This is a genomic window from Hymenobacter arizonensis (genome assembly GCF_900115775.1).
Taxonomy (GTDB): Bacteria; Bacteroidota; Bacteroidia; order Cytophagales; family Hymenobacteraceae; genus Hymenobacter; species Hymenobacter arizonensis.
The window spans coordinates 57,672-114,954 of sequence record NZ_FOXS01000001.1 but is presented as its reverse complement, the minus strand read 5'-3'; the positions used below and the strand labels follow the sequence as shown (position 1 = coordinate 114,954).

53 protein-coding genes (2 of these 53 only partly in view) are annotated in these 57,283 nt (G+C 59.7%); 34 read left to right on the top strand and 19 right to left on the bottom strand.

Annotated elements, in window-relative coordinates; all coding sequences use genetic code 11:
• From BMZ66_RS00505 to BMZ66_RS00440, 15 genes are all read left to right on the top strand, one after another.
• Positions 1-117: the 3' end of a hotdog fold thioesterase gene (locus tag BMZ66_RS00505; protein ID WP_092668052.1), read on the top strand. 315 nt of this gene lie to the left of the window's left edge; only the last 117 of its 432 coding nucleotides appear in the window; its start codon lies beyond the left edge, outside the window; the stop codon is at positions 115-117.
• Positions 117-1,349 (top strand): chorismate-binding protein, encoded by a 1,233-nt coding sequence (locus tag BMZ66_RS00500; protein WP_092668051.1) that lies wholly within the window; start codon positions 117-119, stop codon positions 1,347-1,349. The genes BMZ66_RS00505 and BMZ66_RS00500 overlap by 1 nt, the downstream gene beginning before the upstream one ends.
• A 154-nt stretch (positions 1,350-1,503) precedes the next feature.
• A complete protein-coding gene (gene menD / locus BMZ66_RS00495; RefSeq protein ID WP_092668050.1) occupies positions 1,504-3,213 on the top strand; it encodes a 2-succinyl-5-enolpyruvyl-6-hydroxy-3-cyclohexene-1-carboxylic-acid synthase in 1,710 nt (569 codons plus the stop codon).
• Between the two features lie 112 nt (positions 3,214-3,325).
• Positions 3,326-4,150: a 1,4-dihydroxy-2-naphthoyl-CoA synthase gene (menB, locus tag BMZ66_RS00490; protein ID WP_092668049.1), complete on the top strand. Its 825-nt coding sequence runs from the start codon at positions 3,326-3,328 to the stop codon at positions 4,148-4,150.
• A gap of 180 nt (positions 4,151-4,330) precedes the next feature.
• Positions 4,331-4,705, top strand: a complete 375-nt coding sequence (locus tag BMZ66_RS00485) for a ribosomal maturation YjgA family protein (RefSeq protein WP_234794990.1) — start codon at positions 4,331-4,333, stop codon at positions 4,703-4,705.
• 19 nt (positions 4,706-4,724) lie between these two features.
• Positions 4,725-5,513 (top strand): class I SAM-dependent methyltransferase, encoded by a 789-nt coding sequence (locus tag BMZ66_RS00480; protein WP_092668047.1) that lies wholly within the window; start codon positions 4,725-4,727, stop codon positions 5,511-5,513.
• 156 nt (positions 5,514-5,669) lie between these two features.
• On the top strand, positions 5,670-6,548 hold the full coding sequence (locus tag BMZ66_RS00475) for an HAEPLYID family protein (RefSeq protein WP_214606934.1): 879 nt from the start codon (positions 5,670-5,672) through the stop codon (positions 6,546-6,548).
• A gap of 163 nt (positions 6,549-6,711) precedes the next feature.
• Positions 6,712-7,161 (top strand): hypothetical protein, encoded by a 450-nt coding sequence (locus BMZ66_RS00470; protein WP_092668046.1) that lies wholly within the window; start codon positions 6,712-6,714, stop codon positions 7,159-7,161.
• A gap of 236 nt (positions 7,162-7,397) precedes the next feature.
• Positions 7,398-9,152 (top strand): DUF885 domain-containing protein, encoded by a 1,755-nt coding sequence (locus BMZ66_RS00465; protein WP_092668045.1) that lies wholly within the window; start codon positions 7,398-7,400, stop codon positions 9,150-9,152.
• 167 nt (positions 9,153-9,319) lie between these two features.
• Complete coding sequence (locus tag BMZ66_RS00460; RefSeq protein ID WP_092668044.1) at positions 9,320-10,147, top strand: FkbM family methyltransferase; 828 nt, start codon at positions 9,320-9,322, stop codon at positions 10,145-10,147.
• Between the two features lie 591 nt (positions 10,148-10,738).
• Complete coding sequence (locus BMZ66_RS25920) at positions 10,739-11,203, top strand: glycosyl-4,4'-diaponeurosporenoate acyltransferase CrtO family protein (RefSeq protein WP_092668043.1); 465 nt, start codon at positions 10,739-10,741, stop codon at positions 11,201-11,203.
• Positions 11,204-11,379: 176 nt separating this feature from the next.
• Positions 11,380-12,486 (top strand): AMP-binding protein, encoded by a 1,107-nt coding sequence (locus BMZ66_RS00450; protein WP_092668042.1) that lies wholly within the window; start codon positions 11,380-11,382, stop codon positions 12,484-12,486.
• A 206-nt stretch (positions 12,487-12,692) separates the two neighbouring features.
• On the top strand, positions 12,693-14,789 hold the full coding sequence (locus BMZ66_RS00445) for a dipeptidyl-peptidase 3 family protein (RefSeq protein WP_092668041.1): 2,097 nt from the start codon (positions 12,693-12,695) through the stop codon (positions 14,787-14,789).
• 4 nt (positions 14,790-14,793) lie between these two features.
• On the top strand, positions 14,794-14,964 hold the full coding sequence (locus BMZ66_RS25430; protein WP_177204532.1) for a hypothetical protein: 171 nt from the start codon (positions 14,794-14,796) through the stop codon (positions 14,962-14,964).
• Between the two features lie 160 nt (positions 14,965-15,124).
• A complete protein-coding gene (locus BMZ66_RS00440; RefSeq protein WP_143079993.1) occupies positions 15,125-15,994 on the top strand; it encodes a DUF481 domain-containing protein in 870 nt (289 codons plus the stop codon).
• A 50-nt stretch (positions 15,995-16,044) separates the two neighbouring features.
• Here BMZ66_RS00440 and BMZ66_RS00435 read toward each other — a convergent pair whose 3' ends face one another.
• Positions 16,045-16,734 (bottom strand): hypothetical protein, encoded by a 690-nt coding sequence (locus BMZ66_RS00435; RefSeq protein WP_143079992.1) that lies wholly within the window; start codon positions 16,732-16,734, stop codon positions 16,045-16,047.
• Between the two features lie 156 nt (positions 16,735-16,890).
• Between BMZ66_RS00435 and BMZ66_RS00430 the strand changes: the two genes are divergently transcribed.
• The 8 genes from BMZ66_RS00430 (at position 16,891) to BMZ66_RS00395 (ending at position 25,186) form a co-directional block, all read left to right on the top strand.
• Positions 16,891-17,340, top strand: coding sequence for an ABA4-like family protein (locus BMZ66_RS00430; protein ID WP_092668038.1), 450 nt, complete (start codon positions 16,891-16,893; stop codon positions 17,338-17,340).
• A 25-nt stretch (positions 17,341-17,365) separates the two neighbouring features.
• Complete coding sequence (locus tag BMZ66_RS00425; RefSeq protein WP_092668037.1) at positions 17,366-18,250, top strand: hypothetical protein; 885 nt, start codon at positions 17,366-17,368, stop codon at positions 18,248-18,250.
• A 69-nt stretch (positions 18,251-18,319) separates the two neighbouring features.
• Entirely contained in the window at positions 18,320-18,838 is a 519-nt protein-coding gene (locus tag BMZ66_RS00420; RefSeq protein ID WP_092668036.1) for a DUF2867 domain-containing protein, read from the top strand.
• Positions 18,839-18,863: 25 nt separating this feature from the next.
• The gene (locus tag BMZ66_RS00415) at positions 18,864-19,895 is read left to right on the top strand and encodes a sensor histidine kinase (RefSeq protein ID WP_092668035.1); all 1,032 of its coding nucleotides are present in this window, start codon (positions 18,864-18,866) and stop codon (positions 19,893-19,895) included.
• Between the two features lie 36 nt (positions 19,896-19,931).
• A complete protein-coding gene (locus BMZ66_RS00410) occupies positions 19,932-20,387 on the top strand; it encodes a DoxX family protein (protein ID WP_092668034.1) in 456 nt (151 codons plus the stop codon).
• A 105-nt stretch (positions 20,388-20,492) separates the two neighbouring features.
• Entirely contained in the window at positions 20,493-21,299 is an 807-nt protein-coding gene (locus tag BMZ66_RS00405; protein WP_092668033.1) for a LytR/AlgR family response regulator transcription factor, read from the top strand.
• A gap of 350 nt (positions 21,300-21,649) precedes the next feature.
• Complete coding sequence (locus BMZ66_RS00400; RefSeq protein ID WP_092668032.1) at positions 21,650-24,133, top strand: TonB-dependent receptor domain-containing protein; 2,484 nt, start codon at positions 21,650-21,652, stop codon at positions 24,131-24,133.
• A gap of 336 nt (positions 24,134-24,469) precedes the next feature.
• On the top strand, positions 24,470-25,186 hold the full coding sequence (locus BMZ66_RS00395; protein WP_143079991.1) for an outer membrane beta-barrel protein: 717 nt from the start codon (positions 24,470-24,472) through the stop codon (positions 25,184-25,186).
• 38 nt (positions 25,187-25,224) lie between these two features.
• On the opposite strand, the gene BMZ66_RS00390 is transcribed toward BMZ66_RS00395, so the two are convergent.
• From BMZ66_RS00390 to BMZ66_RS00380, 3 genes are all read right to left on the bottom strand, one after another.
• Positions 25,225-26,040 carry a LytR/AlgR family response regulator transcription factor gene (locus BMZ66_RS00390; RefSeq protein WP_092668030.1) on the bottom strand — a complete coding sequence of 272 codons (816 nt, stop codon included), beginning with the start codon at positions 26,038-26,040 and terminating at the stop codon, positions 25,225-25,227.
• Positions 26,041-26,356: 316 nt separating this feature from the next.
• Positions 26,357-27,502 carry a sensor histidine kinase gene (locus BMZ66_RS00385; protein WP_092668029.1) on the bottom strand — a complete coding sequence of 382 codons (1,146 nt, stop codon included), beginning with the start codon at positions 27,500-27,502 and terminating at the stop codon, positions 26,357-26,359.
• Positions 27,503-27,634: 132 nt separating this feature from the next.
• Complete coding sequence (locus tag BMZ66_RS00380; RefSeq protein ID WP_092668028.1) at positions 27,635-28,345, bottom strand: hypothetical protein; 711 nt, start codon at positions 28,343-28,345, stop codon at positions 27,635-27,637.
• Positions 28,346-28,677: 332 nt separating this feature from the next.
• Here BMZ66_RS00380 and BMZ66_RS00375 point away from each other — a divergent pair, with 332 nt between their 5' ends.
• A complete protein-coding gene (locus BMZ66_RS00375; protein ID WP_092668027.1) occupies positions 28,678-29,361 on the top strand; it encodes an outer membrane protein in 684 nt (227 codons plus the stop codon).
• A gap of 78 nt (positions 29,362-29,439) precedes the next feature.
• Here BMZ66_RS00375 and BMZ66_RS00370 read toward each other — a convergent pair whose 3' ends face one another.
• Entirely contained in the window at positions 29,440-31,689 is a 2,250-nt protein-coding gene (locus BMZ66_RS00370) for a TonB-dependent receptor (RefSeq protein ID WP_092668026.1), read from the bottom strand.
• Positions 31,690-32,017: 328 nt separating this feature from the next.
• Here BMZ66_RS00370 and BMZ66_RS00365 point away from each other — a divergent pair, with 328 nt between their 5' ends.
• A complete protein-coding gene (locus BMZ66_RS00365; RefSeq protein ID WP_092668025.1) occupies positions 32,018-33,325 on the top strand; it encodes a PAS domain-containing protein in 1,308 nt (435 codons plus the stop codon).
• Between the two features lie 52 nt (positions 33,326-33,377).
• Positions 33,378-33,740 (top strand): hypothetical protein, encoded by a 363-nt coding sequence (locus BMZ66_RS00360; RefSeq protein ID WP_092668024.1) that lies wholly within the window; start codon positions 33,378-33,380, stop codon positions 33,738-33,740.
• A gap of 133 nt (positions 33,741-33,873) precedes the next feature.
• On the opposite strand, the gene BMZ66_RS00355 is transcribed toward BMZ66_RS00360, so the two are convergent.
• The gene (locus BMZ66_RS00355) at positions 33,874-34,641 is read right to left on the bottom strand and encodes a TatD family hydrolase (RefSeq protein WP_092668023.1); all 768 of its coding nucleotides are present in this window, start codon (positions 34,639-34,641) and stop codon (positions 33,874-33,876) included.
• A gap of 352 nt (positions 34,642-34,993) precedes the next feature.
• Here BMZ66_RS00355 and BMZ66_RS00350 point away from each other — a divergent pair, with 352 nt between their 5' ends.
• Complete coding sequence (locus BMZ66_RS00350) at positions 34,994-35,371, top strand: BlaI/MecI/CopY family transcriptional regulator (RefSeq protein WP_092668022.1); 378 nt, start codon at positions 34,994-34,996, stop codon at positions 35,369-35,371.
• Between the two features lie 87 nt (positions 35,372-35,458).
• Here the strand turns inward: BMZ66_RS00350 and BMZ66_RS00345 are convergent, their stop codons facing one another.
• From BMZ66_RS00345 to BMZ66_RS00325, 5 genes are all read right to left on the bottom strand, one after another.
• Positions 35,459-36,577, bottom strand: a complete 1,119-nt coding sequence (locus tag BMZ66_RS00345; RefSeq protein WP_092668021.1) for a glycosyltransferase — start codon at positions 36,575-36,577, stop codon at positions 35,459-35,461.
• A complete protein-coding gene (locus BMZ66_RS00340; protein WP_092670143.1) occupies positions 36,574-37,254 on the bottom strand; it encodes a polysaccharide deacetylase family protein in 681 nt (226 codons plus the stop codon). The genes BMZ66_RS00345 and BMZ66_RS00340 overlap by 4 nt, the downstream gene beginning before the upstream one ends.
• Positions 37,255-37,259: 5 nt before the next feature.
• Positions 37,260-37,796, bottom strand: a complete 537-nt coding sequence (locus BMZ66_RS00335) for a hypothetical protein (protein ID WP_092668020.1) — start codon at positions 37,794-37,796, stop codon at positions 37,260-37,262.
• A gap of 93 nt (positions 37,797-37,889) precedes the next feature.
• The gene (locus tag BMZ66_RS00330; RefSeq protein WP_177204531.1) at positions 37,890-39,029 is read right to left on the bottom strand and encodes a glycosyltransferase family 4 protein; all 1,140 of its coding nucleotides are present in this window, start codon (positions 39,027-39,029) and stop codon (positions 37,890-37,892) included.
• A 245-nt stretch (positions 39,030-39,274) separates the two neighbouring features.
• Positions 39,275-40,771 (bottom strand): oligosaccharide flippase family protein, encoded by a 1,497-nt coding sequence (locus BMZ66_RS00325; protein ID WP_262507563.1) that lies wholly within the window; start codon positions 40,769-40,771, stop codon positions 39,275-39,277.
• A 120-nt stretch (positions 40,772-40,891) separates the two neighbouring features.
• Here BMZ66_RS00325 and BMZ66_RS00320 point away from each other — a divergent pair, with 120 nt between their 5' ends.
• Both BMZ66_RS00320 and BMZ66_RS00315 read left to right on the top strand, forming a co-directional pair.
• Positions 40,892-41,419: a hypothetical protein gene (locus tag BMZ66_RS00320; protein ID WP_092668017.1), complete on the top strand. Its 528-nt coding sequence runs from the start codon at positions 40,892-40,894 to the stop codon at positions 41,417-41,419.
• Complete coding sequence (locus BMZ66_RS00315; RefSeq protein ID WP_092668016.1) at positions 41,416-42,897, top strand: O-antigen ligase family protein; 1,482 nt, start codon at positions 41,416-41,418, stop codon at positions 42,895-42,897. The genes BMZ66_RS00320 and BMZ66_RS00315 overlap by 4 nt, the downstream gene beginning before the upstream one ends.
• On the opposite strand, the gene BMZ66_RS00310 is transcribed toward BMZ66_RS00315, so the two are convergent.
• The 3 genes from BMZ66_RS00310 to BMZ66_RS00300 form a co-directional block, all read right to left on the bottom strand.
• The gene (locus BMZ66_RS00310) at positions 42,890-44,158 is read right to left on the bottom strand and encodes a PP2C family protein-serine/threonine phosphatase (protein WP_234794926.1); all 1,269 of its coding nucleotides are present in this window, start codon (positions 44,156-44,158) and stop codon (positions 42,890-42,892) included. The two genes, BMZ66_RS00315 and BMZ66_RS00310, sit on opposite strands and share 8 nt — an antisense overlap.
• An 84-nt stretch (positions 44,159-44,242) precedes the next feature.
• Complete coding sequence (locus tag BMZ66_RS00305) at positions 44,243-45,445, bottom strand: ABC transporter permease (RefSeq protein ID WP_234794925.1); 1,203 nt, start codon at positions 45,443-45,445, stop codon at positions 44,243-44,245.
• 2 nt (positions 45,446-45,447) lie between these two features.
• Positions 45,448-45,705: a hypothetical protein gene (locus BMZ66_RS00300; protein WP_092668014.1), complete on the bottom strand. Its 258-nt coding sequence runs from the start codon at positions 45,703-45,705 to the stop codon at positions 45,448-45,450.
• Positions 45,706-45,996: 291 nt separating this feature from the next.
• On the opposite strand from BMZ66_RS00300, the gene BMZ66_RS00295 reads away from it, so the two are divergent.
• Complete coding sequence (locus BMZ66_RS00295) at positions 45,997-46,665, top strand: phosphodiester glycosidase family protein (protein WP_234794924.1); 669 nt, start codon at positions 45,997-45,999, stop codon at positions 46,663-46,665.
• Here BMZ66_RS00295 and BMZ66_RS00290 read toward each other — a convergent pair.
• The 3 genes from BMZ66_RS00290 to BMZ66_RS00280 all read right to left on the bottom strand — a co-directional run bounded on the left by BMZ66_RS00290 (position 46,646) and on the right by BMZ66_RS00280 (position 49,401).
• Positions 46,646-47,113, bottom strand: a complete 468-nt coding sequence (locus BMZ66_RS00290) for a c-type cytochrome (protein WP_092670139.1) — start codon at positions 47,111-47,113, stop codon at positions 46,646-46,648. The two genes, BMZ66_RS00295 and BMZ66_RS00290, sit on opposite strands and share 20 nt — an antisense overlap.
• A 162-nt stretch (positions 47,114-47,275) precedes the next feature.
• The gene (locus BMZ66_RS00285) at positions 47,276-48,310 is read right to left on the bottom strand and encodes a glycosyltransferase (protein WP_177204530.1); all 1,035 of its coding nucleotides are present in this window, start codon (positions 48,308-48,310) and stop codon (positions 47,276-47,278) included.
• Positions 48,311-48,441: 131 nt separating this feature from the next.
• The gene (locus BMZ66_RS00280) at positions 48,442-49,401 is read right to left on the bottom strand and encodes a lysylphosphatidylglycerol synthase transmembrane domain-containing protein (protein ID WP_177204529.1); all 960 of its coding nucleotides are present in this window, start codon (positions 49,399-49,401) and stop codon (positions 48,442-48,444) included.
• 246 nt (positions 49,402-49,647) lie between these two features.
• Between BMZ66_RS00280 and ruvC the strand changes: the two genes are divergently transcribed.
• A complete protein-coding gene (gene ruvC, locus BMZ66_RS00275; RefSeq protein ID WP_092668010.1) occupies positions 49,648-50,229 on the top strand; it encodes a crossover junction endodeoxyribonuclease RuvC in 582 nt (193 codons plus the stop codon).
• Positions 50,230-50,292: 63 nt separating this feature from the next.
• On the opposite strand, the gene BMZ66_RS00270 is transcribed toward ruvC, so the two are convergent.
• Entirely contained in the window at positions 50,293-52,719 is a 2,427-nt protein-coding gene (locus BMZ66_RS00270) for a glycosyltransferase (RefSeq protein ID WP_092668009.1), read from the bottom strand.
• A gap of 364 nt (positions 52,720-53,083) precedes the next feature.
• Here BMZ66_RS00270 and BMZ66_RS00265 point away from each other — a divergent pair, with 364 nt between their 5' ends.
• Positions 53,084-54,472, top strand: a complete 1,389-nt coding sequence (locus BMZ66_RS00265) for a glycoside hydrolase family 2 TIM barrel-domain containing protein (protein ID WP_143079989.1) — start codon at positions 53,084-53,086, stop codon at positions 54,470-54,472.
• A 151-nt stretch (positions 54,473-54,623) separates the two neighbouring features.
• Here the strand turns inward: BMZ66_RS00265 and BMZ66_RS00260 are convergent, their stop codons facing one another.
• On the bottom strand, positions 54,624-55,427 hold the full coding sequence (locus tag BMZ66_RS00260; protein WP_369407577.1) for a PhzF family phenazine biosynthesis protein: 804 nt from the start codon (positions 55,425-55,427) through the stop codon (positions 54,624-54,626).
• A 199-nt stretch (positions 55,428-55,626) separates the two neighbouring features.
• On the opposite strand from BMZ66_RS00260, the gene BMZ66_RS00255 reads away from it, so the two are divergent.
• Both BMZ66_RS00255 and BMZ66_RS24985 read left to right on the top strand, forming a co-directional pair.
• The gene (locus BMZ66_RS00255) at positions 55,627-56,196 is read left to right on the top strand and encodes an RNA polymerase sigma factor (RefSeq protein ID WP_092668007.1); all 570 of its coding nucleotides are present in this window, start codon (positions 55,627-55,629) and stop codon (positions 56,194-56,196) included.
• On the top strand, positions 56,193-57,283 hold the 5' portion of the coding sequence (locus BMZ66_RS24985; protein ID WP_143079988.1) for a PorT family protein. It continues 664 nt past the right edge of the window; 1,091 of the gene's 1,755 nt are visible here — the first part of the coding sequence; it begins with the start codon at positions 56,193-56,195; its stop codon lies off the right edge, out of view. The genes BMZ66_RS00255 and BMZ66_RS24985 overlap by 4 nt, the downstream gene beginning before the upstream one ends.

Below are 57,283 nucleotides of genomic sequence, written 5' to 3'. Positions count from 1 at the left end.
CGCAGCACCCAGGTTTGGGAGATTCGCATTACGCACGAAGAATCGGGCGCCCTGGTCTGCATCAGCCGCATCACCATGGCCGTGATTGACCTGCCGGCCGCCCCAAAAACTGCCTGATGCGCATCGGTGACTATCGGCAGCTGAAGTGGCCGGCTGCGGCGGCGGGCCTCACCGCGCAGGCTCGGCTGAGCCACTTGGCGGCGGGTGCCCTGCGCACGGGCCGGCCCCTGGCCATCTGGCGCGAGCCCGGTGCTGCGCAGGCGCGCCTGCTGGTGGCCCGCTCGCTGGAAGCCACTTACACTGGCCTGCCGCCTGCACTCGACGCCCAGGCCCCCGCAGGCTTTGCGTTCTTTCCCTTCCGCGAGTCGGACCTGAACCCGGCCTTGTTTCTGCCCGCCGATGTGCTGTTCGATATGGCTCAGCCCGACGTCGTGACCGTGGCGCCCGCTGCCCGCGAGCTGGTGCCGGCCCTCACGGCCTGGCTGGCCGCCGAGCCCCTGGAGCACCTGGCCTGGCACTACGGCACGCAAGCCGTGCCCCACACCGCCACCGAGGCCGAGTACAAGGAATTGGTGCGCATCGGCGTGGAGGCCATCGAAAAGAAGGAGGTGGTGAAGGTGGTAAGCTCCCGGGCCGCCCGCCGCTCCCTGCCCGCGGACTTCGACCCGCTGGCTGCTTTTTTTGAGCTGGAGCAGAAATACGCGCAGGGTTTTGTGTCGCTGGTGAGCGTGCCGGGCGTGGGCACCTGGCTGGGCGCCACCCCCGAGGTGCTGGCCGAAGTCACGGCCGATGGCACGTTTCACACCATGGCGCTGGCCGCTACCCAGCCGCTCACGGCCGAGTTCACGCCCCGCACGGCCATCTGGCGCCAGAAGGAAATTGAAGAGCAGGCCCTGGTGGCGCGCTACATCGTGAACTGCTTCAAGCAGCTGCGGCTGCGGGAGTACCACGAAACGGGCCCCCGCACAGTTGTTGCGGGCCAGCTGCTGCACTTGCGCACCGACTTTGAGGTCAACCTGAACCATGTCCCATTTCCTTCGCTGGGCACCGACATGCTGCGGCTACTGCACCCCACTTCCGCCGTGGGCGGCATGCCGAAAGCCGCCGCCATGCACTTTTTACAAAAGCACGAGGGCTACGACCGCGCTTACTACAGCGGCTTTCTGGGCCCGGTGAACGTGGCGGCGCCCGGCGTTGCGCGCCTCTACGTGAACCTGCGCTGCCTGCAGGTGCGCGCCAATGAAGCCATTCTATACGCCGGTACGGGCCTGACGGTGGACTCGGACCCAGAGCGGGAATGGCAGGAAACCGAAATGAAAATGCATACCGTAGGCGCAGTACTTCAATAAATAATGCAGTATTAGTAACAAAAGAACGTCATACGGAGCTTGCCGAAGAATCTCGCTCGATACGTTTTTACAATTGGATTACTTGCGCGACAGAGATGCTTCGGCGAGCCCATTATGACGTTCTTTTAGGGCGCTTTTATTCTCAACTTTAAATATGCAAGCCGTTTATAACATTGCCGAAATTTGCGCCCAGCACGGCATTACTGATGTAGTGTTGTCGCCCGGCTCCCGTTCGGCGCCGCTCACGCTGGCTTTTGCGCGCCACCCGGCCCTCACGGTGCGCGTGGTGCCCGATGAGCGCGCGGCGGCCTTTATCGGCCTGGGCATAGCGCAAGCGCAGCGGCGCGCAGTGGCGCTGGTCTGCACTTCCGGCACGGCCGGGCTAAACTACGCCCCGGCTGTGGCGGAGGCGTTTTTTCAACACATTCCGCTGGTGATTTTCACTGCCGACCGGCCGCCGGAATGGATAGACCAGCTCGATGGGCAAACCATCCGGCAGCGCAATTTATACGGCGCGCACGCCAAAGGCGAATTTGAGTTTCCGGTCGACACGTCGCACGCCGATGCCAAGTGGCATTCGGCGCGCATTGTGAACGAGGCTATTAACCTGGCGCAAGCTGCGCCGGCTGGTCCGGCGCAAGTGAATGTGCCACTGCGGGAGCCGTTTTACCCAAAGGCGGGGGAGGAAATTCGGTATGAGAAGGACGTGAAGGTTACTCGCGAGCCGTCGCTTACAACTGAAGTTTCTAAGGCTGCAATTTCTGAATTTACCCAGCAGTTACTCTCTACCAACCGTGTATTAGTAGTAGCTGGCCAGCATGCTTCCGATGAGAAGTTAAACCAAGCCCTGCTGGCGTTTGCGGCCATTTATGGGGTGACGGTAGTGGCCGATACCATCGGCAATGTAAACGGCATCGGGAGTTTCCTCGTCGGGAAGCACGATGTCTTCCTAGCCGGCCTTGGCAAAGAGCAAAAAGAGGCGCTACGGCCTGATTTGCTTATCACCTTTGGCCAGTCGTTGATTTCAAAAAGCTTGAAGCTGTACCTGCGGGAAGCAGCTCCGCAGCAGCACTGGCACATTCAGGCCAGCGGGGCAGTAGCCGATACTTTCCGCAGCCTAACTTCGATTATAAGGAGTGAGCCGGCCGCTTTTTTTGCCGGCTTGGCCGTTGAGTCGGTTTCTGTTGAGATGAATGGGGCTTCGAATTGGCAACAAGCCGAAACTGCTGCGCAGTCCTTTTTGAAGGACTTTTTCTCCGTTCCAAATCCGCCATTCAACGAGTTTTCGGCCTTTCACCGCACGCTCGCTCAACTCCCAGAAAATACAGCCCTGCACCTTGCCAACAGTATGGCCGTGCGGTATGCCAACATTCTGGGAATTCCAGAGGATAAGGAAATAGAAGTTTTCGCCAACCGCGGCACCAGCGGCATCGATGGCTGCAACTCCACGGCCGTGGGCGCGGCGCTGGCCCAACCCAATCGGCCGGTAGTGCTACTAACTGGCGACGTAGCCTTTTTCTACGACCGCAACGCATTCTGGCATAATTACCCCACGCCCAACCTGCGAGTGGTGCTGTTCAATAACCACGGTGGCGGCATCTTCCGGCTCATCGATGGGCCGCGGCAGCAGCCAGAACTGGAGGAGTTTTTTGAGACGCGCCAGCTGCTGACGGCCGAGAACACGGCGCGGGATTTCAACCTGCGCTACTTCCCCGTTTCCACCTTCGACGAACTTGAAGCCGCGCTACCGGTTTTCTTTGCGGCCGAAACCGGCGCGGCCATCCTTGAAATTTTCACCGATAGCAAAACCAACGCAGCCTTTTTTGAGGAATATCGGGCGGCGGTAAAACAAGCATTTTCCTAATCTGTCATGCTGACGAAGGAAGCATCTTATCACGGCTTCCCTTTCGGCTTTTCAAACACCAGCGGCGCGGACGTGATAAGATTCTTCGCTGCGCTCAGAATGACAACTTTCTATGCCAGAAACCATTCAGTGGAGTCCCATAAAGGAGTTTCGCGAAATCCTTTTCACGCAGCACGGCGGCATCGCCAAAATCAGCATCAACCGGCCGCAGGTGCACAACGCCTTCACGCCGCTCACGGTGCAGGAGATGATTGAGGCAATGAACATCTGCCGCGACCGCACCGACATCGGCGTCATCATCCTCACCGGCGAGGGCGGCCGGGCCTTCTGCTCGGGCGGCGACCAGAGCGTGCGCGGCCACGGCGGCTACGTAGGCGAAGACACCGTACCACGCCTGAACGTGCTTGATTTGCAGCGCATTATTCGCACCATTCCCAAGCCTGTGGTGGCCATGGTGGCCGGCTGGGCCATTGGCGGCGGCCACGTGCTGCACGTGGTGTGCGACCTAACCGTAGCGGCCGACAACGCCCGTTTCGGCCAGACCGGCCCCAACGTAGGCTCGTTCGACGGCGGCTTTGGCGCCTCCTACCTGGCGCGCATCGTGGGTCAGAAAAAAGCCCGCGAAATCTGGTACCTCTGCGACCAGTACGATGCCCAGGAAGCCCTCGACATGGGCCTCGTAAACAAAGTGGTGCCGCTGGATAAGCTGGAGGAAACCACCGTAGGCTGGTGCCACAAGATTCTGCAGAAAAGCCCACTGGCCCTGCGTATGCTCAAGTCGTCGTTCAATGCCGAGCTCGACGGGCAAGCCGGTATCCAAGAATTGGCCGGCAACGCCACGCTGCTCTACTACCTCAGCGACGAGGCCAAAGAAGGCCGCAACGCCTACATGGAGAAGCGCCAGCCGGACTTCTCGAAGTTTCCCAAATTTCCGTAACGGAGCTCTGTTTTAAACACAAAGGCCTGCAGCTCATGCAGGCCTTTTTTGTACTTACTTTCCGTCTACGCACCATTTATTTGCGGGGTGCAAATGCACCGAGCAAGGGCACAAGCTCCCCTAAACAAAACGACCAGCAAGTTGAGATTTAATAGCAAGTACTTCTGTCTCGCCATTGTAGTGTTTTTGATTGAGGTAATTATTGCGCTTTATGTGCACGACCAGATAATCCGGCCTTATGTCGGTGACTTTCTGGTGGTCTTGCTGCTTTACTGCTTAGTCAGGGGCATTTTCAGCATTCGGGTTTTACCGGCGGCGCTCCTTGTTTTGCTATTCTCTTATTTGGTTGAAGGCTTGCAGTACTTCAATTTGTTGCAGCATTTAGGGCTACAACACTCGCGGCTGGCTCGGACAGTGCTAGGAATCTCGTTTTCGTGGGCCGACATGGCAATCTATACTGCTGGATTTTTTTCGATTTTAGCAGTGGAAAGCCTATTGCTCAAGACCAGCAAACACCAACGGCCCAGCATAGCTGCGCCGAAAGCAAATAATTAATTCATCTTCTCAAAGAGCCATGAACTACATCGAAATAAACAGGGATTCTTGGAACCAGCGAACTGATTTTCACGTGAAATCTGAATTTTACGATGTCGAAGGTTTCTTGAAAGGCAACAGCTCCTTAAATGAAATTGAACTTGAGCTGTTGGGAGATATTCGAGGCAAAAGCCTTTTGCATTTACAGTGTCACTTTGGGCAAGACACCCTCTCTTTGGCAAGATTGGGCGCAATCCCGACCGGTGTAGACCTTTCCGATAATGCCATTGCCCAAGCCAATGCACTGGCGAAGGCCGCCGGTATAGCCGCTGATTTTATCTGTTGCGACCTCTATGAACTGCCTCAGCATCTGGAAAAGCAATTTGATATTGTTTTTACCAGCTACGGCACAATAGGGTGGCTCCCTGACCTTGACAAGTGGGCTAAAGTTGTTGCAGCAGCATTGAAGCCAGGGGGTAAATTTGTGTTCGTAGAATTTCATCCGGTTGTGTGGATGTTCAACGACGACTTCGATAGCATTGCCTATAATTATTTTAACACGGGGCCAATTGTAGAAGAAGAAGCAGGAACCTATGCAGACCGGGACGCGCCTATCAACCAGAAAAACGTGACGTGGAACCACGGACTCGGCGAGGTAATGACGAGCCTGCTTAGCAATAACTTAGCTATTAAATTATTTCAGGAATTTAATTACTCACCCTATGCCTGCTTTAAACATACGGTAGAGTTTGAACCTAATAAATTTCGCATTAAGAATTTGGATGACAAAATACCAATGGTTTACGCACTTGTAGCGACAAAAGTTTAGCAGAGCAGGTATGTAAATAGCAGATTAAAAAGCCATTCTAGGCGCTGCGATGGGCATTTACCTCTATTATTTTAATTTGATTATAATCACTCAACTCCACTTTGAACGGCCGCTTTTATTTGATATGAATACCCGTGCAAACCATCCCAACAACAAATGAGATTTATTTTATTACTGCTTCTATTCTTTCTGGCTATTTGCAGCACGAATGCACAGAATACTGATAGCACCCAGATAAAAAACGACAAACTGGATGATATTTATATCCGAGAAACCGAGGATAAGCCAGGACGCGACAAAGTGTTGCATGCTGAACCCCTGTACATAGACTTAATACGTGACCTTGGGGCGCGAAAAGGGGAGAAAGAGTGGAACGTTGGTCTGGGCATAACAGACAATAAGAACTTTGACCAATACACAGCCCTGGTAGAATACGAATTTGCTCCAATAGACCGATTGGGTCTGGAAGTTGAGTTGCCTTTTTCAATCAGTTACCCCACCGAAAGCGCAGTAGTTGCGCCAAAAAGCAAGCTAAATAGCTTTAAACTGGCGGCGCAGTATTCCTTTTTCGTTTCTGAAAAATTAAATACTTCAATGGCCGTGGGGTACATCCACGAATTTGAGTTGACTAATTTCAGCAGCTATGGCAAAGAGCGGCTATTTACGGGAAACGTCTACAATCCCTTTTTTGTGGCAGCCAAGCGCTGGGGCCAAAATTTTCATACCCTCCTTTATACGGGCCCGCAATTGTTTCAGCACTTCGCCGAGAATCGCATCGAGTCCAGCCATACTATTTGGCAAATAAATTCCAACTTTCATTACATGATTGATGGCACTCGAAATTTTATTGGGATTGAATTTAACAAAGAGTTAAGCCGTCAGGATTTCGACATGACCATTCGGCCGCAAATGCGGGTTGGGCTCGCCGAAAACCTTTTGATTGGCATTGTCACTGGCATTCCAATCAAAAGAGAAAACGAGCGGTTTAGTACCTTTCTGCGGCTCATCTACGAGCCCGGCCACAAAACCAAGTAGGCACGCCCTGCCAACCAAAGAAGGATTGCCAGCAGGCGGTTGTACTCGCTAGTATTGCTACCTAAATCCAACGCTCCTTCCTAAACCCTAACCTCAGGGCGGCGCCCCCCCGTACCTACTGCGACAAGGAGATAAAAGTCTCTATAACCCCGAGATACCGGACATGACGGACGCTGACTTTCGCAAAGCCATCCGCCGCCTTCAGTGGCAGCACTGGTTGCATTACCCAGTGCAGGGCCTGCTGATGGGATGCGTGGTGCTGGTGGCCGGGAGCCACACCGCCACGGGCCAAACTCTGGAACCCCGCCTGGCCACTTGGCCCGCCCTGCTGGTGCTGGTGGCGTTGCTGCCGGTGGCGGGGCTGTTGCTGTATTCGCTGTATCGGCGCATGCGGCCCAACCTGCGGCGACTTCCCGAGGGGAATTTGCGCATTTATCAGGGCCGGTTGTTTCTGCGCAACAGCTTGCTGGCGCTGGTGCCGCTGCCCTTGCTGGCCTCTTACGTGGTCACGCACAAGCCCTTCGATTTGCTAGCGGCTGGCGGCATGCTGGTGGCGCTGTGTTGGCGGCTTACGCCTACGGCCACCACCTACCAGCGCTGGCTGCTTAGCTAACGCTTGCTGGTTAGAGCTTCACCGCTTTGTTGCGCGCTGCCAATTTGCTTGGACTAGGCAAGGCAGTGGCATGAGCATACCGACTTCATAGTAAGAGCAAGGCAGGCCAGTGGCTACCTTGAGCCGTCAGCCTGGGGCCGATAAGCAAGTGAGAGTCTCACAGAACAGAGATTAAACTTAGTGGCTTCGCTTGCAGTGCTGAAGGACAGGTCTGTAAATCAATTTAAAAACCAACCATGAGCCGCTCTTTGCTACTTGCCTTGGCGTTGTTTCTGCTTTCTTCTCAGCTGCGTGCGCAGCAAAAGCTTCACAAAGACATTGCGCAGGCGCTGAGCAGCATCAAGGAGTTTGAGAAGCAAACGAGGCGGCGCGACAGCAGCAGCACCCACCTGCTGGGCTCCCATACTGAGAGTGCCTTCCTGGCCAGGAATGGGTTTTATAAGAAGATTGACGCCGGTTTGCAGCAGATAAACCGGAAGTCGCTCTCGTTTGAAGATGAGATTAACCTGGAGCTATTGCGCCACGAAGTGCAGGACGAGCTGTCGGACTATCAATATAAATCTTATTTAAATCCGCTGCTGACCGATGCTGGCTTTCATGCCCGGCTGGCTTCGCGAGGCAACACAGTTATTAATTCCCGAAAAGACGCCGAGCAATACATTCTCCTGCTGAAGGATATACCGCGCTTTGTGGATGAAAATCTGCAGCTTATGCGCACCGGGATATCCGTGGGAATTACCCAGCCCAAGGAAGTGATGCTGCGCTATGCTTCGAGCTACACCCAGCACATTGTGGATGCCCCGGAGAAATCGGTTTTTTGGAAGCCTTTCGCCAAAAAGCCGGCTGCCATCAGCGACGGCGATTGGGCTGCATTTCAAGCCGAAGCGAAGGCGGTGGTGACGAAGGATGTAATCAGCAGCTACCAAAAAATTAAGGAGTTTTTTGACCGGGAATACCTGCCCAAAGCCCGTACCAGCTTGGGGGCAACCCAGTTTCCCGACGGGAAGGCCTATTACGAGGACAGGGTGCGCCACTACACCACCACCAACCTGACTTCGGAGCAAGTGTATCAGTTGGGCCTGCAAGAGGTAGCGCGCATTAGAGCCGAAATGGACCAGGTGATTCAGGATGTAAAATTTAAAGGCAGCTTTAAGGAGTTCGTTTATTTCTTGCGCAACGACCCGCAGTTCTTCCCCAAAACCGGCGACGAGCTCTTGAAGGAAGCCGCCTTCATTGCCAAGACCATTGAGGGCAAGCTGCCTGCGCTGTTTGGCAAGCTGCCGCGCCAGCCATTTACGGTGGTGCCGGTACCGGAATACCTGGCGCCAAACTATACCACGGGCCGTTATTCGGGAGCACCGATAACCGGTAAACGGGCGGGTGAGTATTGGGTGAATACCTTCAACCTGCCCAGCCGGACGCTGTACACCCTGGAGTCGTTGACGCTGCACGAAGCGGTGCCAGGCCACCACCTGCAGCAGGCCCTGACGCAGGAACTGGACAACCTGCCCGAGTTTAGGCGGCGCCTGTATATCAATGCATTTGGAGAAGGCTGGGGCTTATATAGCGAGTACCTGGGACACGAAATGGGCCTTTACCAGAGCCCCTACAGCCGGTTTGGCCGCCTGACCTACGAAATGTGGCGGGCCTGCCGCCTGGTAATTGACGTGGGCATTCACGCCAAAGGCTGGACGCGGGACCAAGCCGTGGCCTACCTGGCCGACAACACGGCGCTGTCGCTGCACGAAGTGAATACCGAAGTAGACCGCTACATTCTGTGGCCGGGGCAGGCGTTGGCCTACAAAATGGGCGAATTGAAAATCAAGGAGATGCGAACGAAGACGGAAAGCGCCTTGAAAGCGGATTTCGATGTCCGGGCTTTTCACGACATGGTGCTTTCCAACGGCACGGTTACGCTGGCTATACTGGAGAAGATGACAGATAAATTTATTTGGGAGCAGCAGGAAAAGGCCAAAAAGAAAAAGAGATGATGTTACATCGCCGCATCTTGCCAGCACAGTAGCTCCGCGATGAGCGTTTTACTATACCGACGCCCACGCCCGGATTCGCGGCGTAGTCGCTGATTCAATTGCCTATCTTTGCGCCCTTAGCTATCGAAAACTGCCGGAATTTGCAACTCCAATAATTCACAAGTCTTATGTTTAATTACCTCATCAATTCCTTCAGAAGGAAGCTCGCGCGCCGCGTTACCCAAAAGCACCCGACGGAGATTAATATTTTTGAGGTAGCCGGCATTGGCAAAATCAAATTTGCCAATTGGAACAACCCGCTGGTAGAGAAGAAAATCATTTCCAACGATACAACGGATTTCTTCAAGAAATTTCTGTCGCCCGGGGATTTTTCTATTGACATCGGCGCCAACATCGGCCACACCACCGTGCAAATGTCGCTGGCCAGCGGCGCCAAGGGCCTTACCCTCGGCTTTGACCCGAACCCGTACGTGTATGAAATCCTATCGGAAAATGCGGGCTTGAATCCGGAACACACTAGAATAGACGCCTTAAATCTCGCTATTTCGGAGGAGGATAATGAATTCTTTTATAATTCATCGGAAGCTTCCTTTAACAAAGGTGGAATTTCTTTGGAGAGCGATAACAAGCACGGGAAATACGCGCTGAGCACCAAAGTTAAAGGGGTGAATTTGGAGCAATTTCTGGAAAAAGAATATCCTGACTACCTGGGAAGACTGAAGCTAATTAAGATTGACACTGAGGGCTACGATAAAGAAATTATTCGGTCGATTTCGGGCCTGCTGAAGAAGTATAAGCCGGTGGTAATCACTGAATGCTTCGGCAAGAATAAGCCCGAGGAAAAATACGAGCAGTTCGAACTGCTCAAGGAATTGGGGTATTCGATGTACTACTTCGCCGATTTCAATACCAACGCGGAGATTGTGCCAATAACGAGTAAGGAAGACATGTTGAAGTGGAAACACTTTGACTTTTATGCTATTGCCAACGGGTAGGGTTTCTTAATGAGCATAGCTGCTTCCCTTCCTACCTCCCTCCTGCTCAACGGCCGCGAATTTTAGCACGACGCCATTCGGCAATACCCCGCACAACTCGATGCGCCCGTGAATGGCGACGCGAGACCAAGGTGCTGAATTTTGTGCGGCAGTGGCTGACCGGCACCCAGGAATTTACCCTCACCATTTCATAAGCGGCGTTTACGTTGCAGGGGCAGAAGCGGGGCCATAGCTTGCCATTCCAGGTCAGTAAGCGGTTGATAGCCGTCAACCATAAAGCGTCCGGGAGCCTAGGAAACCCGGCCGCAACTTACTGACTCGTTTTTTTCCCCGACTGCAATTCTCCATTACGCTCTCAAAAAAGAAAGAAAGTGGTAGGACGGCTCACGCCTCTGTGCGTTATCAGAGCTTTTGCTAGCACAGGCGAACTTTAGTAGTCATTGTTACTATAACTTATATCTTGAGTTTTTGTGGTGGCGACTGTCAATACTGTTGCTTCTCTACCAAGCTAATGACCTGGGTTGTGTACTTCATGACGTTGTTAATCTGCAATTTACATCAACCCACATGTTAGCTACAATTTGAAAAACCATGGTGTACAGATACCTGACATACGGAATTTCAATAACAGTTATCTCTTGGATAGTTGGAATGATAATAAATACGGTTGTCAGAAAAACAGCCTTTTATAACACAGAATTATCAAACCTAAACTTTGTCAAAAATGGCAAGCTGAACAAATTTATTGGAATTGGAATTTTCAAATGGATTGTAAAGTATACGCTTTTTAAATTTTTCAACCAAAAACTGAAACTTAAAAATAAAATTAGCCAGGCCGAACTAATTAATTTACGAAATGAAATGACGATTTCTGAAATAGACCATTTAATTGGATTTGGCTTCGTCGCTATTTTTGCTTTAGTAAAGGCTTTTAATTCCAATTACTTATTTGGTCTGGTTATTATAATGGTTAACACACTAATGAATTTGTATCCATCTTTATTACAGCAGGAAAACAAAAGGCGAATCGACAAACTGATGAGAAACTATAGCTAACGCTGGTTTGGCAGTATGGTGGCTGATTACTTCTTATGAAACATTTGCGCAAGGCTCAACAGTAGCAATTTATTAGACTTAAGTGCTAGTAATCCACCACATCACCAAGCGGAGAGCAGTTATCTAAAAGCGTATCCCGCTACTAACAAAACATGCCGGGCAGCTAGCTTTGCCCCATGCCTGCATCCCTGCCCACCTCCCTCCTTCTCAACGGCCGCGAATTCGCCTACGCTGCTATCCGAAAATACCCGGCACAGCTCGATGTGCCCGTGAACGGCTACGAGGCCAAGGTGCTGGATTTTGTGCGGCAGTGGCTGACCGGCACCCAGGAATTTACCCTCACCACTTCGGGCTCGACCGGCACGCCGCAGCCCATCGTACTGAAGCGGCGGCAGCTGGAAGCGTCGGCAGCCCGCACCGGCGACTTCTTTGACCTGGGGCCGGGCGACCGGGCGCTGGTGTGTTTGAACTGCGAATACATTGGCGGCCTGATGATGCTGGTGCGCGGCCTGGAGCGCAACATGCACCTCACCATAGTGGAGCCGCAGGGCAACCCGTTTGATATGGTGGCGACCGATGCCGAGTTTGACTTCGCTGCCTTTGTGCCCCTGCAGCTGCGGACCATGCTCGCGGCAGGTCAGGCGCCGCGCCTCAACCAGATACGTGCCCTACTGGTGGGCGGCGCTACTGTGGACAGCACGCTGGCCAAGGAAATACAAGCGCTGCGCGTACCGGTGTACCATACTTATGGCATGACCGAAACGGTGTCGCACATTGCCCTGCGCCGGCTCAATGGCCCTGAAGCCACCAGCAGCTACCGCGTGCTCACGGGCATTGCGGCCGGACTGGACGAGCGCGGCTGCCTGACCCTGCGCGGCGACGTGACTGACGACCAACTGGTGGTGACCAACGACCAAGTGAATCTGCTCGATGCTCACACGTTTGAGTGGCTGGGCCGGGCCGATTTTGTCATCAACTCGGGTGGGGTGAAAGTGCAGGCCGAGAAAGTAGAGCTAGTGCTGGATGTGGCTCTGGCGGAGCTGGGCGAGTCGCGCCGCTGCTTTGTGGCCGGCCAGCCCGATGAGCGGCTGGGCGAACAGGTTACAGCTTTTGTGGAGGGAGAGCCTCTTGATACGAAAGCTGAAAAGCAGCTTCAAACCCTGCTGGCTGAGCGGCTGGAAAAGTACGAGCGGCCCCGGCAGTTGGTGTATGTGATGGCGTTTGAGGCTACGGCCAATGGCAAGCTGGACCAGGCCAGTACCTTACGCAAGGCTAGCAAATAGAACGATGTAGAGACGCATAATTGCGTCTCGGCGTCCGCGCCGTCAGGGATTGGCCGTCAGGGATTGGCCGTCAGGGATTGATTTAGTGGGCATCTTCTTAACGCTAGTCGTTCACCGACGAGACGCAATTATGCGTCTCTACATCGTTCTGCTGCTTCGGAAACTGGCTTAGCTTTGCTGCTCTTTTTCCCACCTATTTTCTTTTTATGAAACGACTGGCTTTGCCCGCAGCGCTGCTGCTGGGTTCCTTGTCTCTGATGCAATGCTCCGGCAACAAAACAGATGCTGAAGGCACCGCAACTACCACCGCCAGCACCGATACGGGCGACTTTAAAGTAGTGAGCGAGCAATTCGCTGACTTGCGCATGCTGCGCTACCAAGTGCCAGGCTTCGAGGCGCTACCGGCCAAACAGAAGGAGCTGCTTTACTACCTCTACGAAGCGGGGCTGAGCGGGCGCGACATTATTTACGACCAGAACTACAAGCACAACCTGCGAGTGCGGCGCACCTTGGAGGCCCTTTACCCCGCCAATCAGCAGAACCTAAACGGCGGCGACAAGGCCGACGAGGCCAAGAAATTCGACGTGTACGCCAAGCGTGTGTGGTTCTCCAACGGCATTCACCACCACTACTCCACGCGCAAGATGCTGCCGGATTGCAGCCCCGACTACTTTGCCGGCCTAGTGCGCGCCGCCGACGCCAAAACCCTGCCCCTGCAGCCCAACGAAACCGTCGACCAGTTTCTAGCCGCCATCACGCCCATCATCTTCGACCCCAAAGTGGCGGCGAAGCAGGTGAACCAAGAAGCCGGCGCCGACTTGCTGAAAACCTCGGCCACCAACTTTTACGAGGGCGTAAGCCAGGCCGAAGCCGAGGCTTTTTACGCCAAGAGAATCGACAAAAACGACCAGCAGCCTATTTCCTACGGCCTGAACTCGAAGCTGGTGAAGAACAGCGCGGGCCAGCTCGAGGAGCGGGTTTGGAGCGCGCAGGGCATGTATGGCCCGGCCATCAAGAAGATTATCTTCTGGCTGGAAAAGGCCTTGGCCGTGACCGAAACGGCTGAGCAAAAAGAGGCGCTGAGCAAGCTCATCAGCTACTACAAGACTGGCAGCCTCAAAACCTGGGACGAGTACAACATTGCCTGGGTGAAGGACACGCAGTCGCTGGTGGACGTAGTGAACGGCTTTATTGAAGTGTACGACGACCCGTTGGGCTACCGCGCCAGCTACGAGTCGGTGGTGTCGTTCAAGGACTTGGAGGCCACCAAGCGCATCAAGGCTATTGGCGACCAGGCCCAGTGGTTTGAGGACAACTCCACCATTCTGCCCCAGCACAAGAAGAAAAACGTGGTCGGCATCACGGCCAAGGTGATTACGACGGTGATTGAAGCCGGCGACGCGGCCCCGGCCACGCCCATCGGCATCAACCTGCCCAACGCCACCTGGATTCGGGCCAAGCACGGCTCGAAGTCGGTGAACCTGGGCAACATCGTGGAAGCCTACGACCTGGCCAACGCCAGCTCGGGCATGCTCGACGAATTTGCCCTGACCGATGCCGAGCGCACCCGCGCCCGCCAGTACGGCGCGCTGGCCGGCAAGCTGCACACCGACATGCACGAAGTAATTGGCCACGCCTCGGGCCAGATAAACCCCGGCGTGGGCACCACCAAGGAAACCCTAAAAAGCTACGCCTCGGCCATTGAAGAAGGCCGTGCCGACCTGGTGGCGCTGTATTACTTGCCCGACCCCAAGCTGCAGGAAATCGGCGTGACCAAATCGGCCGACGTGGCCAAGGCGGAGTACGATGGCTACCTGCGCGGCGGCCTCATGACCCAGCTTACCCGCCTGCAGCCCGGCGAAAACGTGGAAGAAGCCCACATGCGCAACCGCCAGATGGTGGCCAAGTGGGTGTATGAAAAGGGTAAAAAGGACAACGTGGTGGAGATGGTAAAGCAGAACGGCAAGACCTACGTTCGCATCAACGACTACGACAAGCTGCGCGGGCTATTCGGCCAGCTGCTTAAGGAGCTACAGCGCGTGACGAGCGAAGGCGACTACACCGCTGCCAAAAACCTCATCGAAACCTACGGCGTGCAAGTCGACCAGGCCCTGCACAAAGAGGTATTGGAGCGCTACAAAAAGCTCAACATCGCGCCTTACCAAGGCTTCATCCAGCCCCGCCTGGTGCCGACCATGAACGACGGCAAAGTGACGGACGTGAAGCTGGAATACCCGACTGACTTCGCCAAGCAAATGCTGGAGTACGGGCAGAAGTACAGCCTCTTGCCGAACTACAATTAAAGTCGTGTTAGATGATACCCTGCCGGTCATGCTGAGCTTGCCGAAGCATCTCTACCGCTTCGTTGAATCAGCATTGATTACTTCCGAGGTAGAGATGCTTCGACAAGCTCAGCATGACCGTTCTTTTTGGGTGGCTGATTTTCCTGATGATTTAAAGGCAAAATCACACGGTTAAAATCATTTTTTTGAAAGCGGCGCTCCCGATTTGGGGGCGCCGCTTTTGCGTTCGCCCCCTGGCATTTACTGCCTGCTGCGAGCGGCAAAGCGCCCCCGAAAGCCCGGACCAAGCCCGCCGCCGCGAAGACATTTTACCCGGCAGAACCGTTGTTTGTGGGGTGAAAAGATTCTTCCCAGTGCTAGCAACGGCCTTTATGCTGGTGGGCACCCGCACAGTCGGCCACGCCCAAACCGTACCCGACTCTACTTCCCGCTCAGCCGCAGCGGTGCCCGCCGACACGGCTGCCGCTCCCGTGGTGGCCCCCACGGCGGGCGCCGCCGGCAGTGTGCCGGCCACCGAATTTGAAACCTACAACGCCAGCGGCCGGGGCCTGCGCTACACCGCCGCCCTCACCGGCCTCTACACCACGGGCACCGTGGAACGCGTGTTTTTCACCACCAGCCACACGGCCAACTTTGCGTTTCGGGGCGGGCGCTGGCGGCTGCCGGTGGGCGCCAATTTCAGCTACGGGCGGCAAGATGCGCGGCTACGTGAGCGCGAAGGGTTGCTGCTGCTAACGCCGTCTTACCAGCGGGGCCGTTTCCGGGGCTATGCCCTGAGCGAGGCGGGCTTCAGCAACCTGCGGGCCATAGAGCGGCGCCTGGTGCATGGCCTCGGGGCGGGCTACGACCTCTACACCGATTCGCTGCGCAACGAAATCAACGTGAGCTACCTGCTGCTGTACGAGGATACGCGCTACCTCACCGACCTGCACCGGCAGGTGCTGCGCCACTCGGCCCGCGTGAAAAGCAAGTTTACCTGGGGCGTGGTCGCGTTCAATGCGCTGGTGTTCTACCAGCCTTCCGTGCGCGCCCCCACCACCGACTACCGCATCAACGGCACGGCTTCGCTGGCCGTGAGCCTTACGCAGCGGTTGGCCTTCACCACGGCGTATACTTACTCCTATGAGAGCATCAGCGTAGCGGGCCGCAGCCCGGCCAATGGCAACTTGTCGGCGGGCCTGGCCTACGCCACTGGTGGAAAGTGATTTCCGACAAGCCCATCGGAGTCAGCAGACAGGTGACAACTGGCCAATAGTTAATCCCGCAGGCCATCTTGCGAAAACAGCCGCTCTTTGCCCCGAACTACCTGCAGCAAGTCGCCGAGAAAAAGCTTGGCGCGGACGTAAAAAACTGGCCCGTTGAGTTCCTTCTGCACCGACAGGGGCACAAAGATGGGCTGCCGCCACCCCGCTCCTGCCCCCACCCCAGCCCAGCGAAACACGCGCACGTGCCCGGTGAACGAGGGCTCTACTACTCCCAAAAACTCGCGGGGCGTCCGGGTGAAAGCGCCTTCCTCGGTGGTGTAGGCTACCTGCGCCGAGCCCAGGCCCAGCTGCAGCTGCGTGCTGAGCTCCCACCGCCGGTTTTCGAGCAGCACGTACTCGCCGTAGCCGGCCAGGTAGCGAAAGCGCAGCTCGGCGGGCGCGTCTTCGTCGGCATTGTCGGGGCGGGGCTGGCGGGTGGGCACGCCGGTGCTCAGGAAGTAGATGGCCCCGCCCATGCGCATGCGGTTCTTGAGCTCAACGCCCAGCTTCAACCCGTTGATGGTGGTCAACTTATAGTTGATGATGGAATAGCGGGAGTCGTAGACCACCACCACGCGGGTGCGTTCGAGGCGCGGCACCGCACGGCGGCCTACTGAGTCGGCCGGAGCCTGGGTTTGGGCCCAGCCCAGTCCTGGCATCAGCGCCAAACTCAATAACACAAGGCGCAATAACGGGGGCATAAAAGGTAAAGAGCTAAAGCAAGCAACTGGAGGGAGGACGTTTCACCGGGCCATTTACTGTACTTCACCCCACGGCTTTGCGGCTTCGGCCCTAAAGGCCTGGCCCCAGATACGGCAGACAGCTAGCTTTGGACCCATACCCACCCCTAAAAGTTTATGCTGACCCCGGATTCTCTCTTTCAAGTAGCCAACCAAGTGGCCTTTTGGGGCTGGGTGCTGCTGCTGGTGGCCCCGCGCTGGCGCGGCACCCGGGCCGTGGTGCTCAGTGGAGCGCTGCCCCTGCTGCTGGCGGCAACCTACGTGGTGCTCATTGGCTACCAAACGTTGGCCCACCCGGCCCCGGGCGCCGGTTTCGGCTCGCTGGCCCAGGTGGCGGCACTGTTCCGCGAGCCGTGGTCACTGCTGGCCGGCTGGGTGCACTACCTGTGCTTCGACATGGCTGTGGGGGCCTGGGAAGCGCGCGATGCCCACCGCCGCGGCATGCCGCACCTGGTGCTGATTCCGTGCCTGGCGGCCACGTTCATGCTGGGACCGCTGGGGCTGCTGCTCTATTGCGGCCTGCGCCGACGGTGGCAGCTGGCCCCGGCGATGCCCGCCCATGCCTGATTTGCAACTCTTAAACCCGACAACCATGGACACTCTGATGCTACCTTCCTCCCAGGCTGCGGCGACTCCAGCGGCCGCGCAACTACCCAACGGCACCACTGCGGGTTCTTGGCTGGAGCGGGCCCGCGTAGCCCTGCGCGTGCTGCACCGCGCCAACCCGGCGCTGTCGTGGACGGGCTGGCTGAATGTGGGCTTGCTGCTAGTGGCGCTGGTGCTGCTGCCCCTCGACCAGCGCTCCGTGACCGGCGCTCTTGTGTGGGTGAAGCCCATCAAGTTCTGCCTGTCGGTCATCGCCTTCGTCTGGACACTGGGATGGCTGCTAGCCGACCTGCCAGGTGCCACCCAGCGTGCCGTGAGCCGGCTGAGCTTGGGCGTAGCGGTGAGCATGATAGTAGAGCAAGTGGTGATTTTTATCCAGGCAGCACGCGGCACATCCTCGCACTTCAACTATTCCTCGATTTTCGACGGCGCATTGTTTCAGGTGATGGGCATCTTCATCATGCTAAATACCGTGCTCACGATGTGGGCGGTGTACCTGGTGTGGCGGTATCGGCCGCACGGCCCGGCTGGCTACGTGTGGGGCGTGCGCCTGGGGCTGCTGCTGTTTCTCGTCGGCAGCGTGCTGGGCGGCATGATGATACACCTCAACCAACACACCGTGGGTGCCCCCGATGGCGGCCCCGGCCTGCCGGGCATTGGCTGGAGCACGCGGGCCGGCGACTTGCGCATTGCTCACTTCATTGGTTTGCACGCGCTGCAAGTGGTGCCGCTGCTGGGTTGGTGGCTGTCGGGCTTGGTGCCGAGCCGCGCCGCGCTGCTGACGTGGCTGGGGGCGCTGGCTTATGCCTGCTTGGTGGTGGTGCTTTTTGCAAAGGCCATGGCGGGCGTGCCGCTGTGGGCCGGGCAGTAGGGCTGAAAACTGCTTTACAACGCAGTCTTCTTCGCCTCACCCCTTGGTACGTGCTACTTATGCTTACTCATGACCACATCAGCTATTCATACCACCAGCCTTATCCGGCAGGCTTTGCCCCAGGTTGATTTCCTGGACGCCTACTGCCTGGACCTACCCCCAGGCAGCCAGCTAACGGCGAGTGAGGCGGCCCAAGCGTGCCTTCAGCAAGCGCCGGCCTGGGTGCTTTGGCTAATGCGGCTGCGCAATGCGTTGGTAAAGAAGCTGAGCCTGGCCACTACTCTGCCGCCCGGCATGCAGCTTCTGCACCGGCCGTTGGAGCCCGGCGACTTTGTAGGGCCGTTCCGGACATTCGCCGCCAGCCCTACCGAAGTGCTGCTGGGCCTGAACGACCGGCACCTCGACTTCCGGGTGTCCGTGCTGGTAGCTCAGGAGCCGGACGCCACGCGGGTTTTTATGAGCACGGCGGTGCAGTATCATAACCTGGCGGGCCGCCTGTACTTTGCGGTGGTGCGGCCGTTTCATGCGGCGGTAGTGCCCGCCATGCTGCGGGCCGGCCGGGCCCGGCTGCTGGGCCGGGTACTTTAGCCATTCGATTCACTAACGTGTTTTCATGAACGAGCGCCGCCTCCTACTTATTGGTATCCCGGTTATTGCAACCCTGGCCATGCTCATGCGCGGCGTGAGCGAGCTGCCCATGCTGCCTACCCTCGTGGTCAGTTGGCTGATTTCAGTGGTTTATACCATCATATTTTGGCTGAGCAACCGGGCGCTTTGGTTTGCCCTGATTCGGCGTTTCCCCAACGTTGAGCAAACGACCCAGCGCCTGTGGCGCTTGGCTCTGGTCAGCCTGGCCATTGGGGCCGTGGCCACGCTGCTATTGGGCGAGGGCTTACACTGGATATTCTACCAGCAGCACATTCGCGCCGACCAATTCTGGCAGGAGCTGGCGATGAACATGGTGCCCACCCTGGTGGTGCTGCTGATTTACGAAAGTCGCCACTTTTTCGAGCAGTGGAAAACCAACCTGCAGCGCGCCGAGCAGCTGGCGCGGGCCGGCACCCAGGCCCAGCTCGACGCCCTGCAAAGCCAGCTCGACCCGCACTTTCTGTTCAATAATCTCAACACACTTTCGGCCCTCATTGAGCCCGGCAACGCGCCGGCCCAGCAATTTGTGGAGCAGCTAGCCGATGTGTACCGCTACGTGCTGCAAGCTCAGGGCCGCGCCACGGTCTCGCTGGCCGAGGAGCTGGCTTTCGTAGAAACCTACCTGGGGCTGCACAAAGCCCGATTTCGGCAAAACCTGGTGGTGGAAATGAACGTGCCACCCGCTGCGCTGGCCCGCCAAGTAGCGCCGCTCAGCATACAGCTGCTGGTAGAAAATGCGCTCAAGCACAACGTGGCCTCGGGCGAGCACCCGCTGCGCCTGCGCCTGTGGGCCGACGAAACCGCTGACGCTTTGCTGGTAGAAAACACGCTCCGGCCCCGCACCGCCGGGCTGGCCCCCGGCACGGGCACCGGCCTCGAAAACGTGCGCCGCCGCTATGCGCTGCTCGGGGCGGCCCAGCCGGTAGAGGCCAGCAGCACGGCCGGGCTTTTCACGGTTCGGCTGCCGCTGCTGCCAGCTACTGGGGCAGCAGCCTAGACTCGCGAGCTATTCCTCGCCCTTGCACCCTTTGTTATGAAACCACTAATTGTATTGCTGGCTGCCTTCGGGTTGATATTCGGCGCAACGTATTTGCTTCGAGGCAGCCCCAACTTTCTGCTAGCTGGCAACGGCGCCATGGCGGCCATGCTGCTCTTCACTGGCGCCGGCCACTTCGCTTTTGCCCAGGGCATGGCCCAAATGCTCCCCGCCTGGCTGCCCTACCGCCGGGGCTGGGTGTACGTTACCGGCGTACTCGAAATAGCGGCCGCCATCGGGTTGCTCTGGCCAGTTACCCGGGCCATTACGGGTTGGGCGCTGCTGATTTTTTTCGTGGCCGTGCTGCCCGCCAACATCAACGCCGCCCGCCAGCACCTCGACTACCAACGCGGCGATGCTACCGGGCCGGGCCCGCGCTACCTATGGTTTCGCGTGCCGCTACAGCTGCTCTTTTTGGCCTGGACCTGGTATTTTGCCCTCTACCGTTATTAGTTGTCCGTTGTTAGTTGATTGCGCTTGGGTCCAATCAATTGGTTTTCAATTACCAATCAGAATTTCTCAGCAACACTGGAAAAGGACAACAGACAACTATCTGCTATGAACATCCTCCTGCTCGAAGACGAGTACCCCGCCGCCGAACGCCTGCAGCGCTTGCTGGCCCAGGCCTCCCCCGAGGCGCAGGTAGTGGCCGTGCTCGACACCGTGAGCAGCACCCTGACTTGGCTTGCCAACAACCCGACGCCAGACCTAATTCTCAGCGATATTCAACTGGCCGACGGCCTAAGCCTGGAAGTATGGGAACAGGCCGTGGTGCCCAGCCCAGTTATTTTCACCACGGCCTACGATGCCTACGCCATCCGGGCCTTCCAGGCCAACAGCGTGGCCTACCTGCTAAAGCCTGTGAAGCTGGCTGAGCTGCAAGCGGCCCTGGCCAAGCTGCGCCAGTGGCCGGTGGCGCGCCCCGAGGCAGCCAGCAGCCTACCCGAAACCACACACACCGCTACTGATTCATCCATGAATCTGGAGCGTTTGCTCGATGCCCTTCCCCGCCTTGGCAAGCCGCACAAAAGCCGATTTCTGGTGCGGCAGGGCGAGCAGCTGTTGCCCCTCCCCGCGGCTGAAGCAGCGTGGTTTCAAAGCCGAAACGGCGTCACCACCCTCGTGGCTGCCGATGGCCGCCGCTTCGTGGTCGACTACACTCTAGAGCAGCTCGAAGCCCTGCTCGACCCCGCGCTTTTCCTGCGCCTCAACCGCCAGGTAATTGCCCAAATCTCGGCCGTGCGCCGCCTGCAGCCCTATTTCAGCGGTAAGATGGCCGTGGACCTGCACCCTGCCGCCAGCGAAGAAGTGCTGGTGAGCCGCGAAAAGACCGGTGCCGTCAAGGCCTGGCTGGAAGGCAACTAAGGCAGCCTAAGCAGTAATCAGCTGGTTTCTATTGCGAATCAGGCTGGAGAATTGACCCCGAAAAAAAGTTTGGGAAATTCTGTAACGTTTGGAAAGTCGCGCGGTATCCACTTCCAAACACCCTACTCACCTTTTTCTGCAAGTAAAGTTGCTGGCCTCCTGAGGCCGCCGGAGCAGGCTAGTCGCTAGCCTGCTCCGGCTTGGAGGTTCGGATTCGCCACCCCTCTCCCCCTTTTCGAAATCACCCTTTGCGCTACGCCCTCCGGGCCGGAACGGGACTCGCCATGCCCTTTTTCAGCGCTACTGCCAGCTGGCCTTTCTCAGTCTTTTTATCTGCTCACCAAGACCTTATGCTTCACTCCTACATCTTAAAAAGCGCTGGTTTTCATTGCAGAAGAACCAGTATCCGGTCGGCCACTTTTTTGCTGGCCGCCTTCCTGCTCACGGCTTTCACCACGTTTGCCCAAACTGCTGCGGTCACGGGCACCTTGCGCAATGGCGCCGGGGGTGGCATCGAGTTTGCGACCATCACGCTGCACCGGGCCACCGATTCGTCGGTGGTGAAAACGGAGTTCAGCGACGCGCAAGGCGGCTTCCGCCTCGAGCATCCGGCCGGAGGGCGCTACCGGGTTTCGGCCTCGCAGGTGGGCTACGTGCGCTTTTGGAGCGAGGCGTTTGAGCTGCCCGCCGCAGGACTAAAGCTCCCTGCATTTACCCTGCAAACCAGCGCCGCCACGGCTCTGAAAGAAGTAACCGTGGTGGGCCAGAAGCCGCTATTTGAGCGCCTGGCCGACCGCACGGTGGTGAACGTGGAGGGTTCGACATTGGCCTCCGGCAATACCTCGCTTGACGTGCTGACCCGCTCCCCGGGCGTGACCGTGGACGGCAGCGACAACCTGGCCCTGCGCGGCCGCACTGGCCTGCTGGTGCTCATCGACGGCAAGCGCCAGCCCATGACCGGCACCGAGCTGGCCGACTACCTGCGCGCCCTGCCCGCCGACCAACTCAAGAGCATCGAGCTGATTACCAACCCACCCGCCAAATACGACGCCCAGGGCAACGCCGGCATCATCGCCATCAACCTGAAAAAGGACCAGCGCATGGGCACCAACGGCACCACGAACCTGAGCTACGGGCGCAGCGTGTACGGCAAGCTGAGCACGAGCATGTCCTTGAACCACCGCCAGGAAAAAGTCAACGTGTTTTCGTCGGCTACTTACGGCAACCGCAAGGGCTTCAACATCCGCAATACCTACCGCTACTTCTACGAAACGCAGGACGGCCGCCCTGTGCTCACCGGCACCAGCGACCAGCGCAACCGCATGGTTTCCAAAGACCATTTCCTGATATGGAAGGTGGGCACCGATTATAACCTCTCGAAAAATACGGTGGTGGGCGGCGTGCTCACCGGGTTTTCCGTGCCCCGGCCCCTGCCAAATGGGGCGGGCGTGAACACCAGCGTGTTTTACGATGCCAACGGCCAGGTAGATGATGCCTACACGGCCCTGAGCTTCGGCCAGGGCAACAACCCCAACATCACGGGCAACCTCAATTTTAAGCACACGTTTGGCGAGGGCACCGGCCGGCCCGAGCTCACGGCCGACGTGGACTACGCCCGCTACTCCACGCACCGCACCCAAAGCCAGACCATCTTCCCCGAGCCGAACCTGATGGGCCCTACGCTGGCCAGCGACCAGCGCAGCGAGCTCACCATTCAGGCCATGAAAGCCGACTTCACGCGGAACATTGACCCGAAAACGCGCTTCGAAGCGGGCGCCAAAGCCAGCCGCGTCTTTGCTGACAACGACATCCGGTTTGAGAACACCCGCGAGGGCGTCACCACCCTCGACCGCAACCTAAGCAACCGCTTCCGCTACGACGAAGTCATCACCGCGGCCTACGTCAACCTCAACAAAACCATCGACAAGCTGAACGTGCAGGCCGGCCTGCGCGGCGAGCAAACCCACGCCACCGGCCAGCAGGTAGTGACCAGCGAGAATTTCCAGCGCGACTACTACCAGCTGTTTCCCAGCGCCGCCCTGAAGTACACTTTAAGCGACCAGCACGAAACATCGCTCTCGCTGAGCCGGCGCATCAACCGCCCCTCTTACCGCCAGCTCAACCCCTTCCGCTTCATCATCGACCCAGCCACCTCCGGCAAGGGCAACCCCAACCTGCTGCCCCAAACCAGCTACAACATGGAGGTGAACTACACCTTCCGGCAGAAGTACACCGGCGGCATCAGCTACAGCGTCACCCAGGACCCCATTACGGACGTGGCCTTCCCCGAAACCGAAACCACCACCGTTTCGACCGACGTCAACCTGGACCGGCAGCAGTACGTGGCGCTCACGCTCACGGCGCCCGTCACCGTGGGCAAGTGGCTGAGCATGTACAACAACGCCGTGCTCTACTACATCCACTTCGAAGGCAACCTCGCCGGTACTTCCCTCCGGGCCGGGCAGCCCACCCTCAACCTGAGCAGCAACAGCACCTTCACCCTGGGCAAGGGCTGGGGCGCCGAGCTCAACGGCTGGTACTATTCGCGTCAGCGGGTCGGCTTCTTCGATTTCCGGGACATGGGCCAGCTCAGCGTCGGCATCAAAAAAGAGGTGTGGGACCGCAAAGGCACGCTCAAGCTCGCCGTGACCGACATTCTCTACACCACGCCGCTAAACGCCGTTTCCATCTATAACAACTACCAGCAGGACCTGTACCTGCGCCGCGATTCCCGAGTGGCCACCCTCTCGTTCGCGTGGCGCTTCGGTAACGATAAATTGACCAACAAAACCCGCACCACAGGCGCCGAGGAGGAGCGCCGCCGGGCCCAGTAGGTGGAGAGAGGCAAGTGAAGAGATGATGAGCAACCAGCCCGTCATGCAGAGCGCAGCGAAGCATGACGCATGTTGTAGTGAATCAATTGTTCAACGAACCACGCGAGATGCTTCGCTGCGCTCTGCATGACGTGCTGTTATCTTGTTTCCCGCATATCAAGTCACCTTTTGAAGCCGTTCGCTTTCTCGCGGCTCACCGTTACTTACCTAAGCATCGGGCACCTGTGCAGAGGTATGGAATGAAATAGATTTAACAAGATTCTGCCAGCGCCTTGCAACGCTTTGCTCACTCCGGGCACCTTACTGGCAACCTTGTTTCATTTTTCCTTCTACTCCATGCGCCTACCCCAACTTGCCCTCGGCGGCCTGCTCCTGGCAGCTGCCCTCCCCGCCCTCGCCCAAACCACCCCCGAAACGACGGCTACTCCCCGCTTTTATGTGGGCCTGGGGGCTTACAACAGCTATTACCAGCAGATTGGCAACCAATTGCTGAGCCAAGACGGCAGCTTCCGGATGCCAGTACAACTCACGGCTGGCTACCTGCTGCGGCCACGCCTAACCTTACAGCTAGGCGTAGCCTACAGCGGCAGCACCGCTCGCTACGGCCAGAGCACGCAATTCATAGGCGGGGCAGCCGGCCCAAACTCAAGCTACTACACCCTTGATGGCGACTATACCCAGCGCCAAACATCGGTGTCGGGGCTGGCCCGCTACACCCTCACGGCCAACCCTTCTCGCCGGTTGCAGTTTGATGCGCTCGGAGGCTTCACCTTGGAGAGCCGCAACATCCATAGCCGTGGCACCCAAACCACGTACATTACGGGCAGCCCCACCAACGCGTCTGACTTTGCTTTCCGCAGAACACAGAACACCCTGTTGGCCACTGGAGGCGTGGGCGTTCGCTACCGCGTGAGCTCCCGCTTCGAACTGACCTACGATTTTCTCGTCAGCAAAGCGCTTACTGGCCAGCAGTATGAAGGTCTCAACAATCCCAACAAGGACGTTTTCACGGGTAGCCAGGCCCTGGGGCTGCGTTACCGGTTTGGGCGGTAGCGCTGGCTCAGCGATGGGGGCGTTGACGGCGGCGCCCCTTACCTATCCAGCCAGCTCTTGAACACGTTCACCTTCTCGCGGCTCACCAGAACCTGAGCATCGGGCGCTACGGGTTTGAGCACGGTTTGCAAGCGGGAGTTGGTGTAGTGAATGATGTCCTGAATGGCAGTCTGCTGGGCCAGATACGCCCGGTTGAGGCGGAAGAACCGGCGCGGGTCGAGCAGGCCTTCCAACTGGTCCATGGTGTAGTCGACCACGAATTTGCGGCCTTCGGTGGTTTGCAGGAATGTGGCTTTTTCGAGGCTGAAGAAGTAGGCAATCTGGTCGATGGGTACCACTTTCAGGTGTTCACCCACGCGCACCACAAACTGCGTTTTGTAGCTAGCGGCGGGCGTGGCCGTGCCCGGCAGGGTTTGCTGCATCTGCTGCACCAGCTGGGCCAGCAGCGACGGGTCAAACGCCGGGGCTGCGGCGGTGGACTGGGCCGCGGGCATTCGCTCGCGTAGCTTGTGCAGGGCGGCGGTTAGCTCCTCCTCATCGATGGGTTTGAGGAGGTAGTCCACGCTGTTCACCTTGAAGGCTTGCAGCGCATACTGGTCGTAGGCAGTGGTGAAAATGACCGGGCAGCGCACCTCCGTCAGTTCAAAAATATCGAAGCTGAGGCCGTCGGCCAGGTGAATGTCGAGGAACAGCACGTCCGGCGCGGGCTGCACGCTGGCGAGCAGCGCCACGGCCTGCGTCACCGATTCGGCTGTGCCGAGCACCTGCACGGGTTCGGGCTGGCGGGCTAGCATGTCGGCCAGGCGGCGGGCGGCCAGGGGTTCGTCTTCAACGATGAGGGCGCGGAGGGGCATGTTTTAAGGGAGCAGAAAATGGGGAGAAAGAGGGGCAGAAAAAAGGCGATAAGAACGGTTATGCCGAGCGCAGCCAAGGCATCTCGCTCGGCGGAACCTCACCCCCCGCCCCTCTCCCGCGGAGAGGGGAGCCATGGCGGTGGGGATGTAGCGCGGACTTGTAGTCCGCGATAATATTGACCAAACAGAGTGAAAATCGCGGACTACAAGTCCGCGCTACTGTCCGTCAGGCTCCCCTCTCCGCGGGAGAGGGGCGGGGGGTGAGGTTCCGCCGAGCGGGCCCTCGGCAGGACATTATTGAGTTAGCTATCAAATACTACAGCGTCAAAAGTGGCAAGGTCACTACAAATTCCCCGTTCTCTTCACCAATCTGCAGCGGCTTGCTAGAGAGGAAAGCGTAGCGCGCCGCCAGGTTCTTCAATCCCAGCCCCGACGACTCGCCCGGCGCGAGGCGGCGCGGGCGCCGGGTGTTGCGCACGGTGAGCGTGCCGGCCGCCGCGTCCAAGGTCACGCACAGGTGCAGCGGGTCGTTTTGGAAGGCGGTGTTGTGCTTCACCACGTTTTCGAGGAGCAGCTGCAGGGCCAGGGGCGGCACGAAATAGGGGGCGACATCGGCGGGAGCCACGTCCATTTCCACGGCCAGGGCATTGCCCAGGCGGGTTTTTTGCAGAAACAAATAGCTTTCGGCAAACTTCAGCTCGTCGGCCAGCGGCACCAGCTCCTGGCTTTCGCTGTCGAGCACGTAGCGGTATACCTGGCTGAGCTGACGGATGAAGCGCACGGCCCGCGGCGGGTCGTTTTCCTCGACCAGACTGGTGAGGGCGTTCAGGGAATTGAACAGAAAATGCGGGTCGACCTGCCGGCGCAGGGAGTCGAGGCGGGCCACGGCGGTTTCTTTTTCGAGGCGTTCGGCGCGCACGGCGGCTTCGCGCCACTGGTAGAAAAACGCCCGGCTGTGATTAAACAGCGAAATGATGACCGTGATGATGAGCGGCAGCATCAGCGGCCAGTACATCTCCTTGGAAAAAAGTCCGCTTACGGGCTTGTCGCGAATAACGAGCAGCACGGCATTCATCAACAAAATCACGAGCATGGAGCCGCCTAACGAGACGGCCAGCGTGAGCAGCAGGCGCCGGCCGGGTTGCACCGTCCAAGTGTAGCGGCGGTTCAGCCACTCCACCACGTAGCCGTTGGTCAGCCACAGGCCCATGCTGTACATGAGCGTATAGCCGTAGGTAATGGCAAAATTCGTCCAGCTGCTCAGGGCGTTGGGGTTTACCAGCACGCTGATAACCACCGAAAGCACCAGCATGATGCGCACGGCCTTCAATAGGCTATGCTGCTTGGAGCTGGGCTGAAATTCTCCCGTCAGGGGCTGATACTTCACCGCCGAGGGTGCCGCCGTTGGGGCAGCGGGCGGGGCAGCAGAAGGTTTGGGAGCAGCAGACACGGCGGGCGACATGGCGAAATGGGTGGGTTAAAGCTATGAAAAAAGGGAGGTGAAGCCATGGCTCCTTGATTGCGGCCGTAGCGCGACCGTGCCCGGCAGAGACATGAACGACAGCGTCTCTGCCGGGCACGGTCGTGCTACGTGCTAATTGGCAGCCGTGCCGTCGAGTTGCTTCAGGCGCCCCAGCAGCTGGCGCTCGCCCCAGTTGGGAGCCAGCGGGCCGCTGGGCTTGAAGGCCGCGTAGCGGACTTTGCCTTCTTCGTAGACGGGCTTGGCCACGTCGGCCCCGCCCCCAAACATCTTGGGCGTGTAGTAGAGGTTGTTGGCTTGCACCAGGTAGATGCGCGGGTTGGCGGGGTTCAGCTTTTTGGCTTCGTCCAGCGCTTCGGTCACCATGCGCGAGTACTTCATGGAGCGCATCATGGGCGAGATGCCCAGGCGGGCCTGGTAGAGGTAGGCCTGCAGCACCAGCAGCTCGGAAGCGTCGCCGCCCAGCTTGCGGGCGCGAGCCAGCGCGGCCTCGGCTTGGTCGAGGGTCTTGTCTTTGGCGTCGCCGTCTTCTTTGCTTTGGAAGCAGTTGATGAGCAGCGCGTAGGCCTGGTAGTAAGCGGGGTGCCAGTCGGCGGGGGCCACGGTGCTGGCGCGCTCAAACTTGCTGGCCAGCTGCTTGAGTTGGGCGGGGTCGCCGGTGCTGTGGAGCTCTGTGATGGTGGCGGCCATCATGTCGGTGTAGGCAGCGGGGGTGGCAGCGGCAGAGGTAGCAGCGGGGCGGGCAGCCGAGGCTACGGCAGTGGACTGGGCAGCGGCCGAAAACGAAGTGGCGGCCAGGGCGAGGAGGATGAGGTGCTTTTTCATAACGGTTGAGGAAAAAGAGGGTGAAAATGTGTGGTTGAAAGTGTGCGGCGGGGCAGCAGCGGCGCTTGCCGTGGTTGATGATTCAAAGGTGGGCGCCGCCTGAAGCGTCTGAAATTTTCTGTGACCGAAGCGTCGGATAAAGCGGATGAACCGACGTGGCGCGCCGACAACGTGACGGCGCTTTTTTGCTCGACTTGGTCCGACGGCAGCGTTGCAACTTTATTGGCGTTCTTGCTAGGCGCAGCGCACGCGAAACTTTATTTCTTTGCGTTGGTGCAACGCTTGGCTGTCTAGGAGCCTCCTCCTAGTATCCTCATTCCCTACTCTACCCGATGCCTTCTACCCGCTTGGTCGCCTTTCTCCTCGCTTTGCCCATGCTGAGCCGCGCACAAACTCCAGTTCTTGAGCCGGCGCCCACACCCAAATTCTACGTGGGCTTGGCCGCCTACAGCAGCTACTACCAAAATTTTGGTGGCAAGGCAGCCCGCAATAGCAGCGTCCGGCTACCCGTGCAACTCACGGCCGGCTACCAGCTGGGCCCACGCATTTCCTTGCAAGTGGGCGTTGCCCACAGTAGGGCCAACTATTCTTACGACAACGAGTTCATCTACTACCCCGAGCCCAACAATGCACCGCAATACTCCCGATTTCAAGGCAGTATCAGGTCGCAGGTTACCTCAGTATCGCTGCTGTCACGCTACACCCTTACCCGCAACTTGGCTCACCGCGTTCAATTCGATGCTCTGGCCGGCGCAGGCCTGGAGAATGGGAGCGGCAACAGCCGCAGTACCCGGTCCGACAGCATCGCAGGCGGCCTACAAATCACGAACTATTCCAGTCGTGGTAGCCGAAACTTATTCCTGCTAACGCTTGGGGCCGGCGTTCGCTATCGCCTGAACCCGCGCCTTGACTTGAACTTCGACATCACTACTAACCGCAGTGTAGGCGACCCATATTATAATGTTGGCTTCACCGGCAGCGCAGCGCTGGGCGTACGTTACCGGTTTGGGAAGTAGCCCATCGAAAGCATGCAACCCAAACGGCCGCTCCTAGCTGGGAGCGGCCGTTTGGGTTGATACATTAAGTAAGTTGTATTACTCCGGCGCCACATTCGTATCCGCTGGCCGGGCCTTATTAATGGAAATCATCAGCGCCACGAACACCATGCGCGGGGCCGAGGGCAGCACGGGCACGCGCTGGTAGCTGCCCTGGTCGGTGGGGGCGGCGCCGTAGCGGTAGCCGAACACGTTTTCGCGGCCCAGCAGGTTGGAGCACGACACGTGCACGATGGTGTAGTTCTTCCGGATGGTGGTCACGTAGCTCAGGTTCATGCTGAACTCTTGATAGCTGGGCGTGCGGAAAGCTTGAAAAGCGGGGTCGTAGGAGAGGCGCGGGCTACTGTAATTGAAAGTGGCGCCCACCAGCGTGTGCAGCTTATTGAACCAGTACTTGCCGACCACCGAAACGTTGTGGCGCGAGGCGAACGTGGGCATGGCCACGGCGGGGTCGGTGCGCTGCTGGCGCTTGGTGTCGAGCAGGCCGTAGCTCACCCAATAGTCAAGCTTAGGCACGGTTTTGCGGTCGCGGAAGAAGAAGTCGACGCCGCGAGCGTAGCCGCTGCCGGTGCTCTGGTACGTGGCCGGCCGGTAGGGCTGAGCGGCATCGAAGCGCAGCAGGTTGCGGTAGTCTTTGTAGTAGCCCTCCACGCGCAGGGTGCGGAGGCTGGTGAGGCGCTGGTAGGTGAGCAGGTAGTGGTCGGCGCGCTCGAAGCGCAGGGCGGAGCTGTACTGGCCGGAGAGCAGCAGGTCGTTGGCGGGGGTTTGGTAGAAATGGCCGAATGCCGCCGATACCTGGTTGTCTTCGTTGAGCTGGTAGGCCAGGGCCAGGCGCGGGGCGGCGTTCCAGCGGTTGAGCAGGGCTGAATACTCGGCCCGGGCCCCTACCCGGCCGGCCAGCTGACTGGTGAAGGCAATGTTGGCTTCGGCAAAGCCGGCGGCGCGCTGCTCGTCGAAGGCGCGTTGGGGCAAGTCGGTCTTTTGGCCTTCGCCGGTCATTTGCACTTGCTGGGCGAAGTGTTGGCCCAGGCCTTCGGCGCCGATTTTCAGGTTCCAATAAGTGCCCACCGAGTCGTTGGTGAGCACCACGCGGCCCACCACGGATTGCTCCAGTTCGTGCAACCGGTTGACGGTGGGCGCGCCGGCCTGAACGCCCAGGTTGAGGTGTTGCTCGTCGCGGGTGGCGGCCAGGCCGGTGTTCACGCTCCAGCCGCCGCGCAGGTGGCTGCGGAAGCTGGTGTTCAGGTAGGCGTTGGTATTCTGCAGGTCCACAGGCTGGCCGTTTTCCCAGCCCACGGTGGGTGTGCGCACGCCGGAATGCGACTTACTCACGACCCCGTAGGCCTTGAACATGCCGCCCTCCCCGGTGCGCTGCCGGTAAGCTACCGAGCTGCTCATCGTTTCGTGGGCCGTGAGCTGCAGCTGCGGAATCACGCCGAAGTAGGGCTGCATGTTCATGTAGTCGCCGGTCACGGCCACCGAGGCCCGCTCCCAGCGCTGGGTTTGTGAGAGGCCCACCTGGCCCAGCGAGAGCAGCGTGATGCCGGTTTGGGTTTCGGGGGCAAGGTCGTTCGAGTTCAGTATCACAGCCGCCGACAAGGCCTGCCCGTATTCGGCCGAGTAGCCGCCGGTGCTGAAAACAGTGCCTTTGAACAAGGTAGGCGAGAACCGGCCCCGGGCCGGCGAGCCGCTCACGTTGGCCGTGTACGCGCTTTGCAGCGCCAGGCCGTCCATAAACTGCTTGGTTTCGCCGGCCGCACCGCCGCGCACAAACAGCTTGCCTTCTTCGCCGTTGCGGCTGGTGCCGGGCAGGGTGTTGAGGGCGCCGGCCACGTCGGCCAGGGCGCCGGCCGTGGTAAGCACATCGCGCGAGTTGAGCACGCTGCTGCGCTTTTCGTCGCTGGCCTCGAAGGCGCCGGCCGTCACCACCACATCGCCGAGGGCAGCGCGCGAAGCTTTTAGCCTGATGTTGGGCAGCGAAATAGGGCCCTGGCCAAGCGTAAGGGGCAGCTCTTGAGGCTCGTGGCCGATGTAGGCCACCACCAGGCTCGTGCTGCCCATGAGGCGGGTATCGAAGCTGAACCCACCCAGCGAATCGGTGCTGACGCCATCGAAAGAGCCTTTTAGGAACACGTTGACGCCGGGCAGCGGCTGGCCGGCAGTGTCGCGCACGCGGCCGGAAATGGCGGTACCCGCCGCGCTGTGGGCCGGAGCCGGGGCGGTGCTTTGGGCAGTGGCGGGACGGGCGAAGCTCAGCAGCAACAGGGGCAGGGGTAGCAGCGTTTTCATGGGGACCAGCGGTTAAGTACTGAGTCAAAGGTGTTGGCCGGAGCTACCCTCCCTCAACTTGTTGTTGCCGAAGCGTCGAAAGGCGCGGACGAAGCGTCGGCGCCACCGGACGAGCATTTTTAAGCATTGGCGGGGTGTTTTCGGGAGCTCGTCCGCCTTTCTGGCTATTCAAGTGGCCGTTCGCGAAAGTCCGTCCGTATTTCCGCCCATCGGCAGGCCAGATAGCTACCCGCACCTAGTAGCTTTGCCCCCCGGTTTTTTGAACTCGCCCGCGCCCGGCCCTTTTCCCAAACGGCCTGCTGCGGCTCACTTGTCGCTCCTTCCCGCCATGTCCGCCCTCGATTCTGCTGTCGATTACCACCGGTTGTTCCGCTCCTTGCCCAACAACCTGCTGCTCATGGCGCCGGATGCCACCATCCTGGACAATACCGACAGCCACGCGGCGGCTTCGCTCAAGCCGCGGGAAGACGTCGTCGGCCGCACTCTGTTCGAGGCCTACCCGTCCGTCGACCAGAACCAGGGCAACATCATCGCGGAGTCGCACGAACATGTGCGGCAGCACCTGGAGCCGCACACCATGCCCATCATCCGCTACGACCTGGCCCGGCCCGCTGAGCAGGGCGGCGGCTTCGAGGAAATGTATTGGCAGGCCACGCACTACCCCCTGCTCGACGAGCAGGGCCGGCTGCAGTACATTTTGCAGCGCACCCAAAACGTGACCGAGCAGTACCGCGCCGCCCAGGAAGCCGCCCGCGCCCAGCAGGCCCTGGCCGAAGCGCAGGACCGCACGCGCTTCGTGCTCGACAACCTGCCCGTGCTCATCTGGACGGCCACGCCCGATGGGCAGCGCGACTACTTCAACCCGCGCTGGCTGGCGTTCACCGGCCGTAGCATGTCCCAGGAAACCGGCTATCAGTGGACCGACAACATTCACCCCGACGACCTGAACCGGGTGCTGCGCGCCTGGCAGCACTCGGTGGATACCGGCGATACGTACCAAGTGGAATACCGCCTGCGCCGCCACGACGGCCAGTACCGCTGGATTCTGGCGCGCGCCACGCCCCGCCACGACGAGGCCGGCACCATCAACCTGTGGGTGGGCGGCGCCACCGAAATTCACGAGCAGCGCCAGATGGTGCAGGAACTGCTCGAAGCCAACGAGCAACACCACCTGCTGGCCGAGCAGGCCTACGAGCAGTACAAGAAAGCGGAAAACCAGCGCGAGACCTTCCACAACCTGTTCATGCAGGCGCCGGCCATGATTTGCATCTTGCGCGGCCCGGAGCACCTGTTCGAATTTGTGAACCCAGTGTACCAGCAGCTTTTCCCCGACCGCCAAATCCAGGGCCTCACCGTAGCCGAGGCACTGCCCGAACTCAAGGAGCAAGGCATCATCGACCTGCTCGACAAGGTGTACCAAACCGGCGAAACCTTCCATGGCAAGGAGATGCATCTGAAGCTGGGGCGCGACGACAGCGGGCAGCTGCACGACGCCTATTTCAACTTCATCTACCAACAGTTCCGCGAGCAGGACCAGCCGGCCGGCATCATGGCATTTGCCTTTGAAGTAACCGAGCTGGTGCTGGCCCGGCTGGCCCTGGAGCAGCAGCGCACCCTCCCCGGCACCAACGCCTAGCCTCTGCTCCCCTCCTGTTTTTCCCGCACACCACCCGCTCACCCTACCCCGCATGGCCCTCACTTCTTTCGCCTTTCAGCAAGCCCGCGTGAAGCTGGTGCTGTTTAAGTCGCGGCTGCGCTCGGTGCTCTACGGGGTGCGGGAAGCCGAGCCGGAGCTGTTTTCTATTCGCGACAATCCCCTCGGCCAGTGGATACAAGCCACCCTGAAGCCCGCGCTTCGCGCTTCTACCGACGTGCGCGACCTTGAGCACCTGGTTCAGCAGATGCTGCAAACCGGCCAGGACCTGGCCACCCGTTACAGCCGCGGCCAAATCGAAGAATCGCGCGCCGACCTTGAACTGGTAAACGCCTTCGCTACCCAGATTGAAGTCGTGCTCACCCGGCTGGAAGCAGGCGTAAAACTGGCCGCGTAACGCCTTTACAGCCAAGGTACCGTTGGGGCGTAGCGCGACCGTAGCGCGGACTCTGTAGTCCGCGTCCCCGCGCCACTTGCGAATCGTTGGGGCGGTGCGGGGACGCGGACTACAGAGTCCGCGCGACGGTTGCCTACAGGTTAAACAGCGCTGCTGCGTTACGCGTCGTAGCCTCAGCTACCTCCTCCACGTCTTTGCCCAGCAGCTCGGCCACACGGCGCAGTACCAGCGGCAAGTAAGCCGGCTCGTTGCGCTTGCCGCGGTGCGGCACCGGCGCCAGGTACGGGCAGTCGGTTTCCAGCAGCAAATGCTCCAGGCCTATGCCAGGCAGCACCTTATCGGCGCCGCCGTTTTTGAACGTGGCCACGCCCCCAATCCCCAACATAAAGCCCAGCTTGATGGCGCGCTCGGCCTCCTCGGGCGTGCCCGAAAAGCAATGAAAAACCCCGCGCAGGGTGCCATCCTGGGCGGCCTCCACCAGGTCGGCGGTTTCGGTAAAGGCGTCGCGGGTGTGCAGCACAATGGGCAACTGGTGCTGCTTGGCCATCTGCAACTGAATGCGCAACGCCTCCTGCTGCTGGGGCAGCAGAGTTTTGTCCCAGTACAAATCGAGGCCGGCCTCGCCTACCGCTGCGAAGGGCCGGCGACCCAGCCAGGTTTCTACCTCATACAAATCCTGCTCGAAGCTGCGCGTGACCGAGCACGGATGCAGGCCCATCATGGCAAAGCAAGTTTCCGGGGCCTGGGCCTCCAGCTCCAGCATGGCGTCGATGCTGCTGTGGTCCACGTTCGGCATCACGATGGTGCGCACGCCGGCATCCTGGGCACGGCGCAGGGCGTCGAGCCGGTCGGGCTTAAACTGTTCAGAGTAGAGGTGGGCGTGGGAATCGGTGATGTGCATGGTGCGGCAAAGGTCGGATTGGAAGCGGGCCGAACACGAATTTTTTCAGAATTTAAGTACTGTGGTGGCAGTAGTCAGGCAGTAAACAAGCCGTTAATCAACCTTTGAAAAGACCGTCATGCCGAGCGCCGCCGAGGCATCTCGCGTGCAGGAGTAATCATAATCGTTGAACGATGCGAGCGAGATGCCTCGGCTGCGCTTGGCATGACGGTCTTTGCGCTTGGCATGACGGTCTTATTGTTGAGAAATAATTCCATTTATTAAAATGCTGAATCTGAACAAAAACTGGTTTTTACGTTTCATAACTGAAAAATAAGTTTCAAACCTGATTCATCAGTTATACATACAACACATGGAAGATTTAACCAAAACCGAGGAGCGCATCATGCAGACCTTGTGGAAGCTAAAGAAAGCTTTCGTGAAGGACATTATCGACCAACTGCCCGACGAGCCTAAGCCGCCCTACAACACCGTGTCGTCGGTGGTGCGCATTCTGGAGCGCAAGGGCTACGTGGGCTTCAAAGCATACGGCAAGACCTACGAGTACTTCCCCCTCATCAGCAAAACCGAGTACCGGGCGGCCATCCTCAAGCGCATGCTCACCCAGTACTTCGACAATTCGCCCACTGCGCTAGTCTCTTTTATGGTGGAGGAAATCCTGAGCCAGCGCGAGAAGCAGCAGCTGCTCGACATGCTCAACGACTCGGATAACCCCACTCGAAGCCTGTAACGCGACCGTGCCCGGCAGGGACTTTGTAGTTTGCGTCCCCGCGCCGTTCGGGTGTCGTTCAGGCACGGTCGCGCTACGTCGACTCGCTCAATCATAACGCCTGCCCTTCCAGACCACGTTGGTATTCAGCATGCGGTAGCCGACCAACCCAAAGGTCAGCGCGATAGTATATAGCTCAAACAAGGGCAGCAGGTGCCACGCCAGCCGCAGCCCGGCCCGACGGTGCGCGAAATGCGCCAAGCTGCCCTGCACCAGCACCTTCAGGCCCCATATTCCCAGTGCCCAGCCTGGCCCGGCTAGCACCGCCACGCCCGCCAGCGCCGGCCAGAACCCACTAAAAAACAGCAGCTCCAGACGCAGGCGCAAGGGCAGCGCCTCCACGCCTTTTAGCCAGCGGCGGCGCTGCTTCATGAGGGCCGTCCAGGTGAAAATGGGTAATGAGTCGGCTCGGGTTTCGGGCGCGTACACGTTACGAAAGCCGTAGCCGTGCTCCAGCGTGGCTTTAAAGAGCGCAAAGTCTTCGGTGACGGAGAAGGGCAGTGCTTCGTATCCGCCCGTGGCCTCGTAGGCAGCACGGGTCACGAGCATGTTGTTGCCCATAGCGGTGACGGGCCGGCCCAGGTCGCTCACTACCTGCACCATGCTCAGCGACAGCAGCCAATCGATGCCCTGCAGCCGATGAAACAGTCGTGGCCCGCGCACTGCCGTGATGCCCGTGACCGTGCCCACGCCCGGCCCAGTGTGTGCCAGCAAGCCAGATATCCAGGTCGGCGGCACGCTGATATCAGCGTCGGTAACGAAGAAATATTCCGTCGTAGCCAACTTAGCCAAATGGGCCAGCACGTTGGCTTTGCCCCGGGCCTCGCCCAACGTTGCGGTAATCGTTACGACCCGAAACTGCCCTTTGTAGCCTTGCATGGCGGCGGCGGCCACCGCGGCCGTGCCATCGGAGCTGGCATCGTCGCCCAGCAGCACCTCAATCAGCTCGGGGGGGTAGTGCAGCGCCCGCAGGCTGGCCAGGCAGCGTGGCAGGGCGGCAGCCTCGTCGCGGGCCGCAATGAGCACACTCACGCGGGGCAACGGCGCCGGTAGCGCGCCCGCAGGCTTGGCGCCGCGGCGGGTGGCAAAGCACCAGGTCGCGTACGCCATGCCCAGCAGCCAAACGGCCAGAAAGCTTAGCGAAAGAAGTAGCACTAGTTCGCTCACAGCGCGTGAAACTGAAAGCCTTGCGCAGCCAGGTGCACCAGCAACCGCGGCAGCACAAACCGCAGCCGGGCGCTGGCCTTGCGGCTATCGTGAAATACCACAATATCGCCGGCTCGCACCGCGGCCAAGGCGAAGCGCAGGCAGTTTTCCGGGCTGAGGTCCGGGTCGTAGTCCCGGGTCAGGACCGACCACATGGCCACTCGGTACTCGGGGCGCAGGGCCTGCAGCAAGGGCCAGGTGAGCCGGCCATGGGGCGGCCGGAAAAGCATAGCGGGGGCGCCAGTACCCTGACTTTCAACCAGCCCTACGGCTGATAGCGCTAACTGGCAATCAACGATACCCTGCACGTAGTCGGAGCGGGTGGTGGCCCAGGCGCTGCGGTGCTGGTGGGTGTGGTTGCCGAGGCGGTGGCCGGCCGCCAAGGTTGCGCGTGCTATGTCGGGGTAGCGTTTCAGGTTCTCGCCCACGCAAAAAAACGTGGCCTGCGCATCGAACGCGGCCAGCTGCTCCAGCACCCAGGGCGTTTCTTCGGGAATGGGGCCGTCGTCGAAGGTGAGGTATACTACCGGGGCTCCGGTGGGCGTGGTACGCGGGCCGGTCCACTCGCAGCCGGGCAGCAGGGCGTGCAGCAGCCGGGGCGGGCGCGTGAGCAAGGCCGCATCGAGCCGGGCACGCATCGGCATCAGGAGCGCACCACGCGCATGTAGGGCACTCCCTTGTCGGGCAGGGGCCCCAGCACCAAGGCTAGGGTTTCGAGGAAAGCCAGGTGGGTTTCGGGCTGGCCGCCGGCGGGGCCGCGGCCCAGGTGCCGGTGCAACTCGCCCGACCACTCCCCTATCATGGTGGGGGTGCCGGCCGCGCTGCTCAGGCCCAAGGCCGCCTCTAGCGTGAAGTAACGGGGGCGCACTTCTTCGGTCTCGGGGTCGTCGTCGCCCTCGTACACCAGGGCGGAGTAGTACGCTTCCATGGTGGACTGGGGCGGTGGCAGGTGAAACAGCGCCGTGGCCCGGCCGGCTACCTCGTGCCAGGTCGTGCGCAGGCCTTTGGCCACTACTTTTTCGGCCGGGGCCAGGCCTTCGGCCGCTTTTTCCCACACGTACAGCAGCAGCTCGCGGGCCAGGTACGGGTCGCTCAGCTCGCGCCGCACCGAGCTGGGGCGGCGCCAGGCCAGCTGTGGCAGCAGCACATGCGTAAAATTATAGGGGTGCGAACGGGCCATAGATACCGGCAAAAGTAAGGCTTCGCGCAGTGGGGATGAAAGAATATCAGAAACTGACAACTAAGTAATTCCCTCAGCTCATTGCGTGCTTCTCTATTTACGCGCCGCCACAATGGCCTCCCAAAGCACTTCTGCACTTGCGGCCCACGAAAAGCGGCTTAGGTTCTGGTGGCCCTGGGCCACTAGCTGCTGGCGCAAATCGGCCTGGGACCATAGCCGGGTGAGCCCGCTGGCAATGTCCTCCGTGCTGTTGGGGTCGACCAACACCGCGCCGCCCGCCCCCGCCACTTCGGGCATAGAGCTGAGGTTAGAAGTAAGCACCGGGCAGCCGCTGGCCTGCGCCTCCACGATGGGAATGCCGAAACCCTCAAAATAAGGCACATACACCGCGGCCAAGGCCGCCGCATACAGGGCAGCCAATTCAGGGTCTGCCACGCGGCCCGTGAAATGCACCGCTGCCTGGTGGCGCATCTGCTGGTAGGCCGTGAGAATGGGCCCCGCTTTCCAGGCCTTGCGCCCCACAATGAGCAGCTGCGCGTGGGCCACGGCTGCCCCACCCGCCGTTTTAAATAAATCAAACGCGCGCAGCAAGTTGCCCAGATTTTTGCGCGGCTGCAGGGCGCCCACAAACAGGAAGTAAGGCTGCCCGTGGCTGAAGCGCTGGCGCGTTTCGCGTTGGGCTTCCTCTGGCTGGGGCCGAAAGCAAGCAGCCGGTGCGTTGTAAGCCACACTGATTTTATCAGGCGAAATGCCATACGTGTGCACGATATCGGCCTTGGTGGCCTCCGACACGGCCACCACCTGCTCGGAAGCGCGGGCAAAGCGGGGCATAAACCAGTGGTAATACTTGCGCTTCAGCAAGCCCACATCGAGCGGGAAATGCTCGAAGGCTAAGTCGTGCATCACCGTGACGCGGGGCACGCGGGTGTTGAGCGTAGTGTATCCGTCGGGGCTGAGAAAGGCCGCTGGCTGGTGCTGGGCCAGCCACCGCGCCACCGCGCCCTCGAACCACGCCACGAACAGGAACGGGTGGCGCGCCGGCGGAAACAGCACGTGCGGCACCACGTTGGGGCCCAGCACATACCGCGTATCGTAGGGCCGGTCGAACAGAAAATGAAAGGTCACTTCCGGGTGCTGGGCCACCAGATGGCACAGCGTTTCGTAGCTAAAGCGGCCAATGCCTTCGAGGTTGTCGCCCGGAAGCAGAAAACGAGTGTTGACGGCGATGTGCACGAAGGATGGAATGGAAAGCGGGAGATGAAACAACGAAAAAACTCCCCTCCTTGGATAAGGAGGGAATGTTCGAGCCAAGGGCTCGGACGGGGGTGGTTAGCTTCGCTGAACTTCGTTTGGACTCGTTGAACGATGGTCGAAGGTCTCGTGGTAGAATCGTTCGGGTGTCGTTCAACGAGTCTAACCACCCCCATTTTCGCTGCGCGAAAATATCCCCTCCTTAGCTAAGGAGGGGAGTTGAACGTTCAACCTTTGCGCGTTAAGCTCGCAATTTCACTGCGCCTAACTAGACCTGTTCCCAAGATAATCAGGCCGAAAATAACCCCCATTGCCCCGGCTTCGAGCCACCAGCTCAGCGTTTTATTCAAGCCGTACTGCAGCATGTACCAGGTGCCGCACAGCAGACCAAATGCCAGCAGCAGCTTGGCCAGCAGTCGAAACGGCACGCCCACGCCCGTGCGCCGCGCCACCAGCACCAAATAACCCACCGACACTGCCACGGCGCACAGCAACGTGTCGAGCGAAGCCGCTACGGCGCCGTAGCGAGGCAAGAGAAACAGGTTCAGGCCCACGTTGAGGGCGATGCTGCCGGCCACCAGCCAGCTCACGGCCCGCTCGTGCGTAGTACTGGTGAGCAGCGTGCTATAGATGGCGAAGAAAGCGTGCACCAACACGTTAAGGAACAATACCTTCAGGCAAAGCGTCATGCGGGCAATTTCCTCGGGGCTGCTGTTGCTGAACTGCCAAAACAAGACCTCGCCCCGAAACAGCACGAAGGCTACCACAAACAACAGCGGCAACGTGAGCACCCGCTGCCCAAACCACAGTAGCTGCCGCTGGGCCGCCGCGTCGCGCGAGACGCTGGCAAACTTGGCAAAAAACAGCGGCAGCACCGTCCAAGTGTACATCATCACGGCATCGACCCAGCGGTAGGCCCCAGCATAGTAGCCAGCTTCAGTGGGTGAAGCCAGCCGTTCGAGCATTACCACATCGATGCGCTCGTTTATGCCGTAGAGCATCGTCATCATGGCAAAGGGCAGGCTAGCGCGCAAGGCTTTGCGGGCCACCCGACCTTGCCAACGGTACTTTACATGGCCAAACAGCCGCGTCATCAGCCCGTAGAGTACCGCCGCGGTAAAGGCTGCGGCAGCCAGCCGTACGCCCACGTAGCGCGGCAGCGTGAGGCCGATGGGGACAAGAGCCAACACCATGCCCAGCATCAACAACTTCTCCACCACCGAGAGCACCGCATCGGCATTAAACTTCTGATGGGCTTGGAGGGTACCGCGCAAAAATTGCGCGTACTGCGTGAGCAGCAGCGCAATGCCAATGCCCCCGAGCAGTAGCAGCTCGGTTCCCCGGTAACCCAGCATCCACCCCACGCCCACCAGCGCGGCCAGCGCCACGGCGTTGATGGCACCGCGCAGAGGCAGTAGCGTGGGGAAAGTTTCGGCCATGAACGAAGGCTCGGCAGCCACGCGCTGCACTGAGTAGGGCGTGAGGCCCAGGTCGGAGAGCGCGGCTACTACTATAGTGAGCGCCGAAAGGGCCGTAATGAGGCCAAAGGACGCGTGTCCCAGCCGGTCCTGCACTAGGTTTTCGACCACTACCCAGCCAGGTTTCACCAGCAGATTGAGCAGGACAACGAAGCTGATATTGCCGAAAAACCGTTTGATGCCGAAGAGGTCGCTAAATTCTGAATAAACAACTGCGCCTGGCGCAGGGACCGCAAAGCTACGCACCGCGCCCGGGCAGCCGCGCCATCGGCCGCGTGGGGCCAATTCCGGGCTATCTTTGCCCGCCACCTTTCCGCTTCCTGCCCAAGCATATTTGATGGCGGAACTGGTGGCTTTCCTCTCTTTATGTCTGCACCTTCTTTCTCGCTGGTGGGCCTGGGGCCCATTCTCAACTGCTGGAAATACTTCGTGGCCGGGGCCGGGGCGCTAATTGCGGTGGTGAGCATTGCGGTGGTGCAGCACTGGCCCGATGTGTACCGCTCTGCTGCTGTCTTTATTTTCCTTCTCACCAACCGCCAGCCTGCTGACTCCGACCGGCTGCTGGAAACACAGGTGAAATCGTGCGGCAAGCTGGACGTGGACAGTCGGGCCGAAGACCTGGACCGCGTCATCACCAGGCTCACTACTCGCAACACCGAGCTACAGCAGCGCCTCGTTGCGGCCCGTTCTGCTTTCGAGAATGCTGAGCTTGGCATTAAAAGCTGCATCAGCAGCATCTACTTGCTGCAAAAGGCCCAGCCAGCCACCCAAAAGTTTAAGCCTGCGCGCACGCTCATGGAACTGGGCTCGATTCTGTTGGCGCTGTCAGCAATTTTTGCGGCGCTGCCGGAGCTCTACCGCTACAACCGGCCCAGCGCCGCCCAATTGGCGTGAACCCGTCCGTGAACGAGCTGCTGCACCGCCTTCGCCGCTCTTTCGACGGCGCCAAGCTGCTTTTTACGGGTTTTGTGCTGGTGTTGCTGGCGAGCGGCGTCGCGGCGGCCCAGCAGCAGCAGCCCGTACTGCTTTTGCCGGGCTTACTGGCCGTGGGTGCGCTGGTCGCGCTGGTGGAGTGGCGCTGGCTGTACTACCTATTGTTTTTGCTGCTGCCCTTCACTCAAGAAATTGGGCTGGTGGGCAACATGCGAATAGACCTTCCCTCCGAGCCACTCATGCTTGCCCTCACTGCTTGCGTGGGGATGGCGCTGCTGCTGCGCAACGGCCAACTTCCGTTGCGCGAGTGGACCCACCCCCTGGTTGTTATTCCGGGCCTGATGTTTTTGTGGACCGCTGTGGGCATCACATGCTCCGTCGACAAGGTTAAGTCCTTTAAATACTTACTTGCCAAAACGTGGTACATCATGCCATTCTTAATTGGCACGCTGCTCGTTATTCGGCGGCCTTCGGAAACTTGGCGTTTTGTGGCAGTCTACGTGGCCGGGGCGTGCCTGAGTGTGTTTTATGTGGCCGTGCGCCACGCTGCCAACGACTTCAGCTTTCAGACTGTCAACGGGGCCGTGCACCCGTTTTTCCGGAACCATGTCATTTACTCGACCATGCTGGCGCTGCTGGTGCCGTTTGGGTGGCTGGGCATGCAGGCGGCCCGCAAAGGCAGCGCCCGCCTGGCCTGGCAATTAGGGCTGGGCGTCTTGCTGTTTGGCCTGCTCACCTCCTACACGCGGGCATCCCTTCTGTCGCTGCCGATTGCCGGCTTGTTTTACCTGATTATTCGCCTACGGCTCACGCGCACGGTGCTGGCCACGGCCACCGTCACCCTTGCCCTGGCGGTAAGCTACATAGCAAGCGGCGACAACTACAAGGCGTTTGCCCCCAACTACGAGCGCATCACTTTCAACGGAGACAACTTCGGCAAGCACCTCACCGCCACCTACAATCTTCAGGATGTATCGGGCATGGAACGGATTTACCGCTGGGTGGCTGCCGCCCGCATGGTGGCCGAAAAACCTCTGATGGGCAGCGGGGCGGCCACCTTTTACCCTGAATACAAGCGGTACACGCTTAAAAGCTTCCGAACTTTCTTGAGCGATAACCCCGAAAAGTCAACCGCTCACAACTACTTCCTGCTGCAGCTGGCGGAGCAGGGCGTTCCCGGGTTTCTGTTGTTTGTGAGCCTTGTCTTTACGGCCTTGCTGCGGGCTGAAAGCCTTTACCACCGCGCGCGGCAGCAGCCCGAGGTGCGGCGCGTGGTGCTGGCGGCGGCGCTGTCCTTTGTCATCATCGTTTTCCACCTCACGCTGAACGAGTTAGTGGAAGTAGACAGAATCGGGTCAATATTTTTCCTGTGCCTGGCCTTGCTAGTTCGCGCCGAGTCGTGGTTGGCGGTGAGCGAAGCCGCTGCCAATCCTACTTAAACCGGCAGCTCAGGATGGTCACATCATCGGCAAACTGCGAGTCTTGTGAGCTGAATTCATCAATGGTTCGGAGCAACTCCTGGTGTAGCTGCGCCAGGGGCAGGTAGCGGTTGCGCTGCAGCACGGTGAGCACCCCTTCTTCGCCAAACTCGTTATTCTCTTGGTCAAACACCTCGGTGAGACCATCGGTGTAAAGCAGCAGCAGGGAATGCTGCGGAATCTCGACCTCGCCCACCCGCAGCATGGGCAGGTCCTCCATAATGCCGAGCATGACGGTGCCGTGCTTTAGCAGCTGCACCGCGGTGTCGTCGGTGATGAGCATCGGGTCATTGTGACCGGCATTCACGTACTGCAGGCGGCGGCTGCGGCGGTCGTAGATGCCCAGGAAAGCCGTGATAAACTTCTCACCACCGGAGTTGCGAAACAGCAAGTGGTTGAGCTCGGGCACGATGGTGGCCAGCTCCACGCCCTGGCGCAGCAGCGTGCGCAGCCCGGCCTGGAAGTTCGACATCAGCAGCGAGGCCGGCACGCCCTTGCCGCTCACATCGGCCACGCACAGCAGCAAGCGGTGCTCGTCAATTTCTACCACGTCGTAGTAGTCGCCCCCAATTTCGGTGTGGGGCACGTAGCTGCGCTCGATGCACAGGTGGCTGTCGTTGGGCAGGGTGCGGGGGAAAAGCATGGCCTGCACCTCCTGCGCAATTTCAATTTCCTTGCGCACGGCGGCATCGGCCACGCGCTGGGCCTGTAGGCGGCGGTTTTCCACGGCGCCGATAAGCGTGTTGGCCAGCGACCCCAGAAACGGGATGAGTTGCTGCCGGTCGAAGTCGCTGCGCAGCCCGCCCACAAACACGTAGGCCGCCACCTGCTTCTGGCGCAGAATGGGAATCACCAACTCGTATTTATCCCAATCCGGGCCCAAGGCCAGGTCTTCCACGGCTTGGGGCTGCGTTACTCCGCCTTGGGTGAGATGCTCGGACAGGGTGAATTTTTCGGCTTCGGCCAGGTCGCAGCCCAAGGAAACGCGCACCCGGAAGCCATCTTCTTCCAGCGCAAATAAAAGGAGCTGCACCACGTTGCGCTGGCCCTGCAGGGTGAGGCGCAGCATGTGGTAAAGCTCGTCGACGGTGTGGTCGCGGGCCGTCATGTCGTGGGCCACGCCGAGCACCGTATCCAGTTCGAACTGCTTGAGCAGCAGCTGTCGCCTGAGCTGCTTGATTTGCTCATTGTGCGCTGCTTGGCTGGCCGCAGAGTCAGCCAAAGGCTCAACAGAAGAAATAGGAGTAGCTAGGGACATGAAGCAAGGTAATCACCGTGCCCGAAACGCAAGCACATTAATGCAAATTTAACCAGCCACGGGCGTTTTGGGGTCGTAGGCGTCGCGCAGACCGTTACCGAGGAGGTTAAAGCTGAGCACCAGCAACGAAATAGCTGCCCCCGGCAGCAGCGTGAGCCAGAGCCCGGCCTCGGTGCCCAACAGGTCGTAGCCTTCCTTCACCATGAGGCCCCAGCTGGGCGCGGGCGGCTGCACACCCAAGCCCAAGAAGCTCAGGCCGGCTTCGAGCAGAATGGCCGCCGCAAAATTGCTGGTGGCCAGCACAATGAGCGGCCCGCGCATGTTGGGCAGCAGGTGTTGGGCAATGAGGCGCCAAGTGGGCAAGCCCAGCACGCGCCCCGCCTCCACAAACGTGGCCGAGCGCAGGCTGAGCATCTGGCCGCGCACCACGCGGGCCACGTCGACCCACATGGTGAGGCCCACCGCCACAAAGCTGACCCACACGCCTTTGCTATCGAGCGCCAGCGAAATAGCAATGACCAGCATGATGCCCGGAATGCTCCACACCACGGTCATAACGCCGAGCAAAACCGAATCGACCCAGCCGCCAAAGTAGCCGGCCACGGCGCCCACGGCCATGCCCAGTACCAGCGAAATGAGCACCGCCACCAGCCCGATGCCCAGCGAAATGCGCGTACCCAGCAGCAGGCGGCTCAGCTCGTCGCGCCCAGCTTTGTCGGTGCCCAGCCAGTAGGTGCGGGTGGTGAGGTGGTTTTCTTGAACTTCTTTTTGTAGTTCGGTCCGCGGCCCGGGGCGGCCCACCACGTCGACCAGAGCCAGGCGCCGGAGGCGGCCAGCTTCTGCCGAATGCTCGCCCAGGGGCTTTAGGATAATGGAATCGCCCGCGAATTCGTAGCCGCCGATGGGGGTTTCCTGCACGTCGGGCTCGCGGCCATGTAGCCAGGTGGCGAAGACGTTGTCGGCCGCCTGGTTGTCGCGGGCCGAATCGGGCAGGGGCTGGCGCAACAGCTGCACGCGCAGGCCGGGCCGCTCTTTCTGAATCTGCACGAAGCCGTGGTTGGCGTTGGGCGAATTGTCGGGCAGCACCCAGTAACCCAGCAGCGCCACCAGCGTGCACAAGGCAATAAACGCCAACCCGACCACGGCCGGTCGGTTTTGCCACAGGCGCTGGCGCACGTAATAGCCCGGTGGCCGGGCCACCGCACTTGCGCTGGGCTGGGTAGGCGCGGCCTTGGAAACTGCCGTTGCCACGTTTAGCGGGTGTTGTGCTTCAGCAGGCCTTCTTTCGAGGCCAGGTAAGAGGCATCGCGGGCAATGGCGCCGAACGAAGTCGTCTCGTAGGCCAGTTCAGTATCGGGGTCGGGCCAGAAGCTCCGGATGAGGCCCTGCTCCAGCAAGTTACGCAGCTGGGTTTCCAGGTCGGCTGCGGGCAGGCCGGTTTTTTCCAGCAGCGAGCGGAATGGGGTAACGAAGTACAGCTCGTCGAGCAGGTCGAATTCGGGGTCAGTCACGGGGTTGTGGGCGCAAAGAGGTAGTTGGGCAAATGTAAGCCTACATGCGGGCTTGTATACCTCATTAGCAAAAGCGTTACTTTCACCCGGCCCGGCAAGTCTACTTATAGAAGGCAATTCTTCTGGGATTTGCTTGGACAATCACTAAGCAATGTGAGGCTGAAATAGCTAATGCCGCGAGCCTACTAAATGCCGCGAGCCTACTATTCAAACCTGACTCCAGTATGACCAAGCTTAAAGTTTTACTACTCGGCGTAATTACGAGTCTAATGCTTGCTACCCTGTATACGTTTGCGGGAAGCCAGCCCGGCTGCATCAGACTTTATTAGCTACAAAGTCGACTTACAGCAAGCGGAGCTAAAGTTGTACTGGAAAGACGAACACAACCAGCGCTTCAAAAGCTTGCAAAACCTAAAGGAGCAGCTGGAAACGCAGGGCCAAAAATTAGTTTTTGCTATGAATGGCGGGATGTTTAAAGCCGATTACTCACCCCAGGGCTTGTTCATTCAACGGGGAATAAAAATTACCTCCTTGGATACCGCTGCTGGTGACGGCAATTTTTACCTGCGACCCAATGGGGTCTTTTATACCACTATTAATAAGAAAGCATATGTCTGCCGGACCCAAGATTTTGTGGGCGCCAAAGACGTTGCTTATGCGACGCAATCGGGTCCGCTGTTGGTCATTGATGGAAAAATTCACCCGGCTTTCAAGCAAGGCTCCACGAATTTGCACATCCGCAACGGTGTAGGAATATTACCCGATAATCGGATAATTCTTGCTATGTCAAAATCCAAAATCAGTCTCTTTGATTTCGCTACCTACTTTAAACAAGCTGGTTGCAAGAATGCATTATATCTCGACGGGTTTGTTTCCCGCACCTACCTGCCATCCGAGGGGTGGTTACAGACCGACGGGGATTTCGGCGTTATAATCGGAATCACAACTGCGAAGCCATAGCTTTCCCTTGATTTTCCTGGGAGGTCAGCCAAGCCAAGATGGCCTTAACCTCAGAGTCCGAAAGGCCAAAGGACGGCATTTGCTGCTTGTTGTACTTGTTGTAGATGGCCACAGCGTATTCATCCCCGCTAGCCACTACTTTGCTGGAGTTCTTAATCCAGGGAATCAGCCAGGAAACTGGGCGACGCTTGGTGATGCCAGCCAGAGCAGGGCCTACCACCACCTCATTCACGGCGTGGCACTGTGCGCAGTTGCTAGCATAAAGCGCGCTGCCCGCAGCAACTGCCGCTGCCTCGGCCTCCGAAAGCGCCGGACGAGGCAAGCCAGCATCTACCAGCGCCATAGTGGTGTCTTGCGGCTGTGGCTTGCCCGCTTCTATCCGTGCTGCCTCAACATCGGCAGCGGAGAAGCCCACCAAACCGGCGGCGCTTAACAATGTGAATCCCATGAGTACGACTACCAATGCCATACCAACCGTGAGTGCGAAACCGACCGAATTGAAGCGCATGAGTTCCTGAGTGTAGTGGAATATATATGCGGCAAATTTACCTTCCAAGCCTCTGGGACGCTTTTTTTTAACGAAAAAGAAGGCGTGCTTCTGCGCCAGGGCCTACCGCACCGCCCGTCCCTTCCACTGGTAGCCGCCGCGCCAGCCCGCGGCCCCCACGGCCAGCGCATACGGCGCATATAGCACCTGCAGCGGCAGTAGGCCCCACAGCCACTTCCGCTGGTCAAAAAAACCCAGCACCGGGCTCAAAAACCAGGCATCGGCCCCCAGCTTGATGAGCCACGCTGCGCCCACCCACGGCCAGAGCGCCGGCCACGCCAGCGCCACTCCTACCCCAACGGCCAGCGCCACGTTGGCGCCCAGCACCAGCAGGGCCAGGCGACTGGGGGCGGCGCTTTGGTAGTGCCGCCACTTGCTGGCCCAGCGCACTCGCTGCCGCAGCAGGGCGCGCAGGGTGCTGGGCGCGGCCGTGCGGGCAATGGCCGCGACATCGGCCAGAAAATGCACCGAGCCGGGAAAAGCCGCGTGTATTTTGTGCAGCAGAAACTCATCGTCGCCGCTGGCTACGTGCAGGTTATCGGCAAAGCCGCCCACCGCCTCGAAGGCCGTGCGCCGGTAGGCCAGGTTGGCGCCGTTGCACATGGTGGGCTGCTGGCGGGCAATGCAGGCGCCGCCCACCCCCACCAGGCCCGCAAACTCCAGCCCTACAAGCAAGTGCAGGAAGCTGGCCGGACCCGTGAGCAGTACCGGGCCACTAATGAAGTTGGCCCGCGGCTGCCGGGCCACGAGCGTCGCATAGGCCGCCAGCCAGTTGGGGCCAAGGCGGCAGTCGGCGTCGGTGCACACCAGCCATGGGGCTCGGGCTTGGTGCAGGGCGGCGAGCAGGGCGGCTTTCTTGCCGGTTTGGGCGGCAGGCAGCGAGACGAGGCGCAACATAAAACCAGCTTCCTGAGCAGCGGCGGTCACCAGAGCCGCTGTGGCGTCGTTGGAGTGGTCATCGGCAATGAGTATTTCGAACTGGACCGTGGGCAAGGTTTGGGCGGCCAGGTCCTGGAGAAGAAAGGGTAGGTTGGCTGCTTCGTTGCGGGCAGCAATGAGAATGGAAAACAGCGGTAGCGCAGCTGGCTGTTCAGCCACTGGTTCGGCACGTTGCTTTGGTAGCACCTGAGCTTCTCGGGCTTCGTTTTTCGTCCAGCCGCCCCGCAGCCACGCCATCAGCCCGGCGTACAATACCGGCAACGCCAACAGGGCAACTCCTACCGCCGCCGTCATCGTCCGGTGCGCTTCTCGCGCAGCACCCGTAGCCCCGGCACCAGCAGCAGCCCGGCAGCGCTGGGCAGCGCAATATTAATAACCCACAAACTCAGGCTGGCGCTGAGTACCGGCAGCGCCGGCTGGCCCAGCAGCCCAAACAAGTGCGTGGCTGAGAGCTCCCGCACGCCCACGTCGGCCAGGGCATTGAGCGAGGGCACCAGCGACTTCATCAGGAAAGTGCCCGCCACGGCCGCCAGCCCGGCCCCCACGGGCGCAGCCACCCCGTAGGCCGCCAACAGCAGCATAAACTGCGCACAAAACACGGCGTAGCGCAGGCCCGAGATGGCCAGCACCGCATGGAGCGCCCGCGCCGGATAAGTGGGCATGATGGCCAGAGCCGGCCGAAACCGCCGCAGGGGCCGCCACAGCCCCAGCGCCGCCAGCAGCAGCCGCGACCGATACAGGGGCACCAACACCGCTGCCCCAATCAGCAGCGCGGATACCCCCACGCCCACCCCGGCTGCCGGATAGCCCCGCAAATAAAACCGGAGCACAAAGTAGAGCAGCCCCGCCACGCCGGCCAGCACCGTGGCCACCAGTTGGCAGTAGCGCCCTAGAAACACCGCGCCCAGCGCACTCACGCGCCGGCTTTTCAGCTCGATGATGCGGCCGGCGTAGTCGCCCACGCGGTTGGGCGTGGCAAAGCCCAGGGTGAGGCCCACCAGCACGGCCCGGAGGCTGCGCCCATAGGTAACTGGCTCGAGGTGCCGGGCCAGGCGGTACCACTTCCACGCCTCCAGGCCCCAGTTGACGGGCACCAGGGCCAGGGCCAGCAGCACGGGCGTGCGGCCCGCCCCGCCCAGCGTGGTGGCCAGCAGCGCACGCCAGGCCGCGGCCGTGTCCGGCGCCGCAAAAATGGAGTTGTAGAGCAGACCCAGGGTAAGCAGCGTAACCCCTACTTTTCCCCAGAACACCAGGCGCGCCCCTTTCGGAGAAGCAGCGGGACCTTTTCCGGGTTGCTTTGGCCTTGTAGATGGTAAATGCGTTGGCGAAGCGCCGCCTGTAGCTGCCGAGGCCTTGCCCCCTTCGTAGCTTTGCAAAGGAAGCCTACTTCCTGCTGTATTTGCCTCGCTTCCTGCTTCCCAGTTTCCTCCCTCGTTTTGGCTGCTCCCCTTCGCCCCCGCCCCGCTCCTGCTATCGAGCTGCTGCCCAAGATTATCATGGGCGTCGACCCGGGCACTCAGATTATGGGCTACGCCCTGATTGAGGTGCGCGGCCAACGCGTCGACGTGCTGTGTTACGACGTTATCAATATGAAGGCGCTGGGGTCGAATCACGCCGTAAAGCTAAAGCGGATTTTTGACCGCATGCTTGAGCTCATCGACGAGTACCTGCCCGACGAGCTGGCCATTGAAGCCCCCTTTTTTGGGGTCAACGTGCAGAGTATGCTTAAGTTAGGCCGGGCCCAGGGGGTGGCCATTGCGGCTGCCCTCAGCCGTCAGATTCCCTATGTGGAATATGCCCCTACCAAGGTAAAACAGGCCGTAACGGGCTCGGGTGCAGCCACCAAGGAGCAAGTGGCCCACATGCTGCGCCAAACCCTGACCCTGCCACCCATTGCCGAGGCCAGCAAGTTTCTCGACGCCACCGATGCCCTGTCGGTAGCCCTCTGCCACCATTATCAGAAAGGCAACAATGTGCAGGCCGGCAGCAAAAGCTGGGGCAAATTCTTGGCCGACAACCCCGGCCGGCTCAATGCCACCACCACTACCAAAAAAGCCGCGACCAAAAAATCGGCATAAGCAAAACCGCCTCCCAGCTTACTGCTTTGTAAGCTGGGAGGCGGCGCTCGTTTCCAGGGTTAGCTAATTTACCGGTTTCGGGCGTTGCTGCGCCAACGTCTTGGTGGGCTTTGCCCGCGGGGTGGCGGGCGTGAAAACCACGGCCTTCACCTCGGGGTAGCGGGTTTCCAGCTTGCTGGCCCACACATAGGAGTCGGAGGCGTAGGTCTGAGGCACAAACAAGATGATGGGCTTGCTCTGCATCTCAATCTGGGCCGCTATCTGCTCCCGGAATGGGGCGTAGCAGTTAGTAGCCATTTCTGGGGTTGCGGCAGTGGTGCGGCAGTCGCTGGCTATCCATGTCACGTTGGCGGCGCCGGGGAAATAAGTACCCACCGAATCGGGCCGCGGGGGCGTCCACACCCATACCACGGTGGTATCGCCGCTGGCGCGGTAGCTCTTCACCATGCGCTGCCATGCCTGGCGGTGCGCCGTCGGGCCGGTCTTTTTGAACATGGGCCGGAGCAGCACTTGGTTTTCGCGCGCAATGAGTTGCAGCACTTGCTGCTGAAAGAGCTGGTTGTTGGTAGCCGCGGTTTCGTCCATGTCCCAGGTAAGCACCGGAATGTCGCCGCGCTGGTTTATTTCCTCAATGGCCGCTACCGGCACTTGCGGTGGTGTGCCAGCGGGCAGCTCCAGGCTCACAATTTGCGTGGTGGCCTTGGCAGCCGGGCCCCAGGTTACGGCCGGCTGGGTGGAGGCTTCCGCTACAGGCCGCATGGCCAGCGGCGTGGCCGAGCCAGTGTTGGGCTGGCCAATGCGCAACGGGCCAAAACCGGTATGCGCCCAGATGTAGTCTTCAGAAATGCCCACTTGCTCGCGCCACTGCACCAAGATAAAGCCAGCCGTGGCCAGCGTGTGCAGAATGGCCAAGCCAGCTGCAAAAGCCACCGACCCCGTGCGCAGCCGGCGGGTGATGACACCCGAGCCAGAAGCCAAAATATTTTCAACCCACTGCTTGGCAGCGTGCAAGGGCCGCGTCGACCACAGGAACGACCGCAGCCTGTTGAGCAGCGCGTGCTGTGCCATAACCACCGAAATCAGCAGAATGGCAGCATTGATGAGGGCCAGCGTGGCCATGAGCTTGGTGTACGGCCCCCGAATGCCCTGCACCTGCATGCTATAGGCCGCCGCGCCAATGGATATGATGGCCAGCAGCAGGTTGGGCACGCACAGCAGCCACTCGTTTTTCACCTTGCCCTCTTTGGGAGTGGGCAGGTACGGCACCTTCACGTTGAGGAAGGTATAAACCAGGCCCAGCGAGTACACCCACCAAGTGGCAATGCGCAAAAACCCGCCCGCCAGGTGCAGCCCGGGCTCGTGGCGCTCGCGCAGCCACTGTTGGGCGTTGTAGCGAATGAGCAGGCCCACCATGGTAACCGGCAGCATGTGCACCGCAAACTCGGGCAGCGACAGGTGCCACGGAAACTCCAGCAGCAGCAGCGAGGCAATGGGCACGGTGATGTCAATCAGAGCCACGATGCCCGACAAGAAATACAGCGGCAGGGTGAGGTAGTGGAGGCGCTGCCGCCACGAGAAGTTCTTGAACAGCTTGGGGTAGACGTGGGCCAGCAAGTCGAACGTGCCCCGCGCCCATTTCAGCTGCTGCATGTAGAACGCGCCCAGCGACGACGGCACCAGCCCGCGGCTCACCACCACGGGGGCATAAATGGATTTCCAGCCGGCCGCGTGCAGGCGCATGGCCGTGTGCATGTCCTCGGTGAGGCCGGCCGCGTGGCCGCCAATGCCATCGAGGGCTACCCGGCGGAAGGTACAGTTGGCGCCAATGGCCTGCACCGTGTTGTAGCTGTTCATGCCCATCATCAGCGGGCCGTAGAAATGGTAGGTTTGCTCGGCCGCGCCCAGAGCCACCAGGCTGTCTTTCTGGTTGCCGTAGGCCTGCACCACTTGCACGTAGCCCACGGTTTCGTCTTCGAAATAGGCCATCACCTGGTCTAGGAAATCGGGGGTGACTTCGTGGTCGGGGTCGAGCACGACGCAAAACTCGCCGGTGGCCTGGCGCAGGGCGTTGTTGATGTTACCGGCCTTGGCGTGCTTTTTCTCAATCCGCGTCACGTGCACCACGCCCAGGCGTTCGCACACGGCGCGCAGCTCGGGGTCGTCGCCTTCGTCGCAGAGGTAGGTGGTGTGGGGGTAGCGCACGGCCACCAACGACTCCAGCGTGCGGATAATCATGTCGTGCGGCTCGCCAGGGCAGGCCGTGGTCAGCATGTCCACGGTGCGCAGCGGCGCATTTTCCGGCACGGCCGGGGCAATGGGCTCTTTCACGTGCACGTAGTGGTACCACTCGTGCAGCATGCGCAGCATCTTGTAGCACAGCGAGAAAGTGAGGAGCCAATACAGTGGGGCGTAGCCCATGTGGTCGGAGTCGGCGAACCACCAAAAGAACTGCGCCAGCAACGCAAGGCCTATCACCACCAAGATGCGCATTTGCTTTGTGCCCTTCGCGTCCTGAAATTGAACGGTAACACCTTCATGCGGCACTTTTTTTGGTGTTGTTTCCTCTACAGAAACAAGGTTATTTGCCATTGAAGCGGACGGACGTTTATCTTTTGACTGGTAGATATCACTAGACATGCTTGGTAATCAAAAACTTATAAAATAATTCAGCAATTTATCGAAGCTATACATCGCCAAAATTAGCGCTTACTACGTACGGCCCTTCAACTCCGCTGCCTTGCAAGTTTATTTTTTTTCGACATTTGAACTCATAAAAGTTTATTTATTCATTCCTATAGTTAAAAAACAGACCACTGTAATCGCAACAGTGCCTACTTTTAAATCTTACCTTTCAGTGAATTACCACCTTTTCAAACGAGCTGCTAAGCTATTTACTAGCTTGCTCGGAACTACGTTGCTGTTGTCGGGCTGCCAATCTTCTCCCGAATCAATTGTCGAAAAAATCACGCCACTAAATCCCGCCTCGGATGTAGTGCCGGTTCGGGTAGTACGCATCGATTCGAGCTACCAGCTTCAGCGCGCTGGCAAACCATACGTAATCAAGGGGGCGGCCGGAGTTCAGCACTTCGAAAAAATTAAAGAAAAAGGCGGCAACTCGGTGCGGTTGTACGCCCCGGCTTACGCCGATGTGCTCATGGACAAGGCCCACCAAAACGGCCTCACGGTCATGTTTGGCTTGTGGATGAAGCCGCCCTACGAGAAATTCGACTACTACGACCCCAAGGCCGTGGCCGAGCAGCAGCAAGAAGTGTACCGACAAGTGCAGCGCTACAAGAACCACCCGGCCCTGCTGATGTGGAACCTGGGCAATGAACTCGACAATCACTACGGTGATTTTAAGGTGTATCAGATTGTGAACGAAACTGTTAAAATGATTCACAAGCTGGACCCCAACCATCCGGTCACCACCACCATTACCGACGGTGTCTACGCCATCCCGTCTATCATTCACCTGTGCCCCGACATCGACGTGCTTACCGTCAACGTCTTCAACAAACTGGCCCAGCAGCCCGTGCGATTGGCCGAAGCGGGTTGGAAAGGGCCCTACATCATCGGCGAGTTTGGGGGCCGCGGGTGGTGGGAAGCCCCGCTCACCAGCTGGGAGGCTCCGCTGGACCAAAGCAGCTCCGACAAGGCCGAGTTTATGCAAGCCGGCTTTAAAATGACCGTCCAGGACCAAAGCTCACGCTGCCTGGGTGCTTACGTGCTGTACTGGGGCAACCGCTTCGAGCAGACGGATATGTGGCTGAGCATGTTTGCCCCGACGGGCGAAAAAACGCCCATGGTGGACATGATTCAGACCCTGTGGACGGGCCAGAAGCCGGCCAACCAAGCCCCGCAGGTAGGAGCCATCCGAGTTGCTAATAAGCTTGCCCAAGCCGACCTGGCCCTGGAACCCAATACCGACTACCCAGCGTCGGTGCCCGCCACCGACCCCGACGGAGACCCGTTGCGGGTGGAGTGGAAAATCACCCGTGACGTGGACGAGTTTCACACCCTGCCCCAAAACCGCACTGCCCCCGAAACCATCCCGGGCGCTATTCGCGAGGCCAAAGGCCTGAACGCCGTGATACGCACCCCCACCGAACGCGGCGGCTACCGCTTGCATGTGAACGTGTACGACGGGCAGGGCAGCGTGTCGAATAACAGCTTCCCGTTTTTCGTCGGCGTACTGGACACTCCACGTCTGGGTATTCACATGCCGCAATACCGGCGCTATTAGGGCAATTCACAAAGCCGAATGAATAGTAGCATGACCGTGCCCAGCCGGGACTTTGTAGTTCGCGTCCCTGAATGACACCCGAACGCGGTACGGCGCGGAGACGCGAACTACAAAGTCCCGGCCGGGCACGGTCGCGCTACATGTTTACGGCTCAATCCACCAGAATTTCCCCGGTCTTGTAGGTCACGGCGTAGCCGCTGATGTCCACCCGGTCGTGGCGCAGCCGGCACCAGAGGTCGCCGCCGCGGGGCGAAATCTGGCGGGCACGCAGCTCGGTTTTGCCAAGCTTTTCGGCCCAGTAGGGAATCAGGGTGCTGTGGGCCGAACCGGTGACGGGGTCTTCGGGCACGCCTACCCGGGGCGCAAAGAAGCGCGAGACAAAATCGATGCCCTCGGCGGCCGAGCCGGGCGCCGTGGCGATGACGCCCACGTATTCCAGGGCGGCAATGTGGGCAAAGTCGGGCTTGAGGGCCAGCACTTCGGCTTCGGTATTGAACACGGCCAGCACGTCGCGGGCAGCCAGCACGTGCACCGGGGTGGCACGCAGGCCATCGGTCAGGCCCGTGGGATGCGGCGCCAGCACTTGCGGCGGGCGCGAGGGGAAATCGAGAGTGAGGCGACCGTCGGCTTCACGCGAGACGTGCAGCGGGCCGCTCTGGCTATGAAAAACTACGGCCGGCTCGGCAAAGCCCAAGTGGGCAAACAGCACGTAGGCGGCCGCCAGGGTGGCGTGGCCGCACAAGTCAATTTCGACGGTGGGCGTGAACCAGCGGATGTCGTATTCGGCCGGTGCTCCGGCGCGGGGCACAATGAAAGCGGTTTCGGCCAGGTTGTTTTCGGCGGCTATTTGCTGCATCAGCTCGGCGGGCAGCCAGGCTTGCAGGGGGCACACCCCGGCGGGGTTGCCGGTGAAAGGTTTCTGAGCGAAAGAGTCGACGTGGAAGTAGCGTATCACGGATGGGGGCGGGTTTTTAAGGATTTCGCGGCTTGCTTTGGCAAGAATACGGCGCGCCGGGGTACGCGGGCGCCCCGCTGCCGCTTCCACAAAGGATTTTTGAAATAAATTTAAAGGCCATGCAACCGCAGTGGCACGGCGCCGGTCATGCCTCCACGAGGCAGGTGCTGTACAGCCTGCCTTCAGTCTACTTTCTCACATGCCGCCTCCCATTGCCCCGGTCGATGAGGCGCTGCTGGCGGCGTGCCGGCGCGGCGAATCGGCAGCGCAACACCGGCTTTACCAAAAGCTGGCCTACCTGCTGATGGGCGTATGCCTCCGCTACTGCCCTAATCGGGCCGAAGCGGAGGACGCACTGCAAAATACTTTTGTTAAAATCTTTACCCGCCTCGACCAATACCGCGGCCAGGGCCCTTTCGAGGCCTGGGCCCGGCGCATAGCCGTGACCACTTCCCTGCACGCCCTGGAGCAGTACCGCCTTCGGCACCAAGGCAGCAGCCACGACCCCGACGAGCTAGCCAACGACCTGCCCAGTGCCGAGCCCACGGCCCTGGACCAGCTGGCGGCCGACGACCTGCTGGCCCTGCTCGCCACCCTGCCGCCCGGCTACCGCACCGTGCTCAACCTCTATGCCGTGGAGGGCTACTCGCACCAGGAAATAGCCGAGCTGCTGGGCATTGCCGAGGGCACTTCCAAATCGCAGCTGGCCCGGGCCCGCCGGCTGCTCGAAAGCCGCCTGGCGGCCCATCATTCTCCGCAACTGCCATGACCGACCGCAAACCCGACGACTTGTACGACGCCCTGCGCGACCGCTTGGCCGACTACGGCCAGGAGCCGCCGGCGCAGCTTTGGGCCGGCATTAGGGCCCAGCTGCCGCCGCCCGTGGCCCAGCCCCAGCTGCGCAAACGTCGCCGCTGGAGCCCCGTGCTGCTGTTGGGCCTGCTGCTGGCCGTGGTGGGCGGCGCCGGCTGGCAGTGGTGGCGCACCACAAGCCCTGGCCCAACTGCTCGCACCCAACAGGAGCTGGCCACTTATTCGGCACAGTCTGGCACCAAGGCACCTACTGCTAACCCTGACTTAGCAGCTAGCCAACTTCCCGCCAACTCAGAAGCTGATGCTTCGCAGTCAGTTGAATCATCACGATTTATCAATTCAGAAATTGTTGGCGCCTTACCTGGCAAAGCGGGATATGCGTCAGAGTCGGGAGTTGGTGCCCGCACGGCGCCAGCGGCTGGAGCAGCAACGGGAGTGCCGGCAGCCGCTTCCATTGGCAGCGCTGCTTCGTCGGGTTCAGCAGCAACAAGGCGCGCTACAAGAGTTGACCGCGAGCCCGTGATTTCCGCCGCTAGTCCGGCCGCCAAAAGGCTGATTGCCCGTGGCAGGATTGCTAACGGCAGTGTCACGCGTAAGCAAATATCCTCCGGGCCAGACGTTCCGCCAGCTGCCCTGACATCATCTGTAGCCAGCCAGGCTGATCTGCCAGGCCAACCTGCTTTGGCAGGTCATGATAACCCTGAGAGGAAATCGCAAGTGCTTAATGGGATTGCAATGTCAGCTGCTCAATCGGGCTTGCCTCCTACCCCGGGCTCTGTTATTCAGCACAGCGGAGCGACTGCCATCACGACTACCGGAGCGCCTGCTGCACGAACATTCGAACTACCTAACTACGAGGCTGATGCAGGTAATAATAGCCGACTGCTGATGCGCCCGGTAATGCCTGCGCTGGCTGAGGCCCCGCCACGGCCTGTCCTACGCCTGAGTGTTGATACGCTCTCCCGCATTTCGAATATTCCGGCGCGGCGGTGGGCAGCTCAGGTTTTAGCTGGTCCGTCTCTCACCTACCGGAGATTAGGTGA

Excerpts from the sequence above, each read along its gene's own strand:
- BMZ66_RS00500 (WP_092668051.1), top strand. The coding sequence starts at position 117 with ATGCGCATCGGTGACTATCGGCAGCTGAAGTGGCCGGCTGCGGCGGCG.
- menD (WP_092668050.1), top strand. The coding sequence starts at position 1,504 with ATGCAAGCCGTTTATAACATTGCCGAAATTTGCGCCCAGCACGGCATT.
- menB (WP_092668049.1), top strand. The coding sequence starts at position 3,326 with ATGCCAGAAACCATTCAGTGGAGTCCCATAAAGGAGTTTCGCGAAATC.
- BMZ66_RS00480 (WP_092668047.1), top strand. The coding sequence starts at position 4,725 with ATGAACTACATCGAAATAAACAGGGATTCTTGGAACCAGCGAACTGAT.
- BMZ66_RS00475 (WP_214606934.1), top strand. The coding sequence starts at position 5,670 with ATGAGATTTATTTTATTACTGCTTCTATTCTTTCTGGCTATTTGCAGC.
- BMZ66_RS00470 (WP_092668046.1), top strand. The coding sequence starts at position 6,712 with ATGACGGACGCTGACTTTCGCAAAGCCATCCGCCGCCTTCAGTGGCAG.
- BMZ66_RS00465 (WP_092668045.1), top strand. The coding sequence starts at position 7,398 with ATGAGCCGCTCTTTGCTACTTGCCTTGGCGTTGTTTCTGCTTTCTTCT.
- BMZ66_RS00460 (WP_092668044.1), top strand. The coding sequence starts at position 9,320 with ATGTTTAATTACCTCATCAATTCCTTCAGAAGGAAGCTCGCGCGCCGC.
- BMZ66_RS25920 (WP_092668043.1), top strand. The coding sequence starts at position 10,739 with ATGGTGTACAGATACCTGACATACGGAATTTCAATAACAGTTATCTCT.
- BMZ66_RS00450 (WP_092668042.1), top strand. The coding sequence starts at position 11,380 with ATGCCTGCATCCCTGCCCACCTCCCTCCTTCTCAACGGCCGCGAATTC.
- BMZ66_RS00445 (WP_092668041.1), top strand. The coding sequence starts at position 12,693 with ATGAAACGACTGGCTTTGCCCGCAGCGCTGCTGCTGGGTTCCTTGTCT.
- BMZ66_RS00435 (WP_143079992.1), bottom strand. The coding sequence starts at position 16,734 with ATGCCCCCGTTATTGCGCCTTGTGTTATTGAGTTTGGCGCTGATGCCA.
- BMZ66_RS00430 (WP_092668038.1), top strand. The coding sequence starts at position 16,891 with ATGCTGACCCCGGATTCTCTCTTTCAAGTAGCCAACCAAGTGGCCTTT.
- BMZ66_RS00425 (WP_092668037.1), top strand. The coding sequence starts at position 17,366 with ATGGACACTCTGATGCTACCTTCCTCCCAGGCTGCGGCGACTCCAGCG.
- BMZ66_RS00420 (WP_092668036.1), top strand. The coding sequence starts at position 18,320 with ATGACCACATCAGCTATTCATACCACCAGCCTTATCCGGCAGGCTTTG.
- BMZ66_RS00415 (WP_092668035.1), top strand. The coding sequence starts at position 18,864 with ATGAACGAGCGCCGCCTCCTACTTATTGGTATCCCGGTTATTGCAACC.
- BMZ66_RS00410 (WP_092668034.1), top strand. The coding sequence starts at position 19,932 with ATGAAACCACTAATTGTATTGCTGGCTGCCTTCGGGTTGATATTCGGC.
- BMZ66_RS00405 (WP_092668033.1), top strand. The coding sequence starts at position 20,493 with ATGAACATCCTCCTGCTCGAAGACGAGTACCCCGCCGCCGAACGCCTG.
- BMZ66_RS00400 (WP_092668032.1), top strand. The coding sequence starts at position 21,650 with ATGCTTCACTCCTACATCTTAAAAAGCGCTGGTTTTCATTGCAGAAGA.
- BMZ66_RS00395 (WP_143079991.1), top strand. The coding sequence starts at position 24,470 with ATGCGCCTACCCCAACTTGCCCTCGGCGGCCTGCTCCTGGCAGCTGCC.
- BMZ66_RS00390 (WP_092668030.1), bottom strand. The coding sequence starts at position 26,040 with ATGCCCCTCCGCGCCCTCATCGTTGAAGACGAACCCCTGGCCGCCCGC.
- BMZ66_RS00385 (WP_092668029.1), bottom strand. The coding sequence starts at position 27,502 with ATGTCGCCCGCCGTGTCTGCTGCTCCCAAACCTTCTGCTGCCCCGCCC.
- BMZ66_RS00380 (WP_092668028.1), bottom strand. The coding sequence starts at position 28,345 with ATGAAAAAGCACCTCATCCTCCTCGCCCTGGCCGCCACTTCGTTTTCG.
- BMZ66_RS00375 (WP_092668027.1), top strand. The coding sequence starts at position 28,678 with ATGCCTTCTACCCGCTTGGTCGCCTTTCTCCTCGCTTTGCCCATGCTG.
- BMZ66_RS00370 (WP_092668026.1), bottom strand. The coding sequence starts at position 31,689 with ATGAAAACGCTGCTACCCCTGCCCCTGTTGCTGCTGAGCTTCGCCCGT.
- BMZ66_RS00365 (WP_092668025.1), top strand. The coding sequence starts at position 32,018 with ATGTCCGCCCTCGATTCTGCTGTCGATTACCACCGGTTGTTCCGCTCC.
- BMZ66_RS00360 (WP_092668024.1), top strand. The coding sequence starts at position 33,378 with ATGGCCCTCACTTCTTTCGCCTTTCAGCAAGCCCGCGTGAAGCTGGTG.
- BMZ66_RS00355 (WP_092668023.1), bottom strand. The coding sequence starts at position 34,641 with ATGCACATCACCGATTCCCACGCCCACCTCTACTCTGAACAGTTTAAG.
- BMZ66_RS00350 (WP_092668022.1), top strand. The coding sequence starts at position 34,994 with ATGGAAGATTTAACCAAAACCGAGGAGCGCATCATGCAGACCTTGTGG.
- BMZ66_RS00340 (WP_092670143.1), bottom strand. The coding sequence starts at position 37,254 with ATGCGTGCCCGGCTCGATGCGGCCTTGCTCACGCGCCCGCCCCGGCTG.
- BMZ66_RS00335 (WP_092668020.1), bottom strand. The coding sequence starts at position 37,796 with ATGGCCCGTTCGCACCCCTATAATTTTACGCATGTGCTGCTGCCACAG.
- BMZ66_RS00320 (WP_092668017.1), top strand. The coding sequence starts at position 40,892 with ATGTCTGCACCTTCTTTCTCGCTGGTGGGCCTGGGGCCCATTCTCAAC.
- BMZ66_RS00290 (WP_092670139.1), bottom strand. The coding sequence starts at position 47,113 with ATGGGATTCACATTGTTAAGCGCCGCCGGTTTGGTGGGCTTCTCCGCT.
- ruvC (WP_092668010.1), top strand. The coding sequence starts at position 49,648 with ATGGGCGTCGACCCGGGCACTCAGATTATGGGCTACGCCCTGATTGAG.
- BMZ66_RS00270 (WP_092668009.1), bottom strand. The coding sequence starts at position 52,719 with ATGCGCATCTTGGTGGTGATAGGCCTTGCGTTGCTGGCGCAGTTCTTT.
- BMZ66_RS00255 (WP_092668007.1), top strand. The coding sequence starts at position 55,627 with ATGCCGCCTCCCATTGCCCCGGTCGATGAGGCGCTGCTGGCGGCGTGC.